We start from the raw sequence: 57,671 nt of genomic DNA on the forward strand, positions 1-57,671 counted from the left end.
TACAATGACTTTTCCTTGTTAAAGCAGCTTGTGGTGCTTGCTTTATATTTTATTTTTTTATCCCCATCGAAAAGGTATTTAGATAATGGATTTCAATACCCTTGACCAAGAAACGGTACAGAAAAAACAGAAATTTCACCAAATTTTGTATGTACAGGTCATTTTTGCAATTATTTTGGGCATTTTAATTGGTCATTTCTACCCAGAACTTGGCGAAAGTTTAAAACCGCTTGGTGATGCATTCATCAAGATCGTTAAAATGATTATTGCTCCCGTCATCTTTTTAACTGTTGTTACAGGCATTGCCAGTATGACAAACATGAGCCGAGTTGGCCGTGTGACTGGTAAGGCTATGCTGTATTTTCTGACCTTCTCAAGCTTAGCTCTTGTGGTTGGTATGATTGTGGCAAATATTATCCAACCGGGTAAAGGTCTTAACATTGATCCTTCTACCTTAGTCAACGACAAAGTAAATACTTACGTTGAAAAGGCGCATGCCACAAATATTACCGATTTCTTCATGAATATTATCCCGCAAACCTTAGTCAGTCCTCTGGCAGGTGGCGAGATTTTGCAGGTGTTATTTGTAGCGGTGCTATTTGGTATTTCTTTGGCTGCTTTAGGTGATCGAGCACGTCCAATTACCGATTTCTTGAATAACTTAACAGGCCCAGTTTTCTACTTGGTGGGTATGTTAATGAAGCTTGCTCCAATTGGTGCTTTTGGTGCAATGGCTTTCACGATCGGTGCGTATGGAATCGAATCAATTGGTAATTTATTACTGTTAATCATGACGTTCTATATTACTGCGGTATTATTTATTTTAGTTGTTTTAGGTGCAGTAGCTCGTTATAACGGTTTCTCAATTATTCATCTAATTCGTTATATCAAAGATGAACTTTGGTTGGTTTTGGGAACAAGTTCTTCTGAAGCAGCTTTGCCATCTTTAATGGACAAAATGCAAAAAGCAGGTTGTGAAAAATCAGTTGTAGGTTTAGTTATTCCAACAGGTTATTCATTTAATCTTGATGGTACAAATATCTATATGACGATGGCAGCTCTGTTTATTGCACAGGCTTGTAATGTAGATTTATCAATTAGCCAACAATTAGCATTGCTTTTAGTCGCAATGGTAAGTTCTAAAGGTGCAGCAGGAGTGACTGGTGCAGGCTTTATTACTTTAGCTGCAACTTTATCGGTTGTACCAGCTGTTCCTGTCGCGGGTATGGCTTTAATTCTTGGTATTGACCGTTTTATGTCTGAGTGCCGTGCTTTAACAAATTTAGTAGGTAATGCATGTGCAACAATTGTTGTGGCACGTTGGGATAAAGCTTTAGATAAAGATCTTCTTGATAAAGCATTAAAGAACCATAAAGCAGATTAACCTTACAAAAAAATCTGTAGCTAAGGGCAATTTGGGAGAGTAGCCCTGCTACAGATTTTTTATTTAATAACTAAAAAATATATTTTAATTAAGCCATTCTAAAGTTCTGCAACATTACTTATCTTTCAAGAAAGACAATACTGTAATTAAAATCGAGTCGTGAAAAATTATGCTTTTAAGTGATCCTCAAACTCTTCACCTAATTGCATCGCTAATGAATTGCCAGACAACTCACAGGTTACCAAACCATATTCTTTTTTAAAACTAAATGTAAAACCTTTCCCGTCAGCAAGATTTTTAACTGAATACCCTAACTTTTCTAACCAAATACGAAACGCAATCAAATTTTTAGCTTTAACAACCTTTTTCACGTGAGAACTCCTTCTATCCGTGGCATTACATCTTATTTATTAATAGGGTTTTAATTAGATTTTTTAAAGGGGAAAAACTTTTTTTTATTTTGCAACTTGTAAAAAAGCAAAAAAAGATTTTATTTTTATAAAATCAAAAGTACTTTATGTGGCTGAAAAATAATAACTTTTTATTTTAAGAGCTGTTTTGTTGAGCGTTTTTAAAAAAATAAATTCAACGTTATTTTTAAAATAATGAGCAAATAAAAAACACAGTAAATGTAAAAAATAATTACAGGCAAGAGGTAATAAGCAAAAAGATACAGTTCTTAAAACGAAACAGTATCTTCTTTGAAAGCTTAATTTTAGAAATTATCTTTAAGAGCACGCAGGTGAGCGAAGTCTTCAACACTTTCTGCGCGTAGAAAGGGATTGGTCGCCAATTCAAGTTCAATCGTACTTGGTAGCGTGATTAAACCTTGTTTACGTAGTTCACGGACTTCTTGAGTTCGTTCTGATAGAGCATGGTTATGCGGTTCTACCGTTAAAGCAAATTCGGCATTTGAAAGCGTGTATTCATGTGTGCAATAAACTTTTGTGTTGGTTGGTAATGCTGCTAGACGGCTCAGTGAGTGATACATTTGTTCGGCTGTGCCTTCAAATAATCGACCACATCCCATTGCAAATAAGGTATCACCGCAAAATACAGCTTCTAACTCTTCAATAAAATAGACAATGTGTCCTAAGGTATGACCTGGGGTTGCAATAATCTCTACTTTTAAATCATTAAATTTTAGATGATCATCATGTTGTAAGGGGTGAGTAATTCCTGGAATTTTTGTGAGCTCATCACGTGGGCCATAGACAGTAATATTTTGAGCAGTTGTTAAACCAGCCACACCACCAATATGGTCTTTATGCCAATGAGTAAGCCATATTTCTTTTAAATTTAACTGATGATCCTGACAAAATTGGGTGACCAGTTCTGCTTCTGTGGGGTCGACTGCTACAGCTTCTTGGGTTTCAGTATCTTCTAAAATCCAGATATAGTTTTGGAGAGCATTCTGCACATCAATAAAATGAATTCTATAACGCATTGTTTTTATCCTGAAACTAAATCCAAAAAGTAAATGAATAATGACTAAGTCTGATCATACCAGAAAATAGTATTGAGCCATGCACCCAACTGTCTTTAAGAAAAGGGTTATATAAAACAAAAAAAGCCCTCTAAGAAGAGGGTTTTTTTATATGGGTCACTTAACGGAGTTTAGCGAGCCAGTTTCCTAGCGTCTGTACAATCTGTACTAATAGCAATAGGATAATGACTGTTAAAATTACAATGCTGGTATCAAAACGTTGATAACCATACGAAATCGCTAAATCACCAATACCACCTGCGCCAACTGCACCAGCCATGGCGGTTGCACCAATAAGACTGATTGTCGCTGTGGTAAGGTTTAAAATAAGTGAACTGCGTGCTTCAGGCAAAATAAAGCGAGAGATAATTTGCCACGGTGTAGCACCCATCGCTTGAGCAGATTCAATAATTCCTTCATTGACTTCAAGCAATGAAGTTTCAATCAGACGTCCCATATAAGGACCAACATAAATAGTCAATGGAACAATAGCTGCCCATGTACCAATTGAAGTACCTACTAATAGCTTAGTAAGAGGAATCACTGCAATAAGTAAAATAATAAAAGGAAGGGAGCGTAAAGCATTTACAATTGGATTAAGTAAATGATAAATCACTTTATTAGGTAAAATACCTTCTGGACGGGTAACTAATAAAATAATTCCCTGAATAAATCCCCAAATACCACCAAACAAAAGTGCGAAGAAAACCATATGAAAGGTTTCTTGCAAAGCTGTAACGAATTGATCAATAGAAAGGGAGCTGTGCCAGAAAGGTTGAGTAAGTTCAGTTAACCATTGTACGATTAAATCTCTCATACTTGATCTCCTGATTGAACTACACCTACTTCATTTTGTTCCAAAAACTCAATAGCCTGCTTAATTAGCTGAGGATCACCTAAAAGTTGCACAAACATTTGACCAATGACTGTGCCATTAATTTCAGTCATATTGGCAAATAAAATATTTAAACTAATATCGAATTTTTTAATCAGTGACTGAATTACAGGTTCTTGAGCAGAACGCCCTAAAAACTGTAAACAGTAAATACTATGATGATGCTGGTTTTCGAGCTGATTTAAAATATTTACAGGCAACTGTTGATGTAAAACAGTTTGAATGAAGTTTTTAGTAGTTGGATGTTGAGGTTTACTAAAGATGTCAATCGTTGAACCTTGTTCAATGACTTTACCTGCTTCCATCACAGCCACATGATCACAAATAGTTTCAATGACATCCATTTCATGGGTCACCATAACAATCGTGATTTTTTGCTCTTGATTAATTTTCTTCAGCAGTTCTAAAACTGACTTGGTTGTTTGCGGATCTAGGGCGGAGGTTGCCTCATCGCACAAAAGAATTTTTGGGTGATTTGCCAAAGCACGGGCAATACCGACACGTTGCTTTTGTCCGCCAGAAAGTTCATCTGGATAAGCATCTTTTTTATGCTTAAGATCAATGAATTCCAATAACTCATTCAAGCGCTTTTCACGTTCTACCTTATTGTAATTCAGTAGACGCATTGGCATTTCAATATTTTCAGCAACCGTCTTGGTTTGTAGCAGATTGAAGTGCTGGAAAATCATTCCAATACTTGCACGTTCCTGACGTAATGAGCGCGCATCCAAAGCGGTGAAATCTTTCTGATTAATAATGATTTGACCTTCAGTTGGTCGCTCAAGAAGGTTGATCAGGCGGATTAAGGTACTTTTACCTGCACCACTATAGCCAATGATGCCAAAAATACTGCCCTCTGGAATCTCTAAATTGATTTCGTCGAGTGCGCGTATGGTTTGACTTTTGAGCTGATAGTGCTTTGAAATGTTTTTAAATTGAATCATATCTTCAGAAACTATGCTGGAAAGAAAAAACAGGCAAAGAGAATTTGCCTGTTTCACGTTTGGGCTATTATATTACTATTTAGCTTCTGAGAGATAGCTGGTAGGTTTGTCTACGTCAACTTTTGTTCCACCAAAGTGTTCTTCAATGTATTTTTTAACAGCTGGAGTGTGGTAAAGCTTACCAACTTTTTGCAGAACAGGATCATTTTTACGTGATTCAGCAGTTGCTAGAACGTTGACACTAAGTCTTGAGATTTGATCAATAGGTTCATAGAACATAGAATCTTTGAGTACGTTTAAACCTCCCTCGAGTGCTATGGTATTATTTAATACAACTGCATCAAATTCATTTTTAAGACGTAATGCAGTTTCCATTTTGATTGGTTTGATGTTGATCTTTTTAGGATTTTCGATAACATCAATTGGACTGCCCTGAACAGGATTATAGTCAGCTTTAAGCTTGATTAAGCCAGCAGTTTGTAACAAGAGTAGCGCACGAGATTCGCTGGCAGCATCATCCGGGATTGAAATAATTGCACCTTCAGGAAGTTCTTCAATTTTTTTGTATTTACTTGAATAAATCCCCATTGGCTCAATATAAGTGGTAGAAACCGCTGCAATCTTATCTTGGTTTGAATTATTAAATGCAGTAAGATAAGAATAAGCTTGGAATGCGTTCAAATCTACTTCTTTATTTGCAATTGCTGTATCCATTGAAACGGAGTCTGAGAAGTTTTTTACTTCTAACTTCAGTCCAGCAGCTTGGGTTTCAGGTAAAGATGCAATATAACGCCAAATTTCAGCATCGGAACCTGTAGAGGCAATTACTACCTTTTGTTCTTTTGAACTATCATTGTTTTGTTCGGCTTGTTGAGCATTTTCTTGTTTGCTACATGCTGTCAATAATACTACTGACATGCTTAAAAAAAGGCTGATCAGCTTTTTCATTTAAAAAAGTCCTGATTAAGATATAGAACAATAACGATTGATCTATATCAATATGAAAAGAGAGGAGTTGAAATTACAACTAGTCTAAACTCTGTGATCTTTTTCTGGGGTTCCATAATTTGCTTGCATATTTTGGCTATAACAGAGGGTAATTGTTTAATAAACAAAAACTGTTTCCCCAAACAGTTCATCCCCAACAGTAGCCAAACGAGCATTCATAAATTTAGAATATTAAAAAACTCTCTACAGGCATAATTTGTAGAGCAAGTCTTTATGGAAATTATTAAAACAGCAGTGTCTGATGACAGTTACAACTATGTACTAATGATAGCAATAAAAGTATGCTTGATATAGGGGGCTTCTTTTTATTTGTTGATATCTTTAGCAAAATTTTAAAGATTTATACGATTTTCTTATATCGTGATACGTAATAAAAAAGCCTCTATATAGAGGCTTTTTTATTAGCATTTTAAACTTGTAGGTTTTTTAAGCTTTTTCGCGTGCAATTGCGCGGTAGCCAATGTCGTTACGATATTGCATACCCGTAAAGTTAACTTGACCACATACTTCTAGTGCATTAATTTGAGCTTCAAGAACGCTGTCACCCAATGCTGTTACACAAAGAACTCGACCACCAGAAGTCACAATGTGACCATCTTCACGAGTTGAAGTGCCCGCATGGAAAATTTTAGTATCTTCAGGTGATTGTCCGATACCTGAAATTACATCGCCTTTGCGTACGCTATCAGGATAGCCTTCTGCTGCGAGTACAATACCGATTGACTTGCGTTCATCCCATTCAGCTTCTTTTGGTAAATTACCAGCAATACCAGCTTCTACCAATTCAACAAGAGATGACTTTAAACGCATCATGATCGGTTGAGTTTCAGGGTCGCCAAAACGACAGTTAAACTCGATCACACGTGGTTGACCTTGCTCATCAATCATTAGACCAGCATATAAGAAACCAGTGTAAACATGTCCATCAGCAGCCATACCATCAACAGTCGGACGCATGATTTCAGTCATAACGCGTTCGAAAATGTCAGAAGTTACAACTGGAGCAGGAGAGTAGGCACCCATACCGCCGGTATTAGGACCTTGATCGCCTTCAAAAATACGCTTGTGATCTTGTGACGTTGCCATTGGTAAAATATTTTTACCATCAATCATACAAATGAAAGAAGCTTCTTCACCTGCAAGGAACTGTTCAATCACAACGCGTGAACCAGCATCACCAAATTTGTTACCTGCAAGCATGTCATCAATTGCTGCAAAAGCTTCTTCGTTGGTCATTGCAACGATTACACCTTTACCAGCAGCAAGACCATCAGCTTTAATTACAATTGGTGCACCATTTTTTTCAACATAAGCTTTCGCTGCATCTACTTCAGTGAAAACGTCATAGAAAGCAGTTGGAATGTTGTGACGCTTTAAAAAGTGCTTAGCAAATGCTTTTGAACCTTCAAGTTGCGCTGCATATTGAGTAGGTCCCCAAATTTTTAAACCTGCTTCACGTGCAGCATCTACCACACCATTAACTAATGGTGCTTCTGGACCAACAATAATAAGGTCAACATTATTTTCTTTAGCAAAAGCAATGATTGCTGAGTTGTCTAAAATATCAAGTTGAACATTAACACATTTGTCTTCTGTTGCAGTTCCAGCATTACCTGGCGCAACAAAAACTTGAGTAACATTGGTATCTTGCGCAATTTTCCATGCTAAAGCATGTTCACGACCACCACTACCTAAAACTAAAATATTCATTTTTAATTTGTTCCTTAACTTTAATCCTTTTCATCCCCCTCTATCCCTCAAGGTGGAGAGTTAGCTCCATTATTGTGGAAAACCCTCCTGAATAAAAGGAGGGTTAGGGAGGACTAAATTTAAATTAGTGGCGGAAATGGCGCATACCAGTGAAGACCATTGCAATACCAGCTTCGTCAGCTGCTGCGATTACTTCTTCATCACGCATAGAACCACCTGGTTGAATAATGCATTTAATGCCAGCTTTAGCTGCATTATCAATCCCATCACGGAACGGGAAGAATGCATCAGATGCCATTACAGCGCCTTCAACAACCAAACCAGCATGTTCAGCTTTAATGGCAGCAATACGAGCTGAGTTAACACGGCTCATTTGACCTGCGCCAACACCAATAGTTTGGCGGTTTTTCGCATAAACAATTGCATTTGATTTTACATATTTCGCAACTTTCCAAGCAAAAATGAGGTCATCAATTTCTTGTTCAGTTGGTGCGCATTTGGTTACTACTTTAAGATCATCTTTGGTAATCATACCTAAGTCTTGATCTTGAACTAATAAACCACCATTAACACGTTTGTAGTCAAGTTGCGGTGAACGTGCGTCAATTGCAGGTAATTCGCCACATACTAAAACACGTACGTTTTTCTTAGCGCCAGTCACTTCAAGCACGCCATCAGCAATACTTGGAGCAATAATTACTTCAACGAATTGACGTTCTACAATTGCTTGAGCAGTTGCAACATCTAACTCACGGTTGAATGCAATAATACCGCCGAAAGCAGATTCTGGGTCAGTTGCATAAGCTAAATCGTAAGCAGCTTTAATGCCGTCTAAAGAAACAGCAACACCACAAGGGTTAGCATGCTTTACAATTACACAAGCAGGTTTTGCGAATGATTTAACACATTCAAGTGCAGCATCTGTGTCAGCAATGTTGTTATAAGACAATTCTTTGCCTTGTAACTGTTTTGCTGTAGAAACTGATGCTTCTTTGGCGTTTGCTTCAACATAAAAAGCAGCAGATTGGTGTGGGTTTTCACCGTAACGTAAATCTTGTGCTTTGTTCAATTGAGTATTGAACGTACGAGGGAATAAATCAGCTTCGCCTTCGGTTTTTCCTACACGTGCACCAAGATAAGAAGCAATCATGCCATCATATTGAGCAGTATGTTCAAATGCTTTAACAGCTAAATCAAAACGTGTTTCATAAGAAAGTGAACCAGCAGTTTTTAATTCATTGATTACGGTGTCGTAATCTGAAGCATTTACTACAATACCTACTGAAGCATGGTTTTTAGCAGCTGCGCGAACCATTGTAGGACCACCGATGTCGATATTTTCGATTGCATCAGGAAGAGTACAGTCAGGTTTTGCAACTGTTGCAGCGAATGGATAAAGGTTTACAACAACTAGATCAATCGGATCAATGTTGTGTTCTTCCATTACTGCTTCGTCTAAGCCGCGACGAGCAAGAATACCGCCATGAATTTTAGGATGTAATGTCTTAACACGACCATCCATCATTTCAGGGAAGCCAGTATGCTCAGATACTTCAACAACTGCGATGTTATTATCTTTAAGCAACTTGTATGTGCCGCCTGTAGATAATAATTCTACCCCTAAAGCTGCAAGGTTTTGAGCAAATTCGACAATTCCTGTCTTATCAGATACAGAAATCAAAGCACGTTTAATAGTCATGATGTTTAATTCAACAATTTCAAGTCTACGGATTAAAACCAATAAGCATAAAAAAATGCCCACGAAGTCGTGAGCATTTTATCATTTATTCACTCATTAAACCGTGAGCTTTTAACTTTTTGCGTAAAGTGCCACGGTTGAGTCCAAGAATCTCTGCAGCACGGGTTTGATTACCACGTGTATATTCAAGAACTACAGATAAAAGAGGTTTCTCCATTTCTGCTAGCACCATGTCATATACCTGAGATGGTTGCTCACCTTGCAATTGTGCAAAATAATGACGAACTGCGCGATCAACGTGGATGCGAAGAGCAACATCAGATTGTGCAGTAAAAATAGGAGATTTGCTATTCATGCGAGTTAATCCGAAAATCAAATACTAGCTTGGATAAAGTAGTATATAAATGTGGTCTAAAATACGGAGTCCTGTTTTAGATCCTAAAACAGTGACTCTAAAACATAAGAACAATTAGCTTGCCATATTTCTTCGTATTGAATAAAAAATAAGCGTAACAATAGTTAAATATTTGTTACAGCTCCCTCAAAAACAAAAAAAGTTAGGCTATGTGCTTAAATTGGAAAAGCACACATGCTTAACAGTATTTTTTTTGGATTGAGAGCGAGGAGTATATGAGTCAAAGCTTTCGTGGCGCGTATCATACCATTGTCTAGGAAAAAGTGAGCAAATTAACTGCATTTTTTTTAATTTTTTTTTCACTTTTTTTACATTTTAGGGGTGGACAATTTCTAATCGATAATTTAATAAGCTTTTTTTGCTTCTGTTTAGATCAAATTGGAATCGGAAAGGGGTGTTAGAGGGAAGGCGCTGAATACCCCGTAAGTTTTCAACAAGATATTGTTGAGGAGTTAATATAATTTCTTCTGTTTTATTTGGCTCTGTTGCAAAACTCAACTTTAGATTGGGAAGTTCAATACTTTTATCATTCTCATTAAGCAATATGCCTGAAAATTGCGTATGACTTGTGTCAACTTTGCGGAGTCTTAATTTTTCTATATAAATAAGTTGATATTGTTCAGCTGACTTATTGCAGTGCAGTATTTCGCAAACATAATTAAATGCGTGACTGACGGTTGGGCTTGCATGCATGAGCTTAGGATTAAACCAGAGAATTTGAAAAGTAAAAACTAAAATCAAAATAAGGTTAGCAGAGCTCCAGAGCGTATAGTACAGCCAACTATGCTTTTTATTGTTGTCTTGTTCTTGTGCGGATGTTTGTTCAGCTAAATTAAGATTTGGTAGGGCGTTAATAGGTTCGTTGTGAAAATAATTTAAGTTGTTGAGATAGGTTAAAAGATCGATATTCGAATTTTCAACTTTTTGATCAAAGATATCTAACACGTGAGAATGTGTCATATATTTCGTTTGCATTGAACCATTGGCTAATGTAGATGAGTTAACCGTGACAGGCTTTTCAATATTAATCAAATGGGTGAGGGCATTAAAGCTCGAATCGCATTTAGGGCAACAAACCATACCCTGAGCAACAGTTAATTGAGTAAGAGATACTTTATAAACTGTTAAACACTTAGGGCAGCGGGTTTGTTTTTCATTCATGAGTTAAAAAGTCTCAATTTATTGTTTTACGTTTTCCTGAAATGCGACACCAGTTTTCTTCGCGTTTTTCGACATCTAATATATCAAAAAATTCAGAATAAACACGTGAAACATCAGCAACTTGTTCTTCAATTACACCTGCAAGTGCGAACTCACCTTCAGATTTAATTAAATTTGCAAACTCTGGCGCAAGTGCCATTAATGGACCCGCTAAAATATTTGCAACTAAAACATCTGCCTGTTGAGGTTTGAACTCTTTATTGAATTCTTCAGGAAGGCCTACATATAGTCGATCTAATACGCCATTAAGTTCAGCATTTTGTTTTGTTGCTAAAACAGCTTGCGGGTCAATATCAGTGGCATATACTTTTTTAGCACCTAACAACAAAGCAGCTACACCTAAAATGCCTGAACCACAACCATAATCAATCACGATCTTATCTTTAACGTCAGTTTTACCTAACCATTGTAAGCATAAGAAGGTACTTGCATGGTTACCTGTACCAAACGCAAGACCTGGATCTAACTTAATATTAGTTGCATCAGCTTCTGGTGGCTCTAACCATTCAGGTACGATCCAGAACTTTTCCCCAATTTGGATTGGCTCATAATAATCCATCCATGCACGTTCCCATACTTGGTCTTCAAGTTCTTCGTGACGTATAGGAGCATCTGGAAGTTGAGCTTTTAAGAAAGCTTCTAAAGTGTCGACATCAATTGGGTCTTGTTCGTCTTGTTGATAAATGCCTGTCACGATTACTTTGTTCCATAAAGGTGTTTCACCTGGTAATGGTTCAAGTAAAGCCTGATCTTCAGCATCATCCAGAGTTACGCTTACCGCACCTAGAGACATTAAAAGTGTTTCTGTGAACTCAACTTGTTGTTGATCAACGGTAATGTGTATTTGTAACCACTTCACGAAAAGGACCTAAAAATTTTATTTAAAGGCGTATTGTAGCGGACTAGATCATTTTAAAAAAGAAAGCGGCCCATCTTTAATGGACCGACTTTGAAAATACTGATGAGATATAGTAGAAAATAAATTGTTTCTTCTATACTTTGTCTCAAAACAGATTAAGGAGCAGGGGCTTTAAATTGTAACTTGCCATTTTCATTTGGTTGGCAAGTCCCATTAAAGATCACACCCTTGTAATTGTAGGATACCCATTCGCCTTGCTGTTTTTTCATACAAACTTGGATTTGTTTTTGCATTTCTGCTTTGCTCATATCGGCAGCATGAGTAAAAGTTACGCCTGATAAACAAATTAGAGATGCAGTTAATATTTTTAACATGGTCGTTTTCATTTTGTATTCCTTCTTGTCGCGTTAATTTTAAAGTCGTAGAAGTACTGTACATTTTTTATTCTAAGATGAATTAATTTTAATAACATTCACTTTGTATTGAATTCCTGAAACAAAATGTCAAATCATGTGGCGTACCGTAAATTGTGTGACCATAAATTTGTAATTATGTACATCAATATTTAGATAATTTTGCTATAATGTTCCGTCTTTTTTTTTCTGGTGTTTTTGTACTCATGCACTATCCTAAAGTTTATGATGTTATCGTTATCGGTGGCGGTCACGCAGGTACGGAAGCGGCCCTCGCTGCTGCGCGTATGGGACGACAGACTTTGCTTTTGACCCATAACATTGAGACTTTGGGCCAAATGAGTTGTAACCCAGCAATCGGTGGTATTGGTAAGTCGCATTTAGTACGTGAAATTGATGCACTTGGCGGCGCAATGGCTTTAGCTGCCGATAAAGGTGGTATTCAGTTCCGTATTTTAAATTCACGTAAAGGTGCAGCAGTGCGTGCAACACGTGCCCAAGCTGACCGCGTGCGCTATAAAGCTGCTATCCGCGATACTTTGGAAAATCAAGCAAATCTTGATATTTTCCAGCAAGCGGCTGATGACCTGATTGTTGAGGGTGATACAGTTAAAGGTGTTGTTACCCAAATGGGTGTTCGCTTTGACGCTAAAACTGTTGTGTTGACTACAGGTACATTCTTGGGTGGCGTAATCCACGTTGGTTTAGAAAAATCAAGCGGTGGTCGTGCAGGTGATCCGCCTTCTATTGCACTTGCTCAGCGTTTACGGGAATTAAAACTACCTGTTGGTCGTTTAAAAACTGGTACACCACCACGTATTGATGCACGTTCAGTTGATTTTTCAGTCATGATTCCGCAGCCAGGTGATTTCCCGTCTCCAGTCATGTCGTTCATGGGTGATGCTTCTATGCATCCAGAACAAGTAAATTGTTATATCACGCATACGAATGAAAAAACCCACGACATTATTCGTGGTGGTTTAGATCGTTCACCAATGTATACCGGTGTTATTGAAGGTGTTGGTCCGCGTTACTGCCCATCAATCGAAGATAAAATTCACCGTTTCGCTGATAAAGACTCACATCAGGTGTTTTTAGAACCAGAAGGTTTAGATACACACGAGCTTTATCCAAATGGTATTTCGACTTCGCTTCCATTTGATGTGCAGTTTGAGCTTGTTCGCTCTATTCGTGGTATGGAAAATGCCCATATTTTGCGTCCAGGCTATGCGATTGAATACGACTATTTCAATCCACAAGCTTTGAAATTTACTCTCGAAACTAAAGCAATTAGTGGTCTATATTTTGCTGGCCAAATTAATGGTACAACAGGTTACGAAGAGGCAGGTGCTCAAGGTTTACTTGCTGGCTTAAATGCTGCGCGCCGTGCGTGGGAGCAAGAAGAGTGGACACCTAAGCGTGATCAAGCTTACATGGGCGTATTGGTTGATGACCTCATCACTTTAGGTACCAAAGAACCATACCGTATGTTTACCTCGCGTGCTGAATACCGTTTGATGCTACGTGAAGACAATGCAGATCAACGTTTAACGACTGTTGGTCGTGAACTCGGTTTGGTTGATGATGTACGTTGGGCTGCTTATTGTGAAAAAATGGAAGCGGTTGAGCGTGAAACTTCTCGTTTACAACATTTGTGGGCAGCACCAAATAACCCAATGGGTAAAAAATTCGTTGAGATGACGGGTGCTGACTTAAGTAAAGAATGTAGTGCGATTGATTTGCTTAAACGCCCAAATATTAACTTTGGTCAAATTGCAGAACTTACGAGTTCTGAAGTTTCTGAGCAAGTTGGCGACCAAATCGAGATTGCTGTGAAATATGAAGGTTATATTAACCGTCAGCATGAAGATGTGGCGCAGTTAAAGCGTCTTGAAGAAACTAAAATTCCTACCGATTTTGATTATGACGTAGTGTCTGGTTTATCGCGTGAAATTACCCAAAAATTAAAAACGGTTCTTCCTGAAACATTAGCTCAAGCAAGCCGTATTCCTGGTGTTACACCAGCAGCAGTTCAGCTTGTAATGATCACAATTCGTAAGAACAATATGATTAAGAAAACAGCTTAATCTTTTAAATGTAAAAAAAGCCCAGTTAAGACTGGGCTTTTTTATTTTTTGTTCCAAAAATATATGCAAACTTCCTAAGGAGGAAAATAGATTTCACTTCCTTTTTTTCTTATTTCACATATTTAAAGCAGCCCGTTATATTAAATTCACGTTCAAACAAGAGGGCTTTAACCATGACAATGAAATCAATTCGCTACAATAGAGATGAAATGGCATGCCAATGTTCATGTTTAAAATAGCGCAAAAGAAAGAGCAGATCAGTTTGGTCGGGGGAGAACAGATTGATCTGAAACAACTATAAATATAAGAACCAATATAAAATTAAGAAAATTATAATTCAAAATCTAAAGAGAACCTTATGGTTCTCTTTTTTATATCTATTTATTCTCAGATTCAATTTCTCGCACAGCGTTGTGTACTTGAAGAGGTTCGATATGTAGTAATTTCTTGCCAAAACTACGTAACCACCACACCAGTTGAGATGTAAAAGGTACGGTCGCGGTAACTTCTACAATATTTTCTTCAAGTGGAACGATAGTTTGGTCCTTACTTAACTGACTTTCATAGAAAGTTTTAGCAGTCTGTTCTGTCATGGTTAATGTGAGCTGAATTGATTCAGTTGGCTGTTTGTAGTCCACTCTGAAGCCTAAAGCACCTGAATCGATATAATGATCAATATCAAAATTGACTGGATGCAGTGCTCGACTATCTAAGACTTTTGCTGATTTAAAACGGTGCAAGGCAAACGTTTGAACTTCAGTTTTGTCATGTCGTGTGCAAATTAAATAAATTACTGCACCTTTTTGTACCAGAGCCAAAGGATTTAAAACATAAGTTTTGTCTTCTCCTTGATTGACTCGTGCGCGATAAATACATTCTATTTGTTTGTCTTGGAGTAGACCTTCATAAATTGCTTGTTGAGCAGCACGGTCGACTACAGGTGGGATAAGCGGTTGGCTTGCTGGTACGATGCGTACTCGGTTAATCCATTGCCTCACATTATTTTGTGTAGAGAGGCTGCGTTTAGCTAAATCAAACCAAGGCCCCATCTCATCAAGCAGGCTAGGTGGAAGTAAGTGTTTTAGATGCTCTTCAACCATCATAAAGGTTACTGCCTGGGAACTAGTCATGTGAGGTAAGCTTTGAATAGGCGCATCTGATTGCCACCGCCAGCCCTGAGGTACAGCCTTATTACTTTCAATTGGAAAGCGCTGAGCAATTTGATTTAAATCACGCTGAATAGTCCTTAAACTGATATCAATACCTTCACGTTCAAGCATTTCTTGTAATTCCCGTGTCCCGATCCATTTACCGGTAGGGAGGCGAGATAAAATCTGCCATTGGCGATATAAACTATTTGAAGTTTCTTTTTCTATTACAGACATAAGCGTAATACATCTATATCCAATTGCTTTGGTGTCAACACAATAAAAAATCTTTACACATTTAGCAAGTTTGTCAGATTCGGTTTATGAGTACTTTTACAATCGATGTTAAGATTTAAAAGAAGAAAGTTATAACAATGCACCGTAAAAAAATTAAACATATATAAATGGCACTGAAATTGCTTATTTAAAAATGAAATATAGATAAATGATAAGACGAGGTGGTTATGTCAGAACAAGAGCATGAATTACATATAGATAATGATTTTTTTATACAAGAGCAGACAACTACGGCACTCATTAACCCAACCTCTTTTTTAGAACATATTTCCGTAAAAACTAATCTATTTGAGCAGCTAAAATCACAGTTTTTTAATGAGATGCTGGACGATGTAACATCAAATGGGGCTGCTTCTAAAAAAATTGAACAATGGTTGAGTATCCGTACTTTAGATGAGCTAAAACAATTGAATGCTCAGGCGAAGCAGCATTTTCTTTACCATGGGATTACTTTTAATGTATATGGTGATAAAGAAGGCACAGAGCGAACTATTCCTTTTGATTTAATTCCAAGGGTAATTGAAAAAAAACAATGGGAGAAAATAGCTTCGGGCTGTGCACAGCGAGTTAAAGCATTAAATTATTTCCTAGATGATATTTATCATGGGCAACATATTTTAAAAGAACAACTCATTCCCGAAGAGCAAATCATGGGGAATGACGCTTTTCAGCCTCATATGCTTAAACATGCTTTGAAAGGTAAAATTTATTCACAAATTAGCGGGATTGATATTATCCGTGATGGTGAAGGAGAGTTTTTTGTATTAGAGGATAATTTAAGAACGCCTTCAGGTGTGTCTTACATGATCGAAAGCCGAAACATTAGCCAACAATTGATGCCTGAGTTATGTGCAGCCAACAATTTACAGGGAATTGAGCATTATCCAAAACTTTTAAAAGAAATATTGCAGGAGAATTCATCTGCTGACCGCCCTTTTGTGGTGGTGCTAACACCGGGACGTTTTAATAGTGCTTTTTATGAGCATGCTTTTCTAGCACGTGAAATGGATGTGCCACTAGTTACAAATCGCGATTTATTTGTCGAAAATGATCAAGTATTTGTCAAAACTATTCGTGGGCGTCAAAAAGTAGATGTGATTTACCGCCGTTTAGATGATGATTTTCTAGATCCTCTAGCATTTAGACCAGACAGTGCTTTAGGTGTAGCAGGCCTTATGTCTGCTTATTTGCAAAAAAATGTTGTGATTGCAAATGCGCCTGGAACAGGCGTGGCTGATGATAAATCCATTTATCCTTATGTGGATCAAATGATTCAATATTATTTGGGTGAAACGCCAATTCTAAAAAATGTACCTACTTATCAGTGCCGTAAAGATGAACACTTAGATTATGTACTGTCTAATTTAGATCAATTGGTTGTTAAAGAAGCACAGGGATCGGGTGGCTATGGCATGTTAATTGGGCCTCAAGCAAGTTCGTGTGAAATTGATGATTTTAGAAAAAAATTGATTGCCACGCCTCATATGTACATTGCACAGCCTACCTTAGCCTTATCTGTAGCTCCGACTTTAACTACAGGAGGAGTGGCTGAACGTCACATTGACTTACGTCCATTTGTATTGAGTTCACCTTATCGTACAGAAATAGTACCGGGTGGCTTAACACGAGTAGCCATGCAGGCTGGCTCTTTAGTCGTAAATTCGTCCCAAGGTGGCGGCATAAAAGATACATGGGTTGTCGAAACATTACATTCCTAATTGTGGGTTAAAGAGGAACTTTATGGTTTTACTCAATTCGAGTGCGCATCAAATATATTGGTTGGGTCGATATCTAATGAGGGTTAAATTTGCAGCCTCTCATTTACCCTTTACACAAGATGAGAAAGCAACAAAATTTGCAGCAGCATTTGGTTTGGTAATAGAAAATGCTGAATTACTAAATCACTATATGTTAGACAAGAAGCAAACATTTTCATTACTGAACCAGTTGATTATTGCTAAAGATAATATTCAAGAACTAAGAGGTATATTGTCATCAAATGCTTATGCAGAATTAAATCATGTGATTAACACGCTTCAAGCTCAACCTGAAGCTTTGAGAAAAGCTGTTGAACAATGTACCGAAATACTAGAAGCGGAGAATGAAGATGTGGGTTTATTTCTGCATTTAGGTCAAAAAATAGAGCAATTTGATATAGAACTACGTTTTGGGCAAGATTTATCAGCCCTTGTGCCTGAACTGGAGGTTGTGGTGCAACGGCTTGCTGGCTTAGGTTGGGAGAATATAGATCAAAATTGGCAAGTACTAAAGCATCAGCTAACGTGGGATGCTTATTATACTTTCACACAGCAGTTGGAAAATATGTTTGAGGTCTGATTATGAAATTGATGGTTAATCATCAAACGCATTATAGCTATACTGAAACTGCTCAAAACAGTATTCAGTATATTAAAATGATGCCTCAAACATCGCCGCATCAACATGTTATGAATTGGGCAATTAGCGTGCCGGGTGACAAAACGATCAAGAGAGACATATTTAACAATGTTTGGATGACGGCTAGTCAGCGCTATCAATACCAACATCTGACATTTATGGCTCAAGGAATCGTTGAACTTCAGAATGTAGAGCTTGGTTGTGTAAATCTATCTACACCTACAAATTTATTTTTGCAGATGACAGGTGCAACCCGATGTGATTCAGAAATGTTAGACTTTGCCAGAAATATTGTAGTGGTCAAAGATCGACAGCATATTGCATTGTTAAGCGAATATATTTTGCAGAAAATACTTTATCAGCCTGAAAGTACATCGGTTCAGACAACTGCAACTGAAGCGTTTCACGCTGGTGAAGGTGTATGCCAAGATCATGCTCATGTTTTAATTGCGATGTGTCGTGCGTTACAATTACCAGCACGTTATGTCTCTGGTTATCTATTTGATCAAAACTATCCGCACCTTGCCAGTCACGCTTGGGCGGAAGTATTTTTAGAAAATCAGTGGTATTGTTTTGATGTAAGCAATCAGTTGTTTACACCCAAACATCATATCTACCTTGCGGTTGGCCGTGATTATCTTGATGTAGCACCTATTCGTGGTGTAAGAGAGCAAGGCGGGGTTGAGAACATGATGTCTGTGGTTCAAGTGTTGGCATGTTGAATGTAAAGAGAATGAAATGACCTATTGTTGTGCGCTAAGATTGGAACAAGGCTTGGTGTTTATTAGTGACACTAGAACTAATGCAGGAGTTGACCATATTTCTGTGTTCCGAAAATTGCATACTTTCGGTGTTACTGGAGAGCGTTTTATTGCCTTGCAAACAGCAGGTAATTTAGCAACAACGCAGGCTGTTATCGGTCATTTACAAAATGCCCTTACTTTGCAGCAAGAGCCTAATTTATATAGTGTTAATACTATGTTTGAGGCCGCTGAACTGATTGGTAAAACCTTGAAAACTGTTTTAGAGGATATTAGTTCAGATACTCAAGAGCAAATGAATTATGCCTGTAGTATTTTGGTTGGTGGACAAATTAAAGGTGGCGACATGCAACTTTATAATGTCTATCCACAAGGTAATTTTATTTGCGCGACTACAGATACACCTTACTTTCAAATAGGCGAGAGTAAATATGGCAAACCTATTCTAGATCGTGCTTTATATTATGCAATGCCACTAGATGATGCATTACGTTGTAGCCTAATTTCTTTTGACTCAACTTTGCGTTCAAATGTTTCTGTTGGCTTGCCACTTGATGCATTGATTTACAATAAAGATAGTTTTGTGATCCCAATGGGAAAACGAATTACAGAAGATGATCCTTATTTTTCACAGATTAGTAAACAGTGGTCAGATACTTTGCGTCGCGGCTTACAGGAAATGCCAAAACCAACTGATGATTACTGGCGATAAAATTTTAAAAACTAATAAAAAAATCCAAGCAAGCTTGGATTTTTTTATATTTTATTATTTAACTGCTTTTGCGAGTAGGGCGATTGCTTAGGCGACAGAGTAATTCATATCCTATCGTTCCGTTTGCATCCGCAACATCATCCACTAAACGGTGTGCACCCCAAAGTTCGACTGGCGTACCTAATTTTACTTGCTTGCCTGTCACATCGATTGCAAGCATGTCCATACTCACTCGGCCTACAACTGCACAGAGCTGTTTATCAATAGCGACATAGTTTTGTTTAATATAAGCCCGTGGATAACCATCGCCATAACCTATAGAAACAATAGCGATTTCCATTGCTTGCTTGGCACAGAAAGTAGAGCCATAACCGACATATTCATCAGTTTGAATATGATTTAGCGCAATCACTTCTGCTGAAAAAGTCATAACTGGTTTTAGGTCAAGATCATGGACTGTTTTATCTGCAAAAGGCGAAGCGCCGTAAAGCATAATACCCGGACGAACATAATCAAAATGTAATTCTGGCCATTTATAAATAGCAGCAGAGTTACAGCAAGATGCTAAAACAGGATCACAAGCTTGTTTCACTTGTAAGAATTGTTGCTTTTGTTGTTCGTTAAGCGGGTGGTCTACATCTGCATTTGCGAAATGCATCACTAGCACACAGGTAAATCCTTCGGCTTTTAAATTTTTAATAACTTCAATAATTTCAGTAACTTTAAAGCCTAAACGGTTCATGCCGCTATTAAACTTAACCCAGACCTTTAAACCTTGAGTGATGTATTTTTGCTTATGTTTAATTAACCATTCAAATTGTTGTTGATGGTGAATCACACATTCAAATTTTTGTTCAATTGCAATTGGCATTTCATCTTCAGAAAATACCCCTTCAATTAAAGTAACAGGTTGTTGAAATCCGAGTTCACGAATTTCTAAACCTTCTTGCAGGCAGGCGACACCAAAGGCATCTGAGGCACTTAAGGCTGCTAAACAGTCTTTGATTCCATGTCCATAAGCATTAGCTTTCACCATACTTACAATTTTTGAATTTGCTGCGAGTTGTTTGACACGGTTTAAATTATATTGAAGCGCATTACGATCAATATAAACTGTTGCTTGGCGCACCCTCATTTACTCCTTTGGGCTAGAGATAGAGTTTATTCTTCATCATCATATTGACTGTAATACTCAGGAGAGAGATTACTAAATCGAGTATATTGACCTTCAAAGGCAAGACGAACTGAACCAATTGGACCGTTACGCTGTTTACCAATAATAATTTCTGCAGTGCCGGCTTCTTTCGACTCTTTGTTGTAAACCTCATCACGGTAAATAAACATAATCAAGTCGGCATCCTGCTCAATCGCACCAGATTCACGTAAGTCAGACATTACTGGACGTTTATTTGGTCGGTTTTCCAGACTTCGGTTGAGCTGGGAAAGTGCGATAACAGGGCAGTGCATTTCTTTTGCTAAGGCTTTCAAGCTACGTGAAATTTCTGAAATCTCACCCACACGGTTATCACCCATTCCTGGAACTTTCATGAGCTGTAAATAGTCGACCATGATACAACCGATTTTACCATCATGCATTTTGGCAATGCGTCGAGCACGGGCACGAAGTTCTGTTGGAGGTAGAGCAGATGAGTCATCAATATATAAATGCATTTGTTGAAGTTGCAAAATGGTACCAGTCACCTTGGTCCATTCATCTGCATCTAAGTTCCCCGAACGTAAATGTCCTTGGTGAACTTTACCCATTGCAGAAATAAGACGCATCGCAATTGAGTCCGCTGGCATCTCCATTGAAAATACTAGAGCGGGTAGCTTGTTATATTGCAGAACGCTTTCAACCAAATTCATAGCGAAAGTGGTTTTACCCATGGATGGACGTGCGGCAACAATAATTAAGTCGCCAGCTTGCATACCAGATGTTTTATTATCAAGCTCTAAGAAACCTGTGGTTAAACCTGTAATATTGCCATCTAGTTTTGAGAGTTCATCAAGTTTACTAATTACATCGGCGGTAACAGAGCTAATAGATTTAGGACCTGCATCTTTTTTATTGTTATTGTGTTGCTCTGCTAGAGAAAAAATACTGGTTTCTGCTAGGTCTAGAATTTCACTAACACCACGACCTTTTGTGTCATAAGCATTTTGTAAAATTTCAGTACTGACTTTGATCATACTGCGAAGCGTAGAGAACTCTTTAATTTTACTGGCATATGTTTCTAAGTTGTAGAAACTTGATGGGGAATCAGCCATAAGCTGCATTAAATATTCTTCACCACCGATAGCGTCGAGTAAATTTTGTTTTAAGAGCCAGTCACTGACTAAGACAGCATCATAAGGAGAGTTTTCTTGTGCCAGCTTCTCAATGGAACGATAGATATATTTGTGACGTGTTGCATAAAAATCATTTTCTTTTAATAAGTCGCTGACTTGCTCGAATGATTCGGCAACTGTCATTAGGGCCGCAAGAACAGCTTGTTCAATAGCTAAATTGTGTGGGGGAGTGCGAAACTCTTTAAGTTGGCCTGATTCACTCGTTTTATTTTCTTTTGGAGATGAAAGAGTTAAAGAAGTGGCATTCGCCTGAGACATAATTAGACCTGATGATAAAGAAAAGTGTACGCAAATAGCCTGTAAGGCCGAGAACTATCTTAAAACAAAATTAAATAAACTACCTAATTAAAAAACCAATAAAACTGAAGAACTGATCAGGAATTAATATATCTTATTTTAAAAATAGGGCACATAAAAAAAGAGCATGCAAAAGCATGCTCTTTTTTTGATGAGAAATTACTCAGATACGATAGTAACGAGAACTTCTGCAGCAACATCATGATGCAATTGGATTGCGATGTTGAATTCACCAGTGTGACGAAGCGCGCCATTCGGTAAACGAACTTCTGCACGGTCAACTGTAAGACCAGCATTCGTTAAAGCGTCAGCGATGTCACGAGTACCGATAGAACCGAAGAGTTTACCTTCGTCACCAGCTTTAGCAGTGATAACGATGTTAACTTCATTCAATTGTTCAGCACGTGCTTGAGCAGCAGCTAAAATTTCAGCTTCTTGCTTTTCAAGTTCAGCGCGACGAGCTTCGAAAGCAGCAGTGTTAGCTTCAGTAGCTGCAACTGCTTTACCTTGAGGGATAAGGAAGTTACGGCCGTAACCAGCTTTAACTGATACTTTATCGCCTAATTTACCAAGGTTTTTAATGCGTTGTAATAAGATAACGTCCACAGATCACCTCACTTATGGTTGTCAGTGTACGCAATCAAAGACAAGTAGCGAGCTTGCTTGATAGCAAGTGCTAATTGACGTTGATAACGAGCTTTAGTACCAGTGATACGGCTAGGAACAATCTTGCCGTTTTCAGTGATGTACTGTTTTAAAGTATCGATATCTTTGTAGTCGATGTACACAACATTCTCAGCTGTAAAGCGGCAGAACTTGCGACGACGGTAAAAACGTGCCATTGATGTTCTCCTTATTCAGCTTCTTGAGCAACTTGCTGTGCTTCTTCACGTTGAGCTTTACGCGCACGCTTTTCTTCAGCACTTTTAGCAAGCAATGACTCTTCAGTGATTGCGTGTTCACGACGGATGATAAGGTTACGAATGATCGCGTCATTATAACGGAACAATTCTTCTAACTCATCAAGAGTAGTTTGGCCACACTCAACATTCATAAGAATGTAGTGTGCTTTGTGAATTTTGTTAATTGGGTAAGCCAATTGACGACGGCCCCAATCTTCTAAACGGTGAATTTGACCTTCAGCTTCTTTGATCTGAGAGATATAGCGTTCAACCATACCTACAACTTGATCGCTTTGATCTGGGTGTACTAAAAGTACGATTTCGTAATGACGCATTGTCAGCTCCTTACGGTTTAAACAGCCCCTAATAAATAAAAAATTAGAAGCAAGGAGTCATAACTTAAAAGTTATGTCGCAAAATTTGCGAAGGCTGAATTATAAGTAAAAGTTCGACTAAAAACAAATCTTTTGATGAGAAAAGTAAAAGTTCTTTACTTTTAAGAAGGAAATCCTCCCTTATTTAAAAGAGAGGAAGATTTGGAGCAGGGGATTGATAGGTAAAACTAAAGCTCAAACTTAACAGGGTGATTAATATGACCGAGTAGAGGAAAAAACGTTTAGCCCAAAGTTGGTCATTTTCAGCTTTAAAACCAATAATTGATAAATAGAACCAATATGCTGTTAATGCATTAAAGGTGACTAGAAAGAATATATTGGTATAGCCAAAACAATATAAACCATTCAATACGGCTGCAAACAACAGAATATAAATGACACACTCTACTTTCGTGCGATAAATAGAACGTGCAACTGGTAGAATCGGGATTCCCGCATTTTTGTAATCGTCAAAACGATAAATAGCAATTGCCCATGAATGTGGCATTTGCCATAGCGCATAAGCCAAAAACAAAAGTAAGGCGGCTACATCAAAATGATGAGTTACTGCTGTATAACCAATAACAGGAGGACTCGCTCCGGAAATACTACCAATGACGGTTTGATGGATTGAGGTACGTTTGGTCCACAAACTATAAAAACCGACATAGACAATAAAACCAATTATTGCAAACAAGAAAGCGTAAGCATTTACACCGAACCACAAAATACTAAAACCGATAAGTCCAAGAACGAATGCATATATAAGTGCAACAGTAGGAGAAATGGTTTTTTTTACCAATGCACGGTTTTGTGTGCGCTGCATTTTGGTATCGATGTCTTGGTCTATAACATTATTTACGACACAACCCGAAGCAACAACTAAAGTAGTTCCAAGTAAGGTGAGTAGTAATAATAAGATGTCTATAGAGCCTTGGGCGGCTAAGAAAAAGCCGCCCAAGGTGGTAATGAAATTACCGAAGAGAATTCCTGGTTTAGTCAGGAATAGATATTTTTTCAACATGACAATCAGTTTAGATCATCATATTGTAGTGTAGGTAATTCATAATCCACACAGAACCAATCAAAAGTACAGCGATACATAAGATTGTGTAGATGAATGCAATCATATTCCAGCGTTGTTCAGATGATGTATTCATGTGTAGGAAGTACACAAGCTGTACAAGAACCTGAGCAATAGCAGCGATTGCAATTACTGTAACTAAGATGCCACGACTGAAACCACCAGCCATCACCATCCCGAACGGGATGATGGTGAGGATAACAGAAAGGATAAATCCAACAGTGTATTGCTTAAAGTTACCGTGTGACGCACCTGCAGCATTATGGTCATGACTACTCATTAGAGAACTCCCAGTAAGTAAACGACGCTGAATACACAGATCCAAACGATGTCAAGGAAGTGCCAGAACAAGCTTAAGCAAGCTAGACGACGTGTATTCGGTAGTGTCAAACCTTTAGTTTTGATTTGATACATCAATACTAACATCCACACTAAACCAGAAGTTACGTGGATACCGTGTGTACCAACCAAAGTAAAGAACGATGATAAGAATGCACTGTGAGTTGGACCATGACCTTCTTCTACAAGGTGATGGAACTCATAAAGTTCCATTCCAATGAACGTTGCACCAAAAAGGAATGTAATAAATAACCAAGTGATAACTTGATTTACATTCTTTTTATAAGATGCAAGTACAGCAAAACCGAACGTTACCGATGAAATCAATAAGGCAAATGTTTCAGTTAACACGTAGCCTAAAGAATCATGGAATAGGTCATATGCACTTGGAGTTCCTGGTGGAATATGACTGCTTAATACAGCGAACGCAATGAAGAGTGATCCGAAAAGAATCAAGTCACTCATCAAGTATGTCCAGAAACCAAAGACCGTTAAGTCAGTATCATCATGTTCATGATGACCGTCGTGGCCGTGGTTGTCGTGATGAAGTACTTCAGCCATTTCCTTAGTCCTTCTTCAAGTGTTTTTCAAGTAAAGCATAGCGTTCGTTTTCAATACGCTCAACTTCAGCAGCAGGAACATAGTAATCAACATTCTTAGTGAATGAGCTTACGATCAAGCTAACAACAGCTGAAACGAATGAAACAACAACGAGCCACCAAATATGCCAGATGAGTGCAAAGCCAAGAATTGTAATGAACATTGCAATGACAAAACCAGCAGCACGATCAGTCGGCATGTGGATGTCTTCATATTTAGTGTTACGTGCGTATGCTACACCATTTTCTTTGTCAGTCCAGAAACGGTCAATACCGCTTGCATCTGGTTCATGCGCAAAGTTATAGAACGGAGCAGGGGAAGAGGTTGCCCATTCAAGCGTACGTGCATCCCATGGATCGCCTGTAAGGTCCATGTTGTCTTTGCGTTGTAAGAAACCAACAATGATTTGCATTAAGAAACATGCAATACCAATCGCAACGAGAACGGCACCAAATAATGCAATTGCAAGGTAAGGATCCCATTCAGGGTTGTCATATGTATTCAAACGACGAGTCATACCCATGAAACCAAGGATATAAAGTGGCATGAATGCAAAATAGAAACCGAAGAACCAGAACCAGAACGCAGCTTTACCCCATGCTTCATTGAGCTTCCAACCAAACATTTTTGGCCAGTAGTAAATGATGCCGGCAAACATACCAAACACCACACCACCGATAATTACGTTATGGAAGTGAGCGATCAAGAATAATGAGTTGTGTACAAGGAAGTCCGCAGGTGGAACAGCCATAAGTACACCAGTTAAACCACCGATACCAAATGTTATAAGGAAGCCAAGCGTCCATAACATTGGAGTAGTAAAGGTGATGCGACCTTTATACATGGTGAATAACCAAGAGAAGATTTTCACACCAGTAGGAATCGCAATAACCATGGTCATGATACCGAAGAACGCGTTAACGTTCGCACCAGCACCCATGGTAAAGAAGTGGTGAAGCCATACAACGAACGCAAGAACTGTAATCGCGATAGTTGCATACACCATAGACTTATAACCGAACAACGCTTTACGAGAGAAGGTTGCAACGATTTCTGAGTATAGACCAAATGCTGGTAATACTAAGATATATACTTCAGGGTGACCCCATGTCCAGATCAAGTTCACGTAAAGCATTGGGCTACCGCCAAGCTCATTTGTGAAGAAATGGAAACCGAAGTAACGGTCTAGAGTTAACATTGCAAGTGTACCTGTTAATACAGGGAACGATGCAATGATTAATACAGCCGTACAAAGTGCAGTCCACGTAAAAATAGGCATATCCATCAATTTCATGCCAGGCGCACGCATTTTGATGATGGTAACGAAGAAGTTAACACCAGATAAAAGCGTACCTAGACCAGAAACCTGAAGTGCCCAGATATAGTAGTCAACACCTACACCAGGAGAATATTGAATGCCAGACAGAGGAGGGTAAGCCATCCAACCAGTCGCAGCAAATTCACCTAATACAAGTGAAAGCATCATCAAACCAGCAGCACCAGCGAATAACCAGAAGCTTAAAGAGTTTAATAATGGGAATGCAACGTCACGAGCACCAATCTGTAAAGGTACAGAGATGTTCATCATACCTACAACGAGACCCATTGCTACGAAGAAGATCATAATTACACCGTGTGCGGTGAAGATCTGGTCGTAATGGTCTGGATGTAGATAACCTTCGCCGCCGCCTTTAGCGAGGAAAAGTTGTAGACGCATCATAATTGCATCGGCAAAACCACGCAAAAGCATGACCACAGATACAAGAATGTACATGATACCAATTTTTTTATGGTCTACCGTAATAAACCACTCATTCCACAAATATCCCCATTTTTTGAAATAGGTGATACCGCCAAGCACAACAATTCCACCAAGTGCCATAAGGACCATGGTGACAAGCACGATTGGCTCTGTCGGGATAGAGTCCCAACCCAGTTTACCAAAAATCATATCCATGTCTTATTCCCCTTGAGCAGCGTGTTCAGCTGTTGCATGCGCAGCAGAGTGGTCAACACCATGATAGTTACTCATATAATGGTTGATAATTGTTTCAAACAATTTTGGTTCAACTGAAGAGTAATAAGTCACAGGGTGTGGCTTAGTCGGGAACGGTTTCATAGCTTCAGCTTTAGCAAACGCTTCTTGATCACCATCAGCTTTAGCACGATTTGCTAAATGCTCGATCTGGTGCTTAGAACGGTTACCATCACGTAAGGTTGCTAATTCAGCTTGGTCAAGCGTAGTTTTTTGAACTGCTTCTGGATTAATAGTAGAACCATTACCTGCTTTTACAGCTGCTACCCATTCGTTGAACTGTTGCTCTGTAACACTATGCGCCTTGAAACGCATTTGAGAGAAACCGTAACCTGAGTAGTTAGAAGAGAAACCACGATATACGCCAGTTTCATTTGCTAACAAATGAAGGTGAGTCTGCATACCTGCCATTGCATAAATCTGGCCGCCTAACTGTGGAATGAAGAATGAGTTCATTGTGAAGTTAGAAGTGATTTTAAAGCTTAACGGAGTTTTTTCAGGGAAACGTACTTCGTTAACAGTAGCAATGTTTTGTTCAGGATAAATGAAGATCCACTTGAACTGTTCAGCAACAACTTGAATAGTTAAAGGAGCTTTATCTGATTCTAAAGGACGGTATGGGTCATACTTGTGGGAACCCCACCAAGTTAACCAAGCTAAAATACCAATAATAATGACAGGGATACCCCATACTACAACTTCAATTGTAGTTGAGTGTGCCCATGTAGGTTTATAGTCTGCATCTTTATTTGACGCGCGATATTTCCAACCAAACCATAATGCCATGATGATTGAAGGAATCACCACAAGTAACATTAAATAGATCGCAGTCATCATGAGGTCGCTTTGACCTTGACCAACTGGACCTTTAGAGTTTAGAAGTACCATATCACCACCACACCCAGTCAAAAGTGCGGCAAGCGTTGATAAAGACAATACAGCTAAAATCGTTTGTCTCATTTTACAACCTCGGTGAAGAGTCCCATTCCCTAATTAAATATGGGATAGCGATTAAAGTGTCGCATGATTGAGAACGCTAATCCTTAAATTTAGACTTCTCAATTATATGACACCGCTACGTTGTAGGGCATTATGCCTCATATCAACAAACTAAGCTATACATAAAGTCGCCTGAAATAATTGTTTTAAAACCCGATTTTTTTTGTAGGGTATCGAATCTGTATGGAGCTTTTATTTAAATATCAACTCTCTATAGAAAAAAGGAGGCGAGGCGCCTCCTTTTTTTTTAGACCTTAAATGAATGAGTAATTCACTATCGTTTGATCACTTTTGTTCTTGCAATTTTGTCGTGTAGCGCTTGTCGCTTTTGTCCTAATGCAAAAGCATAGTCAATAATTGTACTAATAGGCATAAACAACAAATTGAGTATGATGAAAACAATGCTTCTTAATAAGAAGACGCGAGTTAAATTAACTTTACCATTGCTCTCGGCATCTACAATTTTAATTCCAACAATTTTCTTACCTATACTTTGCCCATATTTTGTTAAAAGAAAGGCTTGAATGGTAAGCATGATTACTACGTAAGCAAGCATAGAATGCCAAGCTTCGATAGGTATTAAAGTGAAAAGTTGATGTTGTAGCTCTGCTGCTTTAGTTGAAGCAACTTCAGCTGATTGCATTTGTTTTTGCAATTCAAATAATTGCTGATATTGCGATTCATTAAAGAAAAAAGAAGGGATTGCAGCTATTGGTAACCAAAGCAATAAATCAATAATTTTTGCCAAAGCTCGAGATGGAATAGAGGCCTGTTCGTGAGTTTTAGGTTCTACACGAATTTGACGAATAGTTTCATTAACTGAGCTGTTTGTGTTTATGACAGGTGCAGAATAACCAATCGGTTGATATACAAGTTTACCTTGGGTTAATTCTCCTAAAGCTTTCCATTCTGTCATGCCTTCATGCCAAGCTAAATCAGTTAACAAAATTTGTTGGCTAGCCAACATTTGATTTACTTGCTCTAAGGTGTAAGGCCCAGCTTGTTGATTATTACGTGCCAAGTAAATTTGCATAAATAAAAATTCTCTGTTCTAAAGATGAAAAAAGACCCACGGATGGGCCTTTTTTTATAACATATTAGATTTGCTTGATTTTTTCTTCAGCAAGGAAGAACCATGTATCTAAAACTGAGTCTGGGTTAAGAGAGACAGACTCAATACCTTGTTCCATTAACCATTTTGCAAGATCTGGATGGTCTGAAGGACCTTGACCACAAATACCTACATATTTACCAGCTTTGCGGCAGGCATGGATTGCCATTGAAAGAAGGGCTTTCACTGCTGCATCACGTTCATCAAAAAGGTGTGAAACAATGCCAGAGTCACGGTCAAGACCGAGCGTTAACTGAGTTAAGTCATTCGAACCAATAGAGAAGCCATCAAAATGCTCTAGGAACTGTTCAGCTAACAAAGCGTTAGTTGGTAATTCACACATCATGATTACTTTCAAGCCGTTCTCACCACGTCTTAAACCATTTTGTGCGAGTAACTCAATAACGCGTTTTGCTTCAGATACGGTACGTACAAAAGGAATCATGATTTGAATATTGGTTAAACCCATTTCATCACGAGCTTTCTTAAGTGCACGGCATTCTAATTCGAAGCAGTCACGGAAGTTATCAGATACATAACGGCTTGCACCACGGAAACCGAGCATTGGATTTTCTTCTTCAGGCTCGTATAACTTACCGCCAATCAAGTTTGCATATTCATTTGATTTGAAGTCAGACATACGAACAATAACTGGCTTGTCACCGAATGCAGCAGCAAGAGTCGCAATACCTTCAACCAATTTTTCAACATAGAAATCTACAGGTGACGCATAACCAGCAGTACGAGTTAGAACCGCAGCACGAGTTTCACGAGGTAGGCTATCAATGTTGAGTAGGGCTTTAGGGTGCACGCCGATCATACGGTTAATAATGAACTCAAGACGAGCAAGACCAATACCTTCGTTTGGAATTTGGGCAAAGTCAAATGCGCGATCAGGGTTACCTACGTTCATCATAATTTTGAACGAAAGCTTAGGCATAGATTCAATTGAGTTACGTTGAACTTCGAAATCTAAAGCACCTTCGTAAATGAAGCCAGTATCACCTTCAGCACAAGAAACTGTTACTTCTTGACCATCAGTCAATACTTCTGTTGCGTTACCACAGCCTACAATAGCGGGTACACCAAGTTCACGTGCAATAATTGCCGCGTGACATGTACGACCACCACGGTTAGTAATAATTGCCGCAGCACGTTTCATTACCGGTTCCCAATCAGGGTCGGTCATATCTGATACAAGAACGTCGCCTTCTTGAACCTTGTCCATCTCTTTAATTGAGCTAATGATACGGACTTTACCAGAACCAATACGTTGACCAATTGAACGACCTTCACAAAGAACAGTACCTCTTTGTTTAAGAAGATAGCGTTCCATTGTGCCTACATTTTGGCGGCTTTTTACCGTTTCAGGACGAGCTTGAACAATGTAAATTTGACCATCATCGCCATCTTTCGCCCATTCGATATCCATTGGCGCACCGTAGTGCTGCTCAATAATAAGCGCTTGTTTAGCTAGCTCTTGTAACTCATGATCATTTAAAGCAAATTGTTGGCGCTCTTGTTTCTCAACATCAACAACGACAACCGATTTACCAGCAGAACCTTCTTCACCATAAATCATTTTCTGGTGTTTTGAACCAAGGTTACGGCGTAATACTGAGTGTCTTCCAGCATTTAATAATGGTTTAGATAAGTAAAATTCATCTGGGTTAACGGCACCCTGTACAACCATTTCACCTAAACCATAAGATGCTGTGATAAATACAACTTCACGGAAACCAGACTCAGTATCAAGTGTAAACATTACACCAGCAGCACCAGTTTCAGAGCGAACCATACGCTGAATGCCAGCAGAAAGTGCAACGACATCATGGTCAAAACCTTGATGTACACGGTAAGAAATTGCACGGTCATTATATAAAGAAGCAAATACTTCTTTAATTGCAATAAGAACGTTATCAATACCGCGAATATTCAAGAAAGTTTCTTGCTGACCTGCGAATGAAGCATCTGGTAAATCTTCAGCAGTTGCAGATGAACGAACGGCAACCGCGATTTCTGGGTTGCCGTTAGAAAGTGTTGTAAAAGCGGCGCGAATTTCTTGTTCTAGGGCTGCAGTGAGTGGAGTCTCTACAATCCATTGACGAATTTTAGCACCTGTTTCTGCAAGGGCATTTACGTCATCAACATTGAGTTGAGCAAGTTCTGCTTGAATTCGAGCGTTAAGACCGCTTTGATCTAAGAACTCACGATAGGCATCGGCAGTAGTTGCAAAACCGCCAGGTACCGATACACCAGCATTTGATAAATGGCTGATCATTTCACCCAGAGATGAGTTTTTCCCACCTACGAGTTCGACATCGTGTTTCCCTAATTTTTCTAGACCGATTACGCGCGCTTCCAAAGTTTTCACTCCACTTTTGCAGTATTAATGTCTATCTTGGCATGAAATTATAAAAATAAAGTGCTTAGTTGAGAATTATACTAAGCGACAGTCATGTAAGATCAGTTTACTATAAAGATTATATAGCACTAAGACAAATGTTTAAGGAGAATTTTAATGTCAGAAAGTAAACAGTTTAGACGGAGCGTTTTTTTTATTTCTGATGGAACTGCAATTACTGCCGAGACTCTTGGACATTCGTTATTAGCACAATTTCCCAATGTTGATTTTGATATCCATATCATGCCGTATATTACAACTGAAGAGGCGGCAATGGATGTTGTTATTGAAATTAATAGATGTCAAACCAAGGATGGTTGTCTACCTTTAGTCTTTGATACTTTAGTTGATCCAAACGCCCGAGAAATTATTAATACTGCTAAAGCAGTTAATCTAGACGTGTTTGAAGGCTTAATCAGTAAACTCGAACAAGAATTAGGTACGCCGCCTACAACATTAGTTGGACAGACACATGCTGTAACCGATTCGGAATCTTATAAAGCTCGTATTGATGCTGTTCATTTTGCGCTTGATAATGATGATGGGGCACGTACTCGTCATTATGATAAAGCGGATTTAATTCTAATTGGTGTTTCTCGCTCGGGTAAAACACCAACCTCTATTTACTTATCTCTTCAATTTGGTATCCGTGTTGCAAACTATCCATTAACAGAAGAAGATTTGGATGATAACCGTTTGCCCGCAGTACTAAGACCACATCGTAATAAATTATTTGGTTTAATGATTGATGCTGAGCGATTAGTTGCGATTCGTAGTGAACGTAAGGCGAATAGTCGTTATGCAAGTTTCAGCCAATGCCAAATGGAACTTAGAGCAATTGAAGGAATCTATATTTCAGAAGGGATTAAATATTTAAACGTGACTGAAATGTCGATTGAAGAAATTTCAACACGTGTTTTACAAATGACAGGATTAAAACGTCGTATTGGTTAATTTAATCAATTGTTTATTTTAACCATTCAATTTATATATATTTATTTTTGATTAAATTGAATGGTTTTAAATATAAAACATGAGAAAAATAAAAGTTTTAAATATAAAACAAAAAGTTATTAAAACGTTTTTATTGGTTATCGACCTGTAAGGTTTTTATAATCCAATTGTGAAATAAAATAAGAGTATTGAAAAGAAATGTATATATTTGAGTAAGTTTAAAAATTCTAATTATTTAATTTTGCTAAATATTTTTAAAAAACATGTAAAAATACATTAAATATTTAAAAATGATAAATAGATCACACTATTTTTATGTTGTGTGATTGGTTTTTGATTTTAATTATACTTTCCCACCTCGATATGGGACTATCCGATTATCAAAATGCTAAAAAAATGTGTTTTTTCATTGGTATACATCTTGCCTCTCAATTTATATGCTGCTCAAGTGGATGAGTTGCGAGAGCAGGCTATTCACACTTACAAAACTGGACAAACTCACCAAGCAATATTGCAACTGGATCAATTGCTAAAAACCTATCCGCATGATCAAAAATTGCTAGCTGATTATTTAGTTGTAATGTCAAATGAAAAAAAAGATCTGGTAACTTTTTCTCAGCATCTAGCGAATATTAATTTGGTTAGTTTTCCAGAATATGGACAGTTACCTTTAATACGTAATTTTCGTGATTTTAAACACTTTAAAAATGCGATTGATTGGTCGAATAAATTTAATATTCAAAAAACGCCTGATGGGCAGATTTTGTTAGCAGTTTTATATGCTGAAGCTAAAGATATTGTAAATGCCAAAGCACAGTTAGCAAAAATTAATAGTAAAAATCTGAAGACTGATCAACTTGTGCAAATAGCTTATGCATATCGACTCATCAATTCGCCTGTAGATGCTTTATCTGCAATTGAACAAGCATATAAGCAGCAGCCCAAGTCTTTTGCAGTTTTACAAGAATATAGTTATGACTTAGCGGCTGTGGGGGCTTATAACAAGGCTCAGCAATTGTTGCTTGCTAGCGATAAAAATGCACAAACAGAATCGTTACAACATTGGCTACAAGTCAGTGAGTTTTCTCAACGTGTAAATAATGCCATTGCTCGTTATAAATATTTGAATCGGGAAGGCATGTTGGATAGTGAAGGCTTTGCTGAGCTTGATGCTGTGTTGAAGCAAGGTGAGCAAATGCAGCCTTTGATTCAACCATCAGACCCTAATTATTTAAGATTCCATTATGATTATTTGTACGCTTTGGACTTCCGTGGGCGCAGCCGTACAGTATTAGATCAATTTACTAAATTAAATGTGCCTTTAGAAAAACTACCAGCCTATGTTCGTCATGCAATAGCCGATAGTTATTTAGCTGAAAGACAGCCACAGCAAGCTGAACTTGCTTTTAAAACCTTGCTCACTGAAAAAAACTATTCAGATATGACGGTATATACTGGACTGTACTATTCATATATTGAACAAGAAAAATATAAACAAGCTGAACAACTTTTGAATGAAGTTGATCGACTTGTTCCGACGTATAAATATAGTCAAGCCAAAGGGGTAGATAAATCAAGCCATCCTGATCGTGATGACTATATTACTTTACAAGGTATGCATTTAGCTTATGCAAATCATCTTGATCAAGCAGAAAAGCATTTTCAGAAACAAGTAGATCTCGCACCTGCCAATGAAGGCTTAATTAATAATTTGGCTCGTGTTGAGCGTTGGAGAGATAAACCTCTACAGTCCAAACAAACAATTGCTCGTTTAAATGGTTTAACACCGATTGCTAAAGATACGCGAATTAACCAGATGCAAAATGCGCAGGCTTTAGGAAGTATTCCAGAATGGCGCAAAAATACTGAAACTCTTTTGCAATATTATCCTGAAGATAGTGGCGTAGTTAAAAGTCGAAAAGAATTAGACGATCGTGATAGAGCAACCATCTCGCACTCAACGACTTGGGGTCAGAGTAAAGCAGAGAATAGTGATTCTGTGAGTGGTCAAAATGGTTTGAAAGACCGGGAAATGGAAACTCGTCTTAATAGTCCGTGGATTAAAGATAATTATCGTCTATTTGCTTGGCATCAAGATCGTTTCGGAGAATATCGTTTTGGTGATGTGCATGACCAACGTTATGGCGTCGGTGCTGAGTGGCAAGCGAACCGTAAGGCATTGTCGGCAATTTTGTCGCAAAGTACAGATGGTGGACAAGCAGGTGTTCGTCTTGATTGGTCGCAATGGTTAAACGATCACTGGCAATATCAATTGCAATATGACAGTCAAGCTAATATTCCATTGCAGGCAATTGATGCTGGTGAGGATGGGCAAGCTTACCGTGCCGCTTTGACTTGGCAAAAAGATGAGTCGCGTCAAATTGGGGCGAGTTACGGTTTAACAGATATAAGCGACGGTAATAAACAACAAGAATTTTCAACTTTTTGGCGCGAACGATTATTTGATGCGCCGCACCATATTACCTACGGAACAGTTCGTGGATTTTATGGCAGTAATAGCCAAGATCAGACCGCTTACTTTAGCCCAAGTAATCACTACAGTGCTGAGTTGAATTTAAGTCATGACTGGGTCACTTGGCGAGAATACGAACGCTCATTTAAACAGCATTTCGAGGCTGGAGTCGGACTCTATAAACAAGCAGATTATTCAGCTCGACCAACATACTCTCTGCAATATCAACATCAATGGCAGCTGTCACGGACTTGGCAGCTTAATTATGGAATTGGTTGGCAATACCATCCATACGATGGTCATGATGAACAACATACCTATGGTATTTTCGGATTTGAAGGGCGTTTTTAATGAATAATATGAAGTCAAAAATGTTGAGCTGTGTGTTTGCTTCAACATTATTACCCGTACAATTTTCTCATGCCCGCATTGAAACTGAACTACCAAAGAATCATACGGTTTCTTTGACTTTTCATGATGTACGAGATGACGTACTCAAGGAAGGCGACCGGGATGTCTATGCGATTCAGACCAATAATTTGGCGCAATTCTTCGATTGGCTCAGTCAATCTGACTGGAAGCCGATTCGTTTAAAAGACATTGAGGAAGCCCGTCGACAAGGTAAGGAATTGCCGCATAACTCTATTTTGCTTACTTTTGATGATGGCGCGTTGAGTAGTTATAGCCGAGTATTTCCTTTACTTAAGCAATATAAAATTCCAGCAGTTTTTGCGCTTCCAACCAGTTGGTTAAATGGTAATACAAAAGCTGGTTATGAAGCCTATGGCCAAGGTAACTTGGTGAACTGGGCTCAAGTTCGTGAAATGCAAGCATCCGGGTTAGCCGAGTTTGCAAGCCATAGCGATGATTTACATCATGGTGTATTGGCTAATCCTCAAGGCAATGAGCAACCCGCTGCGACTTCTTATGCCTATTTAAAATCACAATCACGTTATGAAACAGATGCAGAGTATCAACAACGTATTTTGCAGGATTTGAAAAAATCCTACGCCGTTTTGAAAAAAGAAGTCGGTGTTAATCCGAAAGCAATTATTTGGCCTTATGGCGCTGTGAATGAGCAACTGGAAAAAATAGCACAGCAAGCAGGCTTTGAATTTTCTTTCAGTTTGGGTCGTGATGGTATGAATCGTGTGAGTGATTCAACTTTTAAGCGTAGCTTGGTTATAGGTAACCCTACAGCTGAACAGCTCACCGAAGGTATGTTAAATATTTTGAACTTTGAAGAGTCAGATTTATTTAAGCAACCGCGTCACTTTGTAAGTATGGATTTAAAGCAGTTAGCAGCTCAACAAAATGCTCAAACCGATGAAAAACTAGGGCAGTTGTTGTCAAAACTGTATAGCTTAAAAAATAATGCTTTAATCTTAAAACCTTTGGAAGACAAAGATGGTGATGGGCAATATGATGTTGCTTATTTCCCTACAAATAAAATGTCTGTTCAACAAGATATTTTAAATCGTAGTTTATGGCAGGCTCAAACTCGTGCGGGCCAAGCGGTAATATTAGAGCTGCCTGCTTATCCTCAAAAAGATAAGCCATTTTTAACTGTAGATTTGGCAAAAGATATTGCACGATTTAACAGTAATTTAAGCGGTATTCAGCTTAATGCAGGAACATCTTTAAATTGTGCAATGCAAAAAATAACAGTGCAAGAAAGTAGTTGTATTGAACAATCAAAACAGCTTGCACAACTGAGTCAATTGACTAAAAAAGCGGTCAAACCTTATTTAAATATGAGTAATCAGGCGCAGTTTAGTTTATTGCTCACACCTGATTTAGATCATGTAGAAAATCTACCTGAGCTTCTAAAAACGCTTTTATTACAACATGATTTAGTGAATTTGAAGTTGAATATAATTGGCAAGAAAAAGCAATTTAATCAGTTGTTAATGCTTTTAAATACACTTGATGAAAATGATAAGCAAAGAATAATGCTGACTTTAGTATTACCAGAAAACTCGCAAAAAACTGCTTGGGAAGAAGTACAGCAAGGACTTTTTTCGATTCAGCGTATAGGGATTCAGAAATTCGGTATCGATGGCTATGATTTTGAAAAGTCAAAAGATGTCCATCAATATTTATATAATCCGATTAGTCTGAATGCTAGTCCTGTGATGTATCAGCCATTTGCTGGATTGGTAGAGGGGAAAAAGTAATGAGAGTATTACTCGATATTCTGTTTGCTTTTGCCTTTTTATATCCCTTACTGATGGCTTGGACATGGATGGTAGGCGGACTCTGGTTCTTCTTTAAAAGAGAATACCGTGAACAAGCACTTCCTGAACCGACCAACGAAGGATGCAGTATCATCATTCCGTGTTTTAACGAAGAAGCTCAAGTGCGCCAAACAATTCGTTATGCGCTGCAAACTAAATATCCTAATTTTGAAGTGATTGCAGTCAATGATGGAAGTAGTGACAGGACAGCCGAAATTCTAGATGAATTATCAGCGCAAGATTCACGACTTCGGGTTGTGCACTTAGCAGAAAATCAGGGTAAGGCCGTAGCTTTAAGATCGGGAGTATTGGTTAGTAAATACGAATATCTTGTTTGTATCGATGGTGATGCATTGTTACATCCGCATGCTGTACTTTGGTTAATGCAGCCATTTATTAACTTCCCGCGGATTGGCGCTGTAACGGGGAACCCACGAATTTTAAATCGATCTAGTATTTTAGGAAAATTACAGGTTGGTGAATTTTCTTCGATTATTGGTTTGATCAAACGTGCACAGCGTACATATGGTCGTATTTTTACAGTGTCTGGTGTGATCGCAGCATTCCGTAAAACAGCACTCGTTCGAGTCGGTTTTTGGTCAGATGATAAAATTACTGAAGATATTGATATTTCATGGAAGCTACAGCTCGACCATTGGGATATTCAGTATATTCCACAAGCGCTTTGTTATATCTATATGCCTGAGACGTTTAAAGGTCTATGGAAGCAACGCCTTCGTTGGGCACAAGGTGGGGTAGAGGTTCTTATAGAATATATTCCACAAATGTTCAAACTGCGTGTTCGCAGAATGTGGCCTGTCATGATCGAGGCGCTAGTCAGTATTATCTGGTCTTATGTCATGATTCTGATCTTTACGCTATTTTTTGTTGGATTGTTTATTGAGTTGCCTCAGCAATGGCAGATCAAAACACTTATGCCGCAGTGGTACGGTGTAATACTCGGTGGAACATGTTTGATCCAGTTTTTGGTGAGTCTGTGGATTGATCAGCGCTATGACCGTAGTCGCTTCTTTAGAAATTATTTTTGGGTTATTTGGTATCCGTTGTTTTTCTGGTTACTGACTTTGTTTACAAGTGTCGTTGCGGTACCAAAAACTTTATTTAACACTAAAAAGCGTGCCCGCTGGGTGAGCCCAGATCGAGGCTTCCGTGGAGATAACCCATGAAACCTGAGGAAAATAAGGATATCGAGATTTTAGATATCCCTGAATATATTGACCAGCCAGAATACGTCAAAAATAAAACGGCAAACTATACATTACAAACCATTGGTTGGTTTTGTTTGATGTGGTTGCTATTTCCATTGGTTTCGCTGTTCTTATGGGTTTTTGAAGGGCATTTAATTTATGATTATGTCTGGGTTGACCATATATCAGAAGTTAAGACCTTGCTGCATTTGGCATTGCTCATTGGAGTCAGCGCGCTCATTTTAATTTTGTGGGCGAGTTATAACTGGATTAGATTCAGTGGCGAGGACCGACGGACGAAAGCACCGAATAGTTCCGTTGAACTGTTAGCAACCCAATTTTCGGTTAGTCCCGAGATGTTAAGTGAATTGCAAAAGAAACAACGCATCATTTTGCATTACGATGATCATGGCAATTTTAAAAAATATGAGTAAATAAAAAAGCATGGCCTAAAAACCATGCTTTTTTTATTTTTATGCAGTTATTCTGATAATAATATCGACAGGTTGTTCTACACCATCCATGCTCTGAATTGAGGTGTTGGTTACCTTAACAATGGGCCAAGTTTGTAATTTACAGTTGGATTTTTGGAGTGCAGCATAATAACTATCAGATTTAAAAAAGACTTTTTTGGTTGTTGCCATATTGGGTGTTAAAAGGCGCTTAAGCCATGTTTCACTAATCTGAGTGTCAAGAAAACGTAAGGCCAAAAGACTTTTTACTCGATTGTTAAATAATCTCCGGTTTTTGATAATGAGTGGATGGGTAATTAACTTATTTGTACTCATTTGACTGTGGGGCAAAATAAAGTGAGGTGTGATTTGAAATACGGTCACAAACTTTGCTTGTTGGCAGATTTTTTCGAGATGGGTCACAGTCTCTTGATTTGTACCAATAATCGCGACAGATGAATGTGAAAAATCAAATTCTTTAATTAAGGTTGATGGAATCACTTGACCAGTAAAGTCTTCAAAATCTTGAGAGGTATTTTGAAAAATTACTGATTTTGAAGTGTTATTTTTAATATTAATACTCATTTTCCAAAAGTCCTTTTGGTTTTTAAATCATGATGTTTTTATCGTTTTAATATAAATAACCAAGCAGGAAGTCAGGGTAAAGTCTTTTCAGATAGATGGTCATCCCATACTCGAAATCAATTCAAGTATGGGAATGCGAAGCGGAGTTTAATGTTCTGTTTTTACGTTCATTAGTTGTGTGAAACTTTCTAAACGTTTAGCTGTATCGTATACATCACATGTGAAAATAAATTCATCAACATCGTATGTCGCTAAAAGTTTTTGTAAACCAGAGCGAACTGTATCTACAGAACCAATTTGCGCCATTGCATAGAAGTTTTCAACAGAAAGCTGTTCTGCTGTATTCCATAATCCCTGCATTGATTCAACCGGTGGTTTAAGCTTTAAACTTTCGCCACGAATTAAACCTAATACACGTTGGTACGCACTCGTTGCTAAGAATTGAGCTTCCTCATCTGTATCTGCCACAACAACAGGCACACCCATTGAAACATAAGGTTTATCTAAGTACTCAGAAGGCTCAAAGTTCTCTCGATAGAGCTGAATCGCTTGACCTAACATACGTGGTGCAAAATGAGATGCAAATGAGTAGGGAAGTCCAAGTTTTGCCGCCAGTTGCGCACTAAAAAGACTAGACCCAAGTAACCAAACAGGAACATGGGTATTTTGCCCTGGCGTTGCAATAATCTTTTGTCCTGCTTGAGGAGCGTCAAAATATTTTAAGATTTCGACAACATCTTTTGGAAATTGATCTTCTGTTTCTTGATGACCACGACGTAAAGCTCGCATGGTGAGTTGGTCTGTACCAGGAGCGCGGCCTAAGCCAAGTTCAATACGATTTGGATATAAAGTAGCAAGTGTTCCAAATTGTTCTGCGACAACTAAAGGAGCATGGTTAGGAAGCATAATGCCGCCTGAACCTAAACGAATATGTTGTGTATGTGCTGCAATAAAACCAAGTAAGACTGCTGTAGCAGAGCTCGCAATTCCATCCATGTTGTGATGTTCTGCAAGCCAGAAACGTTCAAAACCTAGCTTCTCTGCATGTTGAGCTAATTCTAATGCGTGGCGTAACGAAAATTCGATGGTTTTATCATTACGAATAGGAGCAAGTTCCAAAATTGAAAACTTGGTATCTTGAAGTGATCGCATGCGATATTCTCGAATAAGGGTATATCGAAATACTACGATATATGAGGGATAATGTATATCGTTTTTTTTCGATATTAACTTTTACCTCTCAATAAAAAAGCACCCGAAGGTGCTCTTTTGATTCATATGTAAATTAGCGATTTTTATACCAGCCACGGTGTAAACCATTGTCATGACGGCGATGATGTCCACCTTTGCTATAGTAACGACGGTCACCATCGTCATATCTACGATCATCTCGATCGTAACGGCTACCACGATCATAGCGATCATCGTAGTTACGATCTTCAGAAACTTTACGACCTAGCGCCGAACCACCTGCAGCACCTACCGCTGCACCGATGTAACCACCGTTGGTACCGCCCATGTTTTTACCGACGGTATAACCAGCACCACCACCTAAAGCACCACCAATGGCAGCTTCGGTACGATTGCGACGGTCACTAGCTGCGGCTGCACCACCAGCGCCACCTAAAGCAGCACCAATTGTTGCGCCTGTTGTGCCACCCATGCTTTTACCAATTGCTGTACCAACAACACTACCTAACGCAGAGGTTGCAGCAACACGAGTACCATTATCTGCATGTGCAACTGTCACCATAGACGATGTTGCAATTAATGCACTAGCTAACCAAATATTCGTTTTCATCTTGCAGCTCCATGTCCTTTTTACTGAGAAGGACAGTATTTTTATCTTGAGATAAATGTAATAAAAAATTTCGTGATAATTATGGAGAACCCCAAAGGAGATACGCTAGTTTTGTGTCTGTTTGTATTGTTTCTATTAATTTATGGATAAATCATGAGCAAAGGAGAGGTTATGAATATTTATTGATCCTAATAAAAAAGCACCCGAAGGTGCTTAGAGTCGTTTCATCAAATTTGATTAGTGATGACGACGGTGTTTTTTCTTCCAATGCTTAGAAGATCGGTCAGCATCGCGGTCTTTAGAAATTTTATTACCTAAAGCAGAACCGCCCGCAGCACCTAGAGCAGCACCAACGTAACCGCCATTTGTACCACCCATGCTTCTACCAACGGTATAACCAGCACCACCACCTAAACCACCGCCAATTGCAGATTCTGTACGGTGACGACGGTCACTCGCAACTGCTGCACCGCCAGCACCACCTAAAGCAGCACCAATTGTTGCGCCAGATGTACCACCCATGCTTTTACCAATTGCAGTACCAGCGACACTACCTAAAGCAGAAGCGGCTGCTACATGTGTTGTGTTGTCAGCATGCGCTACAGTAACCATAGAAGTTGCTAAAACAGCGCTACATAACCAAGCATTTAATTTCATTTTCTACTCCGTGTCCTTAGCAGCAGGACCCTATATCTTTTGTTACGGCAAATGTAACAAAACACGTTTCTTAAAATATGGAGAACCATCAATTCATTATTGTAGTTTAGTGTCTGGTTTGTATGTTTTCTATTAAAATAGAATATTTAATACTCATATAGATAAATATGAGTCTCATTTAATTTTAATGAGTTGATTAATCGCGATCTGAACAGAGAAAATTGATCAAAGCTCTTGTCGCAGAAGACATATGTTTATGCTGTGCATACAATAAAGAGAAGGGACGTGAGTGGCCTGCATAAGTCTCAAGTAAAGGCTGTAATTTTCCTTGTCGAATTTTTTCATTAACAATAAAACTATAACTCTGACATATTCCTAATCCACTTTCAGCAAGAGAAACTACGCCTAAAATATCTTCTTTTACTAAAATCCGATTTGTTGGTATCCACTGGATTTCATGATCACCATCTTTAAAGAACCATGGGATTATTTTGCCACTACTTGGTAATTCAAAAGCGATACATTGGTGATGATTTAATTCTTCCAAAGTTTTAGGAACACCCACGCGCTTTAAATAATCTGGAGAAGCAACTAGTTGAAGAGGGGCAAGTTCTAGCGGTCTTGCCACAAGCGAGCTATTAGGCAGATGCCCTTGACGAATGGCTAAATCAAAACCCTCAGCAATTAAATCAACATTGCGATTAGAGATGCTGATTTCAATTTGAATGTCTGGATATTGCAAAAGGAATTTTTCTAATAAGGGTGGTAAACGATAGTGTCCATAAGTTGTAGGAACACTTAATTTGATTTTCCCAGAAAGTTGCAGTTGCTCGCCTTGAATTACACGCTCTGCATGATCAATTAACTGAAAAGCATGCTGCATTTTTTCGTAATAAAGTTGGCCCGCTTCCGTCAAACTCAGATGGCGAGTCGTTCTTCTAAAAAACTGGATACCCAATTTTTTCTCCAGCCGTGTAATTGTTCTACTAATGACTGAAGGCGTCGTTGACAAATGAATTGCAGTTGCACTAATAGAAAGCTTTTCAGCCACAATTAAAAACACTTCAACATCGGCAAGATGGTCAAATTGGCGAGACATTTTGTCCTCAAACGCAAAAAAGATTTGTAAATGTGGTTGTTTTTCTACCTTACTGGCAAAAATAGAATATATCCATCCCAGTTATAAATCCAGCACAAGGCTGGAATGAAGGTCGAATGATGAAAACACTCAATAAAATAATGCTTGCAGTAATTACAACTTCAGCAGCATTTAGTGCTAATGCCGCTCATGTATTAGTTGTATTGTCTGATGAGGGACAGCTAGAGCTAAAAAGTGGTCATATTTTTAAAACAGGCTTTTATTTAAATGAGTTAATGCAGCCTACAAAAATGCTTTTAGATGCAGGACACACTGTAACTTTTGCTACACCAAAAGGGAAAGCACCGACGTTAGATGAGTCATCAAATAGTGCGATGTACTTTAATCAAGACGAGAAAGCATTAAAGCAATATGCAGGCTTATTGCATGATCTAAAGTTAACTTCTACTCAGGATTCTCCAGTTTTAAGTCTGTCTCGTATTGAGCAAATGGGTATTGATCAGTTTGATGCTATTTATATTCCAGGTGGACATGCACCTATGCAAGACCTTTTAAAAGATAAACAGCTTGGGAAAGTTCTGACAGCTTTTCATAATGCTAAAAAACCTACAGCACTGGTTTGTCATGGTCCTATAGCTTTGATGTCAACATTACCTAATGCTTCGGAAGTGGTTAAGCAACTTGAGCAAGGAAAAACTGTAAAAACTGGTGAGTGGATTTATAAAAATTATCGGATGACTGTAATTAGTAACCAAGAGGAAGAGCAAGCGAAGCCTTTATTAAAAGGTGGTGAAATGAAGTTCTATCCACAAATGGCTTTACAGTCAATTGGTGGTAAATATCAAAGTAATACAAGCGCATGGACTCCAAATGTAGTGGTAGATCGTGAACTTATTACAGGGCAAAATCCAGCCTCGGCTATTCTTGTCGGTAAAACATTATTAGAAAAATTAAAATAAATAGGCCAGATAATAGAGGTTTTATAAATAAAGCCTCTATTACCAGTTGAGTGAAAAACGTGGCTTATTATTTTTTATAGAGAAAGCTAAATTGTAGGCGAGTAAATAAATCTCATCTGAAATCATTATATTTATAAGTTGTTACTTACAGTGAAAGTTGATGAATTGGCTGATTATATATGTCATTTAAGCGGCATAATCTGTAAACTATGCGCTATTTTTACGATTTTGCTTATCTTCTATTTACATAGCATTTGATAAGCTTTTTGGACTTTTGAGATATTTCCTCTTATGAAAGCGTCACTCCGTTTACGACTTGATCAACTCTGTGATCGACATGAAGAACTTACCGCGTTGCTTGCAGATGTGGAAGTCATCACCGATAACAAACGTTTCCGTAAATTGTCTCGTGAACATAGTGATTTATCTGAAATTACCGAAGTTTGGGGCAAATACCGTCAAGCAGAAGAAGATATTGAAACTGCTGAAATGATGAAGTCTGATCCTGACTTTAAAGATATGGCAGAAGAAGAAATTCAAGCAAATAAAGATTTGCTTGTAGAGTTAGAAAGCCAGCTCAATATTTTGATGATTCCAAAAGATCCAAATGATTCTAATGCAGCTTATTTAGAAATTCGCGCCGGAACTGGTGGTGATGAGGCTGCAATTTTCTCTGGTGACTTATTCCGTATGTACAGTAAATATGCCGAGACACAGAATTGGCGTATTGAAGTACTTTCTGAAAATGAAGGTGAGCATGGTGGCTTTAAAGAAGTCATTTGCCGTGTAGATGGTGATGGTGTTTATGGTCGCCTAAAATTTGAAAGTGGTGCGCATCGTGTGCAACGCGTTCCAGCGACTGAATCACAAGGGCGTGTTCATACATCTGCTTGTACAGTTGCGATTTTGCCTGAAATTGATGTCGATACAAATGTCGAGATTAATCCAGCAGATTTACGTATTGATACTTACCGTGCATCTGGTGCAGGTGGTCAGCACATTAACAAAACAGATTCGGCAGTGCGTATTACCCACATTCCAACTGGTACAGTAGTTGAGTGCCAAGAAGAACGTTCACAGCATAAAAACAAAGCTAAAGCGATGGCTCTTTTGGTATCGCGTTTAGAAAATGCAAAACGTGCAGCAGCTGATGCAGCAACTTCTGAGATGCGTCGCGATTTAGTGGGTTCTGGTGACCGTTCTGAGCGTATTCGTACGTATAACTACCCGCAAGGTCGTATGACTGACCACCGTATTAACCTAACTTTATATAAGTTAGACGCGATTATGGAAGGTGATTTAACTGAATTGCTTGATAGCTTACATCGCGAATATCAGGCAGATCAGCTTGCAATGCTTGCACAGGAAAATGGCGGCTAATGAATATTGCTCAAGCGCTTGCAATTCGTGGTGAGCCTGACAGTTATGAACGACAGGAAAATGCTTGGTTACTTGAGCATTTTCTAAAAATCAATTCGCTTGAATTAAAGTTTAGACTTGAGCAAGAGTTAACTACCCAACAAGAGCAAGACTATGTAGCTGGTCTTGAACGTATTCAAAAAGGTGAGCCTTTAGCTTATGTAACGGGTTCACAGCCATTTTGGACGCTCGATTTAAAAGTAACATCTGATACTTTAGTACCACGACCTGATACTGAAATTTTAGTTGAAACCGTTTTAAATCTAAATTTGCCAAATAATGCAAATATTGTGGATTTAGGAACGGGGACAGGTGCAATTGCGCTTGCATTAGCGAGTGAACGTCCCGATTGGTTCGTCACAGCAACTGATATTTATGCGCCTACTTTAGAAGTCGCAAAAGAAAATGCACAAGCTCATAATTTGCAACGTGTGAAATTTGCTTGTGGCGCTTGGTTTGAAGCACTAGAGCCACAAAAATTTGATTTAATTGTTTCTAATCCGCCGTATATCGACCCTGAAGATGAACACATGCAAGCTTTGGCAACAGAACCACGCCGTGCATTGGTTGCAGATCATCAGGGACTGGCTGATATTGAAATTATTATTGCCCAAGGGAAAAACTGGTTAAAACCACAAGGCTGGATTGTACTAGAGCATGGTTATGATCAGGGGCAAGCTGTTCGAAATATATTTGCTGAGCATGGTTTTAGCCAGATTAAAACCATTCAAGACTATGGCCAAAATGATCGAGTCACTTTGGCATGCTGGATTTAAAATTACTTTTGTAGCGTATCACGCCAACGTAATAACCAGTTTTCTATAAGTTTCATTAAGGTATCGGTTGCTTTACCCAATAGGGCTAATAAAATAATTGCAATGATAACAATATCTGGTCGAGACGTTTCTCGGCCATCACTGAGTAAATAGCCAATGCCTTGAGTGGCTGCAATCAGTTCAGCTGCAATCATAAACATCCAAGATAAGCTTAAGCTGTTGCGTAAACCCGTTAAAATGCCCGGAGATGCTGCCGGTAAAATAATAGATATAATTCGCTGAAAAGCATTAAGCCGATAAACTTTTCCAACTTCAATGAGCTTTTTATCTACATTATGAATTGCTGCAACTGTATTGGTATAGGTTGGAAAAAATGCTCCAATTGCAATCAATGTAATTTTAGAACCTTCGTCAATTCCTAACCAAAGTAATAACAATGGAATCCACGCAAGACTTGGAATTGATTTAATTGCTGAAAAGGTCGGTTCTAAATAAGCTTCTGCTTCTTTACTTAATCCAACCCAAATCGCAAAAATTAAACCTAAACCGCTTCCTATAATAAAGCCGAATAGAACACGCCACGTACTAATATAAATATGGGCAAATAGATCGCTATAAGCTAAATCTAAAAAAGATTGCCATAAACTAGAAGGTGCAGGGAGTAGATAAGCATCGATATAGCCATTTCTGACTAAAAACTCACAAGCCACTAAAAAGATAAGTGGAATGAGTAGCGCTTTAAACCAACGTGTAAATCTATTGTTTAAATGCTTTTTCTGCGATTTTAAAGCTTGCTGAGCTAAGAAATGATTTAGCTCAGCTTTGTTAAGTGAATCACTCATATACTATTTCACGACTTTTTGAGCAAAACGAGGGTCTAACAATTGATCAACCACTTGATTGACATTGGTGCCTTTTCTAACCAAGTCTTCTTCTGTCAAAATTTTCCCAGAACGTTTTAGTGCTTGTGCTTGAGTTGCCGATGGAATGCTTTGATCGAAGTTGGTTCGACTCAGTTGTAGTTTTGCCACAGGTAGAGGAAGTTTTGATTCTTGAGCTAAAAGTGCTGCCACTTTATCTGGATTGGCTTTTGCCCACTTTCTGGCTTGTTCGTAGGCTTTAATAACTGCCTCTACCGCTTCAGGGCTTTGCTTTGCAAAATCTTCTTTAACACTCAGTACGCTATAGCTATTAAATCCAACATTACGATAAAGCAATTTGGCACCCGATTGAATTTGAGCTGAAGCCATTAACGGATCAAGTCCAGCCCAAGCATCTACTTGGCCACGTTCTAAGGCGGTTTTTCCATCTGGGTGTTGTAAATGAACCAGCTGTACATCGCGTTTACTCAAGCCTACAGTGTCTAGTGCTTGGAGTGTAAATAAGAATGGATCTGTGCCTTTGGTAGCTGCAATTTTCTTACCTTTTAAGTCTTTTAGACTTTTAATTGGTGAGTCTTTTGCAACAACAAGGGCGGTCCATTCAGGTTGGCTTTGTACATACACAGTTTTAATTGGACTACCATTTGCTCGGCTTAATACAGCTGCTAATCCAGCGGTAGAAGCAAAATCGATGCTATTACTGTTGAGATATTCTAATGAGCGGTTGCTACCTTGACTGAAAACCCATTTAATTTGAGTATTTGGTAGGGCTTTCTCGAGAAGTTTTTGATCTTTGACGACTAAACTGGTTGGTGCGTAGTAAGCATAATCAAGTTTAAGTGTAGTCGGAACTGCTGCAAAAGCAGATGAAGCAAATACAAACCCCAATGTTGATGCTAGCAAAGTCTTTGATAAAGAAAATTTTGATTTTAAAGACATAATAAAAATAGAACCGAAATGAAATAATAGATCATCCTTTCACGCGTTTGATGGCTTACAAACTTAGTTATTTTGATTTATAAATCAGATTGAAAGATAAAGTTTAGATAAAATTATAAATAACTGTTTTTATAGTGATTATTAAGTTTTAAGTAGTGCACTTATCTGGAATATTGAATTTAAAAGACAGAAATATCATAAGCTTAATTATTAGAATTTTAAGCTTATGTTCGATATATACGTTATTGATTGTGTGCAGTGAAATTATCTCGGTAGGTACCTGGGCTGACGCCAGTCCATTTTTTAAAGGCGCGGTGAAAGGCGCTTGGGTCTTGGAAGCTTAAATCTTCACTAATCTCATGAATTGAATCGTTGGTTTTACTTAGACGTTGAACCGCAATATCACAGCGGATTTCATTTTTAATTTGTTGATAACTGACCCCTTCATGTTTCAGCCGGCGTTGAACGGTGGCTTCTGAAATATTGAGTTGTTTTGCAACATCTTTGAGTTCGGGCCATCGCGCGGGGTGGAGTTTCAAGAGGTGGCGACGAATAAGAACGCTCAAGGCATTTTCATTTTTAAAGCGAACTAAAAGATTTTGTGGAGTTTGTTCTAAAAAATCATAAAGCGCTTTTTTATCTTTTTTAATTTTAATATCTAAATAGTGGGCATCGAATTCAACTCGATTTATCTCGGCATTAAATTGAATTTCTTCACCAAAACGTACCAGATAATCCTGAATATCGTTCGGTTTAGGACAACGTACTCTAATACTATTTAAGCCAATCCTTTGGTCTACTAACCAGCACATAAGTCCGTGTACTAATATTAAAAAGGTTGCATAGGTAAACATGCGTTTAGGTTGTTCACGATCATGAATCACCAAATAAGCTTTTTCTTGCTCTCGTATTAATTCTCCGCGCATGTCATCAAGCACAAAGTTAAAAAACTTCAAAATATCGTGAAGTGCCTTTTCTAAAGTTTCGGCCGTACTAACGAGTTTAGTCAATAATTTATAACTACCACGACGCATGGGGTGACTGTCCATGCCAAAAAACTCATCGTTCATGGCGTTGGCAAGCTCTATCCATAATTGGGTATATGTCGCAACAGGCACACGAGCCTTTGGAGACATCAGTAATTCAGCGGGAATGCCTGCTTTATTTAGAATTATTTGTGTATTTAGGCCTTTGGCATAAGCCGCACTCAGTGCTTCATGTACTAGTGCAATCGAAATTGTGCCTTTACTTAAAGAAGATTGGACAACCATGTCAAAGACTCATATTTTCTTCATATATTTCAAGTGAAATATTTCATATTTAAAATTTGGATTGATCAAAAGCTGCAAGCACTTTGAGGCTTTTTGAAATTGTATCGGAAAACAACAACTTTTACTCTCACAACTAAAGTTAAAGAACATTTCTATAGGATCGTAAATAATGAAAATTCAAGGAAAGCATTTTGTTATTACAGGTGGTGGCTCTGGTTTAGGGGCTGCTACAGCTGAGTATTTAATACAACATGGTGCTTCAGTCACATTGGTAGATATGAATGTAGAAGCAGGCGAGCAGCAAGTAAAACAATTAGGGTCAAAAGCTGACTTCGTAAAACTTGATGTAACCGATGAAGCTGCTGCTGAACAGTTCTTTAAAGATGTGTTAGTAAAACATGGTAGTTTGCATGGTTTGGTGAACTGTGCGGGTATTGGCCCTTCTGCAAAAGTAGTTGGTCGTGAAGGTGTTCATGATTTGGCGTTATTTGCAAAGACTTTAAATATTAATGTCACAGGTACGTTTAACATGCTGCGCTTTGCAGCAGATGCAATGAGTAAAAATACGGTTGAAGCAGGTGAAGAGGACCGTGGAGTGATTGTAAACACTGCTTCCGTTGCAGCATTTGACGGTCAAATTGGTCAGGCAGCTTATTCTGCATCAAAAGGCGCTATCGTGGCTATGACATTGCCAATTGCTCGTGAGCTTGCGCGCCATGGCATTCGAATTATGACCATTGCACCGGGAATTATGGAAACTCCAATGCTTACTGGTATGCCACAAAATGTGCAAGATGCTTTGGGACAAATGGTGCCATATCCATCTCGTTTAGGAAAACCCGAAGAATTTGCTCGTTTGGTTGGGCATATTGCTGAAAACTCATATTTAAATGGTGAAGTCATTCGTTTGGATGGTGCAATTCGTATGGCAGCAAAATAATAAGTACATCTAGTAATTACTCTTTAAGTTATCCAAGGTTAAGTGTGAGATTTTAATAAATAGCCGCTGACTGCAAAAGACCGCAATTGTTATGCGGTCTTTTGCCATTGAGCAGAAATTGTCTAGTTTTAATTCGATTCAATACACTTCAAAAACTTAAATGAAACTCGCTTTTTGATGATTAAAGCTGAGCTTTAACTTGCTCACCAATTAAATAAAACGTTCCACCAGCAATATAATGCAAGCTTCGAAGTTCTTTCGGTGCATCTTGAAAATGCCAGTGCCCATCTTTAAAAACACGGCTATCTGCCCATGCACCCACAACAGAACCAATAAATAAATCATGAGCTGACTGATTATGAGGTTCTGGAATAAGCTTACACACAAGCCATGCAATACAACCTGACACAAGTGGGCTAGTAAGACCTTCTTGATAGAATAACTCAGCTCCACAATGTTCAAGTTTTTGTGGATCATCCAACTTACTAATTGTCCCAAGTTGATGAGTCAGATCGAGCTGTGCATAGCAGGGAACTTGTAGTGTGAAATAGCCACTTTGCTCAACGAGCTGTCGGGTTTTAGTGCTTTTGTCAAGAACCACTGACACTTTGGCTGGTTTGAACTCTAAGGCACATGCCCAAGCGGCAGCCATCACATTGCGGTCGTCACCATGTTGTGCAGAAACAAGCACAGTTGGACCATGATTTAATAAACGATAAGCTTTTTCTAACTCTACAGGTGCAATATATGATTGCGTCATATTTAGCCTAAGTAATAAAGAAAAAAATAGATATTTCTATTGTTGCAGAAAGCTTGATAGATGCAATGTTGGTAAATAAGCTTTATTAGAATAAAAAAGTTGTTTCTATTTTATAGCTTTCATAATGACGAACTTAGTCATAAAATCATTTCGCTTCTAAGTGAAAGGATTAACGCGTGACCGAGCTTCAAGATATCGATTTTGTAGAGTTAAGTGATGAAGAAATGCATCTCTATAGCCGTCAGATTTTACTTGATGGATGGGATATTGAAGCTCAGGAAAAACTCAAACTTGCTAATGTGCTGATTGTAGGTGCTGGTGGCATAGGCTGTAGCAGTGCAGAGCTACTTGCGCGAGCAGGGGTTGGGAAAATTACACTGATTGATGCAGATACGATTGAGATAAGTAACTTGCAGCGTCAAATTGCGTTTGGTCATGAAGATATCGGACGTTATAAAGCAGAAATTTTGGCTAAACGTTTACAGAAAATTAACCCTTATATCTGTGTTGAATACTATAACGAACGGTTAGACGAACATAACATTGATAGACTTGTTGAACATCAAGATGTGGTTTTAGATGGATGTGATAATTTTACAACTCGCTATTTAGTAAACGCGGCTTGTAAGAAACATCAGGTCGCATTAATTAGTGCTTCAGCAATTGGTTTTCAGGCACAAATGTTTATGGTTGAAGGAGATTCAGCCTGCTATGAATGTCTTTTTCCAAAAGAACAACATAGCAATGAAGGCCTACGCTGTGCAGAATCGGGGGTACTTGCAACTACTCCTGTAATGATAGCGTCATTACAAGCACATCACACTTTGCTGTATTTAGGGGTAAATCGTGTACCTTTAAAACAGAAATTATTATTGTGGGATGGATTAAACATGACACAACGTATTGTTAGTTTTGATAAAGATGTAAATTGCCCACTTTGTCAGGCAAGCTAAACAGTAAATTAAACAAAATTTGCTACACTCAACCTGAATGATTTGGTTTTGAAGAAATATGAAAAAAAATATTTTGTTTGATGGGTTCCGTTCCGTCGCCCGCATTGGTGAAACAGCAGTGGTTGCGGCCAAAGCTGGAATTAAATACGCAACTGAAAAACCAAGTAATGCCAAACTCATGCGAGAGACTTTTGAGTCGCTTGGTTCAACTTATATTAAGCTTGGTCAGTTTATTGCGAGTACTCCATCGCTTTTCCCGCGAGAATATGTAGAAGAATTTCAAGGTTGTTTAGACCAGACACCAACACTGCCATTTAGCTATGTTCAAGGTGTGCTTGCATCTGAGTTTGAAGGGCGCGATTTAAATCAGATTTTTAGCTATATCGATGAAAAACCATTAGCTTCTGCATCAATTGCTCAGGTTCATGCAGCTAAGCTGACCACAGGCGAAGATGTTGTTATTAAAGTACAAAAACCTGGTGTCGAAACCATTTTATATACAGATTTAAGTGTGGTGCATTGGGCTGCTAAATTGCTTGAACGTGTCGTACCTAAAATTAAATTTGCTGCACTTTCTGAAATTGTTGATGAAATTAAAAGCCGTATGGTTCGCGAAGTTGATTTCATTGAAGAAGCACAAAACTTAGATGACTTTATTGAATATCTGAATATTTCACAAAACAAAGCTGCGACTGCACCTAAAGTTTATCATCAGTTTTCTACACGTCGTGTTTTGACTATGCAACGCCTATACGGTGTGTCGTTGACAGATTTTAGTGTTGTAAAACAATACGCCAAAGACCCATCACAAGTACTGATTACTGCCATGAATACATGGTTCGGTAGCCTAATGCTATGTAAGAGTTTCCATGCAGATTTACATGCTGGAAATCTAATGTTGCTCGAAGATGGTCGAATTGGTTTTATTGACTTTGGTATTGTCGGGCAGCTAAACCCAGAAGTCTGGACAGCGTGTATGGCCTTTATGGATGCATTGCAAAAAACTGATTATCAGGCAATGGCTGAAAACATGCTGAAAATGGGCATGACTCATAACAAAGTTGATGTTGATGTATTGGCACAAGATTTAGAGCGCTTGTTTAATGGCGTATTAATGTCTGACCCTCAACAGATTTTGGCTTCAAATCCAGCCGATTTAAACGATATCATGATGGATATGGTAGGGGTTGGTGAGCGCCACGGTATTAAATTCCCTCGAGATTTTGCCTTGTTATTTAAGCAAATGCTTTATTTCGATCGTTTTATGCGCGTACTCGCACCATATACTGATATTTATGCAGACCAACGTTTGAAAATGGTTCAAAATATGGAACCTGCTTCGTTGTTAAAGCACTAAGGTCAGTTTAAATTTATGGATGTCATTATCATTGAAGGTTTGAAGGTTGAGACAGTGATTGGCTGTTTCAACTGGGAAAGACAAATTATTCAACCTTTAATGTTGGATTTAACCATCCATAATGATTTGAGCCGAGCAGCGCAGTCTGACAAACTTGAGGATACACTCAACTATGCTCAGATTTGTGAGATATCGGCTCAAACCATTCAACAAGCCAAACCTGAATTAATTGAACATGCAGCACATCTTGTTTTGAAATGTTTGTTTGAAACCTTTCCAACAATTGAAAAAATTACCATAACCATCCGTAAGCCCGCCATCATTGCAGAAGCTAATGCTGTAGGAATTCGTCTTGAACGCACCAGAAACAATTTTTGCGCTCGCGCTAGCGAGTAATTTAGACGCAGATCAGCACTTTACTTTTGCGTATACGCAATTAGCAACTTTGGGGAAAGTGCAGTTTTCATCTGTTTATCAAATTCCATGCCGAGATGGTATTGGAGATGATTACTGGAATTCAGCATGTCTATTAAGAAGCACTTTATCGTCTGAACAAATTGAATCTTTTCTCAAAAAACTTGAGACAGATTCTGGACGTGTTCGTCCATCGCATCATATTTCTTTAGATGTAGATTTGATTGCATGGGGAACTGATCTGGACCATATGCAATTTAATTCTAAAAAATTACCTTTAGCACTCGATGTAAAAATCCCTTTATATGAGCTTTGGCATTGTGAAAATTTGAAGACTGATGAAACGCTTTATCCAGTCGTCAATTTTAAAATTTAATGCCTTTTAATGTAGATTTTACGCAAACTTTACGCGGTCTTTGATTTCCTCAATAGAGAATTTACGAGCATTTTACCCATACTGAAATTCACTAAATTAGTGTTATTTCAGGACAATAAAGATGCTTATAAATTCTCAAATGCGCATCTTGCATCAGTCTGGCATTGTGTTATGCGGACTTAAAACAAATGATATTTCTTCATCTCTCCTTATTTCCAGTTTGGCAAATCAAGCCAAGGGGTATAGAGGAGAATAGCCATGTTAGAACTTATACTTGTTTTATTTATTGCTATTTTTCTAGCATGGTGCCTCGGTAAATATCTATCTAAAGTGATGACAAATCAGCCAATGTGGGGTGATGGATTATTTCGCTGGATTGAAAATCCTGTTTATCGCTTATTAGGTATATCTCCACAACAACAAATGAACTGGAAACAATATTCTCTAGCATTTGTTGTGAGTTGTGTTTTTCTAGCTGTGGCCGTTTTTGCTATTTTTATGACGCAAGTATGGCTACCATTAAACCCCAATCATGCACCAAATATGAGTTGGGATTTAGCATTACACACGGTTATTTCATTTTTAACTAATACCAATCAACAGCATTATTCTGGTCAAGCTCAGTTATCTTATTTGTCGCAAATGACAGGTATTGTGGGCTTGCAAGTCATTACTCCAATGATGGGGTTGGCTTTGGTGGTCGCGACCTTAAGAGCTTTCTTTTATCAGCGCCCAAGCCATATTGCGGCCGATGTTGCCGAGCAACCAGATCAAATTTTAATTGGTAACTATTGGGCAGATGTAATTCGCCCTACAGTTCGATTCTTGCTTCCGCTCTGTTTTGTCTGGTCGTTATTGCTCAACAGCCAAGGCGTGCCAGCAACTTTCCAAGGCGGGCCGGAAGTACAGCTGATTGATAAAGCCAATACGGTTCAAACTCAAAAAATTCCTTTAGGGCCAGTTGCACCAATGGTAGCGATTAAGCAATTGGGAAGTAACGGTGGTGGTTGGTACGGTCCAAATAGTAGTGTGCCTTTAGAAAATCCAACACCACTTTCTAATTTACTAGAAATGATTGCGATATTACTCATTCCACTTACCGTGATTTTTATGGTTGGGCATTTTACTCAACGTAAAAAATTTGCCTACTTTGTGTTTGGCAGCATGCTTTTCATGTCGATTATTTCAGGTGCAGCAGCTGTCTGGTCTGAGAGTATGTCATCGACAGCATCTCAACTTGCCGTAATGGAAGGTAAAGAACAACGTTTTGGACCAGCAGCATCAGCAGTTTGGGCAGCGATCACTACGCAGGTGAATAACGGTTCGGTCAATATGATGCATGATTCTTCTGCGCCGCTTACTGGTTTAGTTGAACTCATCAACATGTTGATTAATGCGATTTGGGGTGGTGTGGGCTGTGGTCTGCAACAGTTTATGATTTATCTGTTACTTGCAGTATTTATTGCAGGTTTAATGACAGGTCGTACCCCTGAATTGTTTGGACGCAAGATTGAAGCGGCAGAAATTAAATTGCTCGCGATTATTATCTTGATTCAACCTTTAGTCATTCTTGCATTTACCGCATTAAGCCTCAGCGTTCCAGGCATATCTGGAATTAGTAATCCGGGACCACATGGTATTAGCCAAGTGTTCTACGAATATGTTTCTGCATTTGCCAACAATGGTTCAGGTTTTGAAGGTCTTGGAGACAACACTGTATGGTGGAATGTCACTTGTAGTATCGCTCTACTGTTAGGACGTTTTCCGACATTAATTTTGCCATTAATGATTGCGACACGTTTAGCAGCAAAAAGAAAAGCCTCCGAAACAGCAGGTAGTCTTCAAGTTGAAACTCCAACCTTTGCTTTAACGCTGATTACGATTGTTGTGTTGCTTACCTTATTACAATTTATGCCAGTTCTTGTCCTTGGGCCAATTGCCGATCAACTTTTGTTGGTTAAAGGCTAAGGAGGCGAGTGAAAATGAATACACAAACTCATGTAAATAGCCATAAACAAACCATGGCAGTGCCAAATTTTGAAGTTTGGAAAAATGCATTTGTGAAACTGCTACCGCAGCATGCAATTAAAAACCCTGTAATGGCAATTGTATGGCTTGGAACAGTCGTTACCGCAATGAGTACAGTCTTGGGTTACACCACGCTGTTATTTGGTTTAGCGGTTACAGCAATTCTGTTTATTACCATTTTATTTGCTAACTATGCTGAAGCGGTTGCAGAAGCCAGAGGTCGTGGACAGGCATCTTCATTGCGTGCAGCAAGAGAAAATTTAACGGCTCGAAGACTTAACTCTTTGACAGACCGTCAAGCGACTCAAGTTGCAGCTACCCAACTTCATTTAAATGATTTTATTGAAGTACATGCAGGTGAGCTTGTTCCAGCCGACGGTGAGATTGTAGAAGGCTTTGCCACTATTAATGAATCGGCTGTTACAGGTGAGTCAGCACCTGTGCTACGTGAAGCTGGAACAGACCGTTCAGGTGTTATTGGCGGAACCAAAGTACTTACAGATCGTATTGTTGTGCAAGTGACTGCTGAATCTGGTCAAAGTTTCTTAGACCGCATGATTGCTTTGGTTGAAGGCTCAAATCGCCAAAAAACTCCGAATGAGATTGCGCTTGGCTTCTTGTTAATGGTGATGACAATCACGTTTTTAATTGTCGTGATTAGCTTGCCATTTATTGCCAAGTATTTGCATATTGAACTTGATCCAGTTGTGCTCGTGGCGTTATTGGTCTGCCTGATTCCTACAACCATTGGCGGCTTGTTACCTGCGATTGGTATCGCGGGGATGAACCGTGCACTCAAAGCCAATGTTTTGGCAAAATCAGGTAAAGCGGTAGAAGTTGCGGGTGACATTGATGTGCTTTTACTCGATAAAACAGGAACCATTACTTATGGTGACCGTCAAGCGACTTCTTTTTATCCTTTAACTTCGGTAACTGAGTCGGAGTTGAGAGCCACTGCTTGGGTGAGTTCACTTGCAGACCCAACACCAGAAGGGAAGTCGATTGTTAAGTTAGCAAAAGAGCAAGGTCTAAAACAGCAAGAACCTGAGCAAGCCGAATTTATCTCTTTTAGTGCATCAACTCGAATTTCCGGTGTGAATTTACCGAATGGTGACCAAATTCGTAAAGGTGCTTTAGATGCAATCTTGAAGTTTGTAGATGAAGATTATTCTCAAGATTTAGAGTTAAAAGCACGTGTTGAA

Annotated in this window: 54 protein-coding genes (1 of these 54 cut by a window edge); 21 read left to right on the forward strand and 33 right to left on the reverse strand. The window is 38.5% G+C overall.

All coding sequences use genetic code 11. The features are described from left to right. The first annotated feature begins 85 nt into the window (after nucleotides 1–85). Nucleotides 86–1,384, forward strand: coding sequence for a dicarboxylate/amino acid:cation symporter (locus F935_RS03710; protein ID WP_016137674.1), 1,299 nt, complete (start codon nucleotides 86–88; stop codon nucleotides 1,382–1,384). A 167-nt stretch (nucleotides 1,385–1,551) separates the two neighbouring features. Here F935_RS03710 and F935_RS03715 read toward each other — a convergent pair whose 3' ends face one another. From F935_RS03715 to F935_RS03765, 11 genes are all read right to left on the reverse strand, one after another. Continuing rightward, entirely contained in the window at nucleotides 1,552–1,755 is a 204-nt protein-coding gene (locus tag F935_RS03715; protein ID WP_016137675.1) for a hypothetical protein, read from the reverse strand. Between the two features lie 344 nt (nucleotides 1,756–2,099). Beyond that, the gene (gene gloB, locus F935_RS03720) at nucleotides 2,100–2,831 is read right to left on the reverse strand and encodes a hydroxyacylglutathione hydrolase (protein ID WP_016137676.1); all 732 of its coding nucleotides are present in this window, start codon (nucleotides 2,829–2,831) and stop codon (nucleotides 2,100–2,102) included. 160 nt (nucleotides 2,832–2,991) lie between these two features. Continuing rightward, the gene (locus tag F935_RS03725; RefSeq protein ID WP_016137677.1) at nucleotides 2,992–3,687 is read right to left on the reverse strand and encodes a methionine ABC transporter permease; all 696 of its coding nucleotides are present in this window, start codon (nucleotides 3,685–3,687) and stop codon (nucleotides 2,992–2,994) included. Then, nucleotides 3,684–4,709 (reverse strand): methionine ABC transporter ATP-binding protein, encoded by a 1,026-nt coding sequence (locus F935_RS03730; protein ID WP_016137678.1) that lies wholly within the window; start codon nucleotides 4,707–4,709, stop codon nucleotides 3,684–3,686. Before F935_RS03730 ends, F935_RS03725 begins: the two co-directional genes overlap by 4 nt. A gap of 75 nt (nucleotides 4,710–4,784) precedes the next feature. After that, nucleotides 4,785–5,657, reverse strand: coding sequence for a MetQ/NlpA family ABC transporter substrate-binding protein (locus F935_RS03735; RefSeq protein ID WP_016137679.1), 873 nt, complete (start codon nucleotides 5,655–5,657; stop codon nucleotides 4,785–4,787). A 486-nt stretch (nucleotides 5,658–6,143) separates the two neighbouring features. After that, a complete protein-coding gene (gene purD / locus F935_RS03740; protein WP_016137680.1) occupies nucleotides 6,144–7,427 on the reverse strand; it encodes a phosphoribosylamine--glycine ligase in 1,284 nt (427 codons plus the stop codon). A gap of 124 nt (nucleotides 7,428–7,551) precedes the next feature. Next, nucleotides 7,552–9,126 carry a bifunctional phosphoribosylaminoimidazolecarboxamide formyltransferase/IMP cyclohydrolase gene (gene purH, locus F935_RS03745; RefSeq protein WP_035366445.1) on the reverse strand — a complete coding sequence of 525 codons (1,575 nt, stop codon included), beginning with the start codon at nucleotides 9,124–9,126 and terminating at the stop codon, nucleotides 7,552–7,554. An 85-nt stretch (nucleotides 9,127–9,211) separates the two neighbouring features. After that, nucleotides 9,212–9,481, reverse strand: coding sequence for a DNA-binding transcriptional regulator Fis (fis, locus tag F935_RS03750; RefSeq protein ID WP_001086304.1), 270 nt, complete (start codon nucleotides 9,479–9,481; stop codon nucleotides 9,212–9,214). 375 nt (nucleotides 9,482–9,856) lie between these two features. Continuing rightward, nucleotides 9,857–10,702, reverse strand: coding sequence for a DUF3426 domain-containing protein (locus F935_RS03755; RefSeq protein ID WP_016137682.1), 846 nt, complete (start codon nucleotides 10,700–10,702; stop codon nucleotides 9,857–9,859). 13 nt (nucleotides 10,703–10,715) lie between these two features. Next, nucleotides 10,716–11,621 (reverse strand): 50S ribosomal protein L11 methyltransferase, encoded by a 906-nt coding sequence (gene prmA, locus F935_RS03760; RefSeq protein WP_016137683.1) that lies wholly within the window; start codon nucleotides 11,619–11,621, stop codon nucleotides 10,716–10,718. A gap of 155 nt (nucleotides 11,622–11,776) precedes the next feature. Continuing rightward, on the reverse strand, nucleotides 11,777–12,007 hold the full coding sequence (locus tag F935_RS03765; RefSeq protein ID WP_016137684.1) for a hypothetical protein: 231 nt from the start codon (nucleotides 12,005–12,007) through the stop codon (nucleotides 11,777–11,779). A 233-nt stretch (nucleotides 12,008–12,240) separates the two neighbouring features. On the opposite strand from F935_RS03765, the gene mnmG reads away from it, so the two are divergent. Further along, nucleotides 12,241–14,121 carry a tRNA uridine-5-carboxymethylaminomethyl(34) synthesis enzyme MnmG gene (gene mnmG, locus F935_RS03770; protein ID WP_035366446.1) on the forward strand — a complete coding sequence of 627 codons (1,881 nt, stop codon included), beginning with the start codon at nucleotides 12,241–12,243 and terminating at the stop codon, nucleotides 14,119–14,121. A gap of 377 nt (nucleotides 14,122–14,498) precedes the next feature. Here the strand turns inward: mnmG and F935_RS18865 are convergent, their stop codons facing one another. Further along, nucleotides 14,499–15,506, reverse strand: coding sequence for a helix-turn-helix transcriptional regulator (locus F935_RS18865; protein ID WP_016137686.1), 1,008 nt, complete (start codon nucleotides 15,504–15,506; stop codon nucleotides 14,499–14,501). Between the two features lie 227 nt (nucleotides 15,507–15,733). Between F935_RS18865 and F935_RS03780 the strand changes: the two genes are divergently transcribed. From F935_RS03780 to F935_RS03795, 4 genes are read left to right on the forward strand one after another with little or no spacing between them, the layout of a single operon-like run. Continuing rightward, nucleotides 15,734–17,284: a circularly permuted type 2 ATP-grasp protein gene (locus F935_RS03780; RefSeq protein ID WP_016137687.1), complete on the forward strand. Its 1,551-nt coding sequence runs from the start codon at nucleotides 15,734–15,736 to the stop codon at nucleotides 17,282–17,284. 22 nt (nucleotides 17,285–17,306) lie between these two features. After that, nucleotides 17,307–17,903: an alpha-E domain-containing protein gene (locus tag F935_RS03785; RefSeq protein ID WP_016137688.1), complete on the forward strand. Its 597-nt coding sequence runs from the start codon at nucleotides 17,307–17,309 to the stop codon at nucleotides 17,901–17,903. A gap of 2 nt (nucleotides 17,904–17,905) precedes the next feature. Beyond that, entirely contained in the window at nucleotides 17,906–18,685 is a 780-nt protein-coding gene (locus F935_RS03790) for a transglutaminase family protein (protein WP_016137689.1), read from the forward strand. Nucleotides 18,686–18,701: 16 nt separating this feature from the next. Then, nucleotides 18,702–19,436, forward strand: a complete 735-nt coding sequence (locus F935_RS03795; protein ID WP_016137690.1) for a proteasome-type protease — start codon at nucleotides 18,702–18,704, stop codon at nucleotides 19,434–19,436. 58 nt (nucleotides 19,437–19,494) lie between these two features. Here F935_RS03795 and alr read toward each other — a convergent pair whose 3' ends face one another. The 12 genes from alr to ppsA all read right to left on the reverse strand — a co-directional run bounded on the left by alr (nucleotide 19,495) and on the right by ppsA (nucleotide 31,900). Continuing rightward, on the reverse strand, nucleotides 19,495–20,565 hold the full coding sequence (alr, locus tag F935_RS03800) for an alanine racemase (protein WP_080645526.1): 1,071 nt from the start codon (nucleotides 20,563–20,565) through the stop codon (nucleotides 19,495–19,497). A 32-nt stretch (nucleotides 20,566–20,597) separates the two neighbouring features. Continuing rightward, complete coding sequence (gene dnaB / locus F935_RS03805) at nucleotides 20,598–22,043, reverse strand: replicative DNA helicase (RefSeq protein WP_016137692.1); 1,446 nt, start codon at nucleotides 22,041–22,043, stop codon at nucleotides 20,598–20,600. Nucleotides 22,044–22,241: 198 nt separating this feature from the next. Further along, entirely contained in the window at nucleotides 22,242–22,688 is a 447-nt protein-coding gene (gene rplI / locus F935_RS03810) for a 50S ribosomal protein L9 (protein WP_003652485.1), read from the reverse strand. 8 nt (nucleotides 22,689–22,696) lie between these two features. After that, nucleotides 22,697–22,924: a 30S ribosomal protein S18 gene (gene rpsR, locus F935_RS03815; protein ID WP_003652483.1), complete on the reverse strand. Its 228-nt coding sequence runs from the start codon at nucleotides 22,922–22,924 to the stop codon at nucleotides 22,697–22,699. Nucleotides 22,925–22,935: 11 nt separating this feature from the next. After that, complete coding sequence (rpsF, locus tag F935_RS03820) at nucleotides 22,936–23,319, reverse strand: 30S ribosomal protein S6 (RefSeq protein WP_002119610.1); 384 nt, start codon at nucleotides 23,317–23,319, stop codon at nucleotides 22,936–22,938. A 184-nt stretch (nucleotides 23,320–23,503) separates the two neighbouring features. Further along, nucleotides 23,504–24,382, reverse strand: a complete 879-nt coding sequence (cyoE, locus tag F935_RS03825; RefSeq protein WP_016137693.1) for a heme o synthase — start codon at nucleotides 24,380–24,382, stop codon at nucleotides 23,504–23,506. Nucleotides 24,383–24,392: 10 nt separating this feature from the next. Further along, complete coding sequence (locus F935_RS03830; protein ID WP_016137694.1) at nucleotides 24,393–24,722, reverse strand: cytochrome o ubiquinol oxidase subunit IV; 330 nt, start codon at nucleotides 24,720–24,722, stop codon at nucleotides 24,393–24,395. Further along, entirely contained in the window at nucleotides 24,722–25,342 is a 621-nt protein-coding gene (cyoC, locus tag F935_RS03835) for a cytochrome o ubiquinol oxidase subunit III (protein ID WP_005306751.1), read from the reverse strand. The genes F935_RS03830 and cyoC overlap by 1 nt, the downstream gene beginning before the upstream one ends. 4 nt (nucleotides 25,343–25,346) lie before the next feature. Next, nucleotides 25,347–27,338 carry a cytochrome o ubiquinol oxidase subunit I gene (gene cyoB, locus F935_RS03840; RefSeq protein ID WP_016137695.1) on the reverse strand — a complete coding sequence of 664 codons (1,992 nt, stop codon included), beginning with the start codon at nucleotides 27,336–27,338 and terminating at the stop codon, nucleotides 25,347–25,349. A 3-nt stretch (nucleotides 27,339–27,341) separates the two neighbouring features. Beyond that, nucleotides 27,342–28,376 carry a ubiquinol oxidase subunit II gene (cyoA, locus tag F935_RS03845; RefSeq protein ID WP_016137696.1) on the reverse strand — a complete coding sequence of 345 codons (1,035 nt, stop codon included), beginning with the start codon at nucleotides 28,374–28,376 and terminating at the stop codon, nucleotides 27,342–27,344. 313 nt (nucleotides 28,377–28,689) lie between these two features. Then, on the reverse strand, nucleotides 28,690–29,448 hold the full coding sequence (locus F935_RS03850) for an RDD family protein (RefSeq protein WP_016137697.1): 759 nt from the start codon (nucleotides 29,446–29,448) through the stop codon (nucleotides 28,690–28,692). Between the two features lie 64 nt (nucleotides 29,449–29,512). After that, nucleotides 29,513–31,900, reverse strand: a complete 2,388-nt coding sequence (ppsA, locus tag F935_RS03855) for a phosphoenolpyruvate synthase (RefSeq protein WP_171068103.1) — start codon at nucleotides 31,898–31,900, stop codon at nucleotides 29,513–29,515. 147 nt (nucleotides 31,901–32,047) lie between these two features. Here ppsA and F935_RS03860 point away from each other — a divergent pair, with 147 nt between their 5' ends. The 5 genes from F935_RS03860 to pgaD all read left to right on the forward strand — a co-directional run bounded on the left by F935_RS03860 (nucleotide 32,048) and on the right by pgaD (nucleotide 39,236). Next, nucleotides 32,048–32,884: a posphoenolpyruvate synthetase regulatory kinase/phosphorylase PpsR gene (locus F935_RS03860; protein ID WP_016137699.1), complete on the forward strand. Its 837-nt coding sequence runs from the start codon at nucleotides 32,048–32,050 to the stop codon at nucleotides 32,882–32,884. A 385-nt stretch (nucleotides 32,885–33,269) separates the two neighbouring features. Beyond that, nucleotides 33,270–35,708 (forward strand): poly-beta-1,6 N-acetyl-D-glucosamine export porin PgaA, encoded by a 2,439-nt coding sequence (pgaA, locus tag F935_RS03865; RefSeq protein WP_016137700.1) that lies wholly within the window; start codon nucleotides 33,270–33,272, stop codon nucleotides 35,706–35,708. Beyond that, the gene (gene pgaB / locus F935_RS03870; RefSeq protein WP_016137701.1) at nucleotides 35,708–37,534 is read left to right on the forward strand and encodes a poly-beta-1,6-N-acetyl-D-glucosamine N-deacetylase PgaB; all 1,827 of its coding nucleotides are present in this window, start codon (nucleotides 35,708–35,710) and stop codon (nucleotides 37,532–37,534) included. Before pgaA ends, pgaB begins: the two co-directional genes overlap by 1 nt. Then, a complete protein-coding gene (gene pgaC / locus F935_RS03875) occupies nucleotides 37,534–38,781 on the forward strand; it encodes a poly-beta-1,6-N-acetyl-D-glucosamine synthase (protein WP_016137702.1) in 1,248 nt (415 codons plus the stop codon). Before pgaB ends, pgaC begins: the two co-directional genes overlap by 1 nt. Beyond that, nucleotides 38,778–39,236 (forward strand): poly-beta-1,6-N-acetyl-D-glucosamine biosynthesis protein PgaD, encoded by a 459-nt coding sequence (gene pgaD / locus F935_RS03880; RefSeq protein ID WP_016137703.1) that lies wholly within the window; start codon nucleotides 38,778–38,780, stop codon nucleotides 39,234–39,236. Before pgaC ends, pgaD begins: the two co-directional genes overlap by 4 nt. A gap of 39 nt (nucleotides 39,237–39,275) precedes the next feature. Here the strand turns inward: pgaD and F935_RS03885 are convergent, their stop codons facing one another. The 5 genes from F935_RS03885 to F935_RS03905 all read right to left on the reverse strand — a co-directional run bounded on the left by F935_RS03885 (nucleotide 39,276) and on the right by F935_RS03905 (nucleotide 43,396). Continuing rightward, the gene (locus F935_RS03885) at nucleotides 39,276–39,839 is read right to left on the reverse strand and encodes an NAD(P)/FAD-dependent oxidoreductase (protein ID WP_016137704.1); all 564 of its coding nucleotides are present in this window, start codon (nucleotides 39,837–39,839) and stop codon (nucleotides 39,276–39,278) included. A gap of 147 nt (nucleotides 39,840–39,986) precedes the next feature. Further along, a complete protein-coding gene (locus F935_RS03890) occupies nucleotides 39,987–40,991 on the reverse strand; it encodes an LLM class flavin-dependent oxidoreductase (RefSeq protein WP_016137705.1) in 1,005 nt (334 codons plus the stop codon). A gap of 133 nt (nucleotides 40,992–41,124) precedes the next feature. Beyond that, on the reverse strand, nucleotides 41,125–41,640 hold the full coding sequence (locus F935_RS03895; RefSeq protein WP_016137706.1) for a glycine zipper domain-containing protein: 516 nt from the start codon (nucleotides 41,638–41,640) through the stop codon (nucleotides 41,125–41,127). 237 nt (nucleotides 41,641–41,877) lie between these two features. Further along, nucleotides 41,878–42,297, reverse strand: a complete 420-nt coding sequence (locus F935_RS03900) for a glycine zipper domain-containing protein (RefSeq protein ID WP_005039626.1) — start codon at nucleotides 42,295–42,297, stop codon at nucleotides 41,878–41,880. Nucleotides 42,298–42,493: 196 nt separating this feature from the next. Next, the gene (locus F935_RS03905; RefSeq protein ID WP_016137707.1) at nucleotides 42,494–43,396 is read right to left on the reverse strand and encodes a LysR family transcriptional regulator; all 903 of its coding nucleotides are present in this window, start codon (nucleotides 43,394–43,396) and stop codon (nucleotides 42,494–42,496) included. Nucleotides 43,397–43,515: 119 nt separating this feature from the next. On the opposite strand from F935_RS03905, the gene F935_RS03910 reads away from it, so the two are divergent. From F935_RS03910 to prmC, 3 genes are all read left to right on the forward strand, one after another. Next, on the forward strand, nucleotides 43,516–44,355 hold the full coding sequence (locus F935_RS03910; protein ID WP_016137708.1) for a type 1 glutamine amidotransferase domain-containing protein: 840 nt from the start codon (nucleotides 43,516–43,518) through the stop codon (nucleotides 44,353–44,355). Between the two features lie 291 nt (nucleotides 44,356–44,646). Then, nucleotides 44,647–45,735 carry a peptide chain release factor 1 gene (gene prfA / locus F935_RS03915; protein ID WP_016137709.1) on the forward strand — a complete coding sequence of 363 codons (1,089 nt, stop codon included), beginning with the start codon at nucleotides 44,647–44,649 and terminating at the stop codon, nucleotides 45,733–45,735. Continuing rightward, complete coding sequence (gene prmC, locus F935_RS03920; protein ID WP_016137710.1) at nucleotides 45,735–46,550, forward strand: peptide chain release factor N(5)-glutamine methyltransferase; 816 nt, start codon at nucleotides 45,735–45,737, stop codon at nucleotides 46,548–46,550. The genes prfA and prmC overlap by 1 nt, the downstream gene beginning before the upstream one ends. 2 nt (nucleotides 46,551–46,552) lie before the next feature. On the opposite strand, the gene F935_RS03925 is transcribed toward prmC, so the two are convergent. The 3 genes from F935_RS03925 to F935_RS03935 all read right to left on the reverse strand — a co-directional run bounded on the left by F935_RS03925 (nucleotide 46,553) and on the right by F935_RS03935 (nucleotide 49,641). Next, entirely contained in the window at nucleotides 46,553–47,392 is an 840-nt protein-coding gene (locus tag F935_RS03925; RefSeq protein WP_016137711.1) for an ABC transporter permease, read from the reverse strand. A 3-nt stretch (nucleotides 47,393–47,395) separates the two neighbouring features. Then, the gene (locus F935_RS03930; RefSeq protein ID WP_016137712.1) at nucleotides 47,396–48,370 is read right to left on the reverse strand and encodes an aliphatic sulfonate ABC transporter substrate-binding protein; all 975 of its coding nucleotides are present in this window, start codon (nucleotides 48,368–48,370) and stop codon (nucleotides 47,396–47,398) included. A gap of 242 nt (nucleotides 48,371–48,612) precedes the next feature. Then, nucleotides 48,613–49,641 (reverse strand): AraC family transcriptional regulator, encoded by a 1,029-nt coding sequence (locus tag F935_RS03935; RefSeq protein ID WP_016137713.1) that lies wholly within the window; start codon nucleotides 49,639–49,641, stop codon nucleotides 48,613–48,615. A gap of 169 nt (nucleotides 49,642–49,810) precedes the next feature. On the opposite strand from F935_RS03935, the gene F935_RS03940 reads away from it, so the two are divergent. Further along, nucleotides 49,811–50,581, forward strand: a complete 771-nt coding sequence (locus F935_RS03940) for a 3-hydroxyacyl-CoA dehydrogenase (protein WP_016137714.1) — start codon at nucleotides 49,811–49,813, stop codon at nucleotides 50,579–50,581. A 181-nt stretch (nucleotides 50,582–50,762) separates the two neighbouring features. On the opposite strand, the gene F935_RS03945 is transcribed toward F935_RS03940, so the two are convergent. Continuing rightward, nucleotides 50,763–51,341, reverse strand: coding sequence for a flavin reductase family protein (locus F935_RS03945; RefSeq protein ID WP_016137715.1), 579 nt, complete (start codon nucleotides 51,339–51,341; stop codon nucleotides 50,763–50,765). A 176-nt stretch (nucleotides 51,342–51,517) separates the two neighbouring features. Here F935_RS03945 and F935_RS03950 point away from each other — a divergent pair, with 176 nt between their 5' ends. The 6 genes from F935_RS03950 to kdpB form a co-directional block, all read left to right on the forward strand. Further along, the gene (locus tag F935_RS03950) at nucleotides 51,518–52,294 is read left to right on the forward strand and encodes a HesA/MoeB/ThiF family protein (protein ID WP_016137716.1); all 777 of its coding nucleotides are present in this window, start codon (nucleotides 51,518–51,520) and stop codon (nucleotides 52,292–52,294) included. Nucleotides 52,295–52,352: 58 nt separating this feature from the next. Further along, complete coding sequence (locus tag F935_RS03955) at nucleotides 52,353–53,651, forward strand: ABC1 kinase family protein (RefSeq protein WP_016137717.1); 1,299 nt, start codon at nucleotides 52,353–52,355, stop codon at nucleotides 53,649–53,651. Nucleotides 53,652–53,666: 15 nt separating this feature from the next. Continuing rightward, a complete protein-coding gene (folB, locus tag F935_RS03960; protein WP_016137718.1) occupies nucleotides 53,667–54,047 on the forward strand; it encodes a dihydroneopterin aldolase in 381 nt (126 codons plus the stop codon). After that, on the forward strand, nucleotides 54,004–54,441 hold the full coding sequence (locus tag F935_RS03965; protein ID WP_016137719.1) for a 2-amino-4-hydroxy-6-hydroxymethyldihydropteridine diphosphokinase: 438 nt from the start codon (nucleotides 54,004–54,006) through the stop codon (nucleotides 54,439–54,441). The genes folB and F935_RS03965 overlap by 44 nt, the downstream gene beginning before the upstream one ends. Nucleotides 54,442–54,699: 258 nt before the next feature. Continuing rightward, nucleotides 54,700–56,409, forward strand: a complete 1,710-nt coding sequence (gene kdpA / locus F935_RS03970) for a potassium-transporting ATPase subunit KdpA (RefSeq protein ID WP_016137720.1) — start codon at nucleotides 54,700–54,702, stop codon at nucleotides 56,407–56,409. An 8-nt stretch (nucleotides 56,410–56,417) separates the two neighbouring features. After that, on the forward strand, nucleotides 56,418–57,671 hold the 5' portion of the coding sequence (gene kdpB / locus F935_RS03975; RefSeq protein ID WP_080645527.1) for a potassium-transporting ATPase subunit KdpB. 786 nt of this gene lie beyond the right edge of the window; 1,254 of the gene's 2,040 nt are visible here — the first part of the coding sequence; the start codon lies at nucleotides 56,418–56,420; the stop codon falls past the right edge of the window.

The sequence above is a fragment of the Acinetobacter calcoaceticus ANC 3811 genome (genome assembly GCF_000399665.1).
Lineage (GTDB): Bacteria > Pseudomonadota > Gammaproteobacteria > Pseudomonadales > Moraxellaceae > Acinetobacter > Acinetobacter calcoaceticus_B.

Bases quoted from the DNA above. Each gene is read 5' to 3' on its own strand.
- F935_RS03710 (WP_016137674.1), top strand. From the start codon at position 86: ATGGATTTCAATACCCTTGACCAAGAAACGGTACAGAAAAAACAGAAA.
- gloB (WP_016137676.1), bottom strand. From the start codon at position 2,831: ATGCGTTATAGAATTCATTTTATTGATGTGCAGAATGCTCTCCAAAAC.
- F935_RS03725 (WP_016137677.1), bottom strand. From the start codon at position 3,687: ATGAGAGATTTAATCGTACAATGGTTAACTGAACTTACTCAACCTTTC.
- F935_RS03730 (WP_016137678.1), bottom strand. From the start codon at position 4,709: ATGATTCAATTTAAAAACATTTCAAAGCACTATCAGCTCAAAAGTCAA.
- F935_RS03735 (WP_016137679.1), bottom strand. From the start codon at position 5,657: ATGAAAAAGCTGATCAGCCTTTTTTTAAGCATGTCAGTAGTATTATTG.
- purD (WP_016137680.1), bottom strand. From the start codon at position 7,427: ATGAATATTTTAGTTTTAGGTAGTGGTGGTCGTGAACATGCTTTAGCA.
- purH (WP_035366445.1), bottom strand. From the start codon at position 9,126: ATGACTATTAAACGTGCTTTGATTTCTGTATCTGATAAGACAGGAATT.
- fis (WP_001086304.1), bottom strand. From the start codon at position 9,481: ATGAATAGCAAATCTCCTATTTTTACTGCACAATCTGATGTTGCTCTT.
- F935_RS03755 (WP_016137682.1), bottom strand. From the start codon at position 10,702: ATGAATGAAAAACAAACCCGCTGCCCTAAGTGTTTAACAGTTTATAAA.
- F935_RS03765 (WP_016137684.1), bottom strand. From the start codon at position 12,007: ATGAAAACGACCATGTTAAAAATATTAACTGCATCTCTAATTTGTTTA.
- mnmG (WP_035366446.1), top strand. From the start codon at position 12,241: ATGCACTATCCTAAAGTTTATGATGTTATCGTTATCGGTGGCGGTCAC.
- F935_RS18865 (WP_016137686.1), bottom strand. From the start codon at position 15,506: ATGTCTGTAATAGAAAAAGAAACTTCAAATAGTTTATATCGCCAATGG.
- F935_RS03780 (WP_016137687.1), top strand. From the start codon at position 15,734: ATGTCAGAACAAGAGCATGAATTACATATAGATAATGATTTTTTTATA.
- F935_RS03785 (WP_016137688.1), top strand. From the start codon at position 17,307: ATGGTTTTACTCAATTCGAGTGCGCATCAAATATATTGGTTGGGTCGA.
- F935_RS03790 (WP_016137689.1), top strand. From the start codon at position 17,906: ATGAAATTGATGGTTAATCATCAAACGCATTATAGCTATACTGAAACT.
- F935_RS03795 (WP_016137690.1), top strand. From the start codon at position 18,702: ATGACCTATTGTTGTGCGCTAAGATTGGAACAAGGCTTGGTGTTTATT.
- dnaB (WP_016137692.1), bottom strand. From the start codon at position 22,043: ATGTCTCAGGCGAATGCCACTTCTTTAACTCTTTCATCTCCAAAAGAA.
- rpsR (WP_003652483.1), bottom strand. From the start codon at position 22,924: ATGGCACGTTTTTACCGTCGTCGCAAGTTCTGCCGCTTTACAGCTGAG.
- rpsF (WP_002119610.1), bottom strand. From the start codon at position 23,319: ATGCGTCATTACGAAATCGTACTTTTAGTACACCCAGATCAAAGCGAT.
- cyoE (WP_016137693.1), bottom strand. From the start codon at position 24,382: ATGTTGAAAAAATATCTATTCCTGACTAAACCAGGAATTCTCTTCGGT.
- F935_RS03830 (WP_016137694.1), bottom strand. From the start codon at position 24,722: ATGAGTAGTCATGACCATAATGCTGCAGGTGCGTCACACGGTAACTTT.
- cyoC (WP_005306751.1), bottom strand. From the start codon at position 25,342: ATGGCTGAAGTACTTCATCACGACAACCACGGCCACGACGGTCATCAT.
- cyoB (WP_016137695.1), bottom strand. From the start codon at position 27,338: ATGGATATGATTTTTGGTAAACTGGGTTGGGACTCTATCCCGACAGAG.
- cyoA (WP_016137696.1), bottom strand. From the start codon at position 28,376: ATGAGACAAACGATTTTAGCTGTATTGTCTTTATCAACGCTTGCCGCA.
- F935_RS03850 (WP_016137697.1), bottom strand. From the start codon at position 29,448: ATGCAAATTTACTTGGCACGTAATAATCAACAAGCTGGGCCTTACACC.
- F935_RS03860 (WP_016137699.1), top strand. From the start codon at position 32,048: ATGTCAGAAAGTAAACAGTTTAGACGGAGCGTTTTTTTTATTTCTGAT.
- pgaA (WP_016137700.1), top strand. From the start codon at position 33,270: ATGCTAAAAAAATGTGTTTTTTCATTGGTATACATCTTGCCTCTCAAT.
- pgaB (WP_016137701.1), top strand. From the start codon at position 35,708: ATGAATAATATGAAGTCAAAAATGTTGAGCTGTGTGTTTGCTTCAACA.
- pgaC (WP_016137702.1), top strand. From the start codon at position 37,534: ATGAGAGTATTACTCGATATTCTGTTTGCTTTTGCCTTTTTATATCCC.
- pgaD (WP_016137703.1), top strand. From the start codon at position 38,778: ATGAAACCTGAGGAAAATAAGGATATCGAGATTTTAGATATCCCTGAA.
- F935_RS03885 (WP_016137704.1), bottom strand. From the start codon at position 39,839: ATGAGTATTAATATTAAAAATAACACTTCAAAATCAGTAATTTTTCAA.
- F935_RS03890 (WP_016137705.1), bottom strand. From the start codon at position 40,991: ATGCGATCACTTCAAGATACCAAGTTTTCAATTTTGGAACTTGCTCCT.
- F935_RS03895 (WP_016137706.1), bottom strand. From the start codon at position 41,640: ATGAAAACGAATATTTGGTTAGCTAGTGCATTAATTGCAACATCGTCT.
- F935_RS03900 (WP_005039626.1), bottom strand. From the start codon at position 42,297: ATGAAATTAAATGCTTGGTTATGTAGCGCTGTTTTAGCAACTTCTATG.
- F935_RS03905 (WP_016137707.1), bottom strand. From the start codon at position 43,396: ATGTCTCGCCAATTTGACCATCTTGCCGATGTTGAAGTGTTTTTAATT.
- F935_RS03910 (WP_016137708.1), top strand. From the start codon at position 43,516: ATGAAAACACTCAATAAAATAATGCTTGCAGTAATTACAACTTCAGCA.
- prfA (WP_016137709.1), top strand. From the start codon at position 44,647: ATGAAAGCGTCACTCCGTTTACGACTTGATCAACTCTGTGATCGACAT.
- prmC (WP_016137710.1), top strand. From the start codon at position 45,735: ATGAATATTGCTCAAGCGCTTGCAATTCGTGGTGAGCCTGACAGTTAT.
- F935_RS03925 (WP_016137711.1), bottom strand. From the start codon at position 47,392: ATGAGTGATTCACTTAACAAAGCTGAGCTAAATCATTTCTTAGCTCAG.
- F935_RS03930 (WP_016137712.1), bottom strand. From the start codon at position 48,370: ATGTCTTTAAAATCAAAATTTTCTTTATCAAAGACTTTGCTAGCATCA.
- F935_RS03935 (WP_016137713.1), bottom strand. From the start codon at position 49,641: ATGGTTGTCCAATCTTCTTTAAGTAAAGGCACAATTTCGATTGCACTA.
- F935_RS03940 (WP_016137714.1), top strand. From the start codon at position 49,811: ATGAAAATTCAAGGAAAGCATTTTGTTATTACAGGTGGTGGCTCTGGT.
- F935_RS03945 (WP_016137715.1), bottom strand. From the start codon at position 51,341: ATGACGCAATCATATATTGCACCTGTAGAGTTAGAAAAAGCTTATCGT.
- F935_RS03955 (WP_016137717.1), top strand. From the start codon at position 52,353: ATGAAAAAAAATATTTTGTTTGATGGGTTCCGTTCCGTCGCCCGCATT.
- folB (WP_016137718.1), top strand. From the start codon at position 53,667: ATGGATGTCATTATCATTGAAGGTTTGAAGGTTGAGACAGTGATTGGC.
- kdpA (WP_016137720.1), top strand. From the start codon at position 54,700: ATGTTAGAACTTATACTTGTTTTATTTATTGCTATTTTTCTAGCATGG.